This is a genomic window from Streptomyces sp. NPDC087859 (genome assembly GCF_044742595.1).
Classification (GTDB): domain Bacteria; phylum Actinomycetota; class Actinomycetes; order Streptomycetales; family Streptomycetaceae; genus Streptomyces; species Streptomyces canus_F.
In genome coordinates this window covers 333,400-389,138 of sequence record NZ_JBIUUU010000004.1, presented here as the reverse complement: position 1 = coordinate 389,138, position 55,739 = coordinate 333,400, and the positions used below count along the sequence as shown (strand labels likewise).

Sequence of the window (55,739 nt, the reverse complement as noted above, 5' to 3'; positions counted from 1 at the left end):
GGCGGGGCCACCGGACGGCTCTGGCTGCACGGCCACCGCCTCCTCGAAGGCCTGGAGGGCCACCTCCACTCCCCCATGTTCGTCGGCGACCGCATCGCCTTCCTCTCCGACCACGAGGGCGTCGGCAACCTCTACTCCTGCGCCCACGACGGCTCCGACCTGCGCCGCCACACCGACCACGACGCCTTCTACGCCCGGCACGCGGCGAGCGACGGCACCCGCGTGGTGTACCAGTGCGCGGGCGACCTGTGGATCGTCGACGATCTCGCCGGCGAGCCGCGCAAACTCGACGTACGACTGAGCGGGCCCCGCACGGGACGGCGTACGTACCAGGTGCCGGCCGCCCAGCACGTGGACGGCGTCTCGGTCGACGAGACCGGCCGCGCGAGCGCCGTCGTCGTCCGCGGCAGCCTGTACTGGCTGACCCACCGCGACGGTCCCGCCCGCACCATCACCGACACTCCGGGCGTACGGGTCCGGCTCCCGGAGATGCTCGGCTCGGGCGGCCAGGTCGCCTATGTGACGGACGCGGAGGGCGAGGACGCGGTGGAGATCGCCTACCTCCCCCGGGCGACCGGCGACCGCGCCCCCCGACGGCTGGCCTCGGGCGAACTCGGCCGGGTCCTGGAGATGGTCGCCGACCCCCAGGGCGAGCGCCTGGCCATCGCCTCCCACGACGGCCGCCTCCTCCTCATCACCGTCTCCGATGACGCGTCCGCCGCCGAGGACACGCAGGACTCGGGCGGCGAGGTCACCGAACTGATCCACTCGGTCAACGGCCCGGTCCGCGACCTCGCCTTCTCCCCGGACGGGGCATGGCTGACGTGGTCGCACCCGGGCATCGGCCGATCGCTGCGCCAGATCAAGATGGCCCGTATCTCCCCGAAGGCGGGGGCGGCCCCCCTGATCGTCGACGTCACCAACGGCCGCTTCGAGGACGAGAACCCGGTGTTCACGAGGGACGGCCGCTATCTGGCCTTCCTCTCCTGGCGAGGCTTCGACCCGGTCTACGACGTCCACACCGGGGACCTGTCCTTCCCGCTCGGCTGCCGCCCGTACCTGGTCCCCCTGTCCTCGGCGACCCCCTCCCCGTTCGCCCTGACCCCCGAGGGCCGCCCGGCGGCGGGCGGCCTGGACCCGGCGGAGGACGAACCGGACGACGGCAGCACGGTCACGGTCGAGGTGGAGGGCCTGGAGAGCCGCGTCACCCCCTTCCCGGTCACCGCCTCGAAGTACTCGGCGCTGTACCCGGTGGCGGGCGGCGGACTGGTCTGGCTGCGCTGGCCGATCTCGGGGGCGCTCGGCGAGACGTTCGCGAACCCCGACGACACGACCGGCCGCCCCACCCTCGAGTACTTCAACATCACCAAGGCGAAGAAGTCCGAACTGATCGAGCACCTCGACTGGTTCGCGGTGAGCGGCGACGGCTCCCGCCTGGTCGTCGTCGACGAGGGCGAGCTGCGCGCGGTGCCCGCCACCGAGTCCGGCGACAGCGACTCCACCGTCTGGATCGACGCCCGCCGCATCCTGCACGAGGTCGACCCGGGGGCGGAATGGCGCCAGTCGTACGAGGAGGCGGGCCGGCTGATCCGCGCGTACTTCTGGGAGCCGGAGATGTGCGGCATCGACTGGGACGAGGTACTGGCGCAGTACCGCCCCCTGGTCGAACGGGTCGCGACCCCGGACGAGTTCGCGGATCTGCTCCGCGAGGTCCTCGGCGAGCTGGGCACCTCCCACGCCTACGTGACGGCGGCCCGCCGCAACGAGGGCCCGCCCCACTACCAGCGCCGCCAAGGCCTCCTGGGCGCCAACTTCGTACGCCGGGAAGCCGGCTGGACGGTGAAGCGCATCCTGCCCGGCGACTCCTCCGACTCCAAGGCCCGCTCCCCGCTGGCCGGCACCGGCATCCGCGAGGGCGCGGTCCTGACCCACGTGGACGGCCGCCCGGTGGACGAGGTGACGGGCCCCTATCCGCTGCTGGCGGGCGCGGGCGGTACGACGGTGGAGCTGACGTTCACCCCGGCGGAGGGCGAGGGCCGGGCCAGGCGGGTGGCGCTGGTCCCCCTCACCGACGAGAGGCCGCTGCGCTACCAGGACTGGGTGGCCAAACGCCGTGAAGTGGTCCGGGAGTTGAGCGGCGGCCGCTGCGGCTACCTCCACATCCCCGACATGGGCGGTTCGGGCTGGGCCCAGTTCAACCGCGACCTGCGCCTGGAGGTCTCCCGCCCCGCCCTCATCGTCGACGTGCGCGGCAACGCGGGCGGCCACATCAGCGAACTGGTCGTGGAGAAACTCACCCGCACGATCCTCGGCTGGGACCTGACGAGAAACGCCCAGCCGGTGTCGTACGCCTCGAACGCCCCGAGAGGCCCGGTCGTGGCCCTGGCCGACGAGGCGACCTCCTCCGACGGCGACATGATCACGGCGGCCTTCAAACTGCTGAAGCTCGGCCCCGTGGTGGGCCAACGCACCTGGGGCGGCGTCGTCGGCATGACCGGCCGCCACAGCCTCGGCGACGGCACGGTGATCACGGTGCCGATGAACGCGGCCTGGTTCGACGCGTACGGCTGGACGGTCGAAAACCGGGGCGTGACCCCGGACTTGGAGGTCCTGCGAACCCCGCTGGACTGGGCGGAGGGCAGACACGCACAGCTCGACGACGCGGTGAAGCTGGCACTGGACCTGCTGACGACCACACCCCCGGCAACCCCCCCGGACTACGCAAACGTACCGAACCGATCAAGGCCGAAACTGCCGCCAAGATCTTGAGAAGCGCTGGATGAACCCACCCAGGGGCGCGGGGAACTGCGCGACCAGCCCCCACCGGCCCGCACCCGGCAACGCACCCCCATAACGGCAACGCGAACGTGGGGCACCCCAACACACAGGGCACCCCACGTTCAACGGCTCAAGCCGAGCGCAGCGCTACGCGTCGTAGTCCAGGTCGAGACGGTCCTGCTCCTCGCGCTGGAGTCGCTCCGTCTCCTCGTCCCGCGGCCTGCCACGCTCGCCGCGCTCCTGACCACGCTGCGGGCCCTGCTCCTTGGCCTGCTGGGCCTTCTGCTTGGCCTGCTCCTGCCACTGCTCCGACTTGTCCTGGAACTGGTCCTTCATACCCATGTGGGTTCACTCCCGAAGTGGGTGAGGGGATGAGCCCCGTACCGGGGCCTCGACCAGATTCACACGACAGGACACAGTGCGCATTTCGATCAGTTACGGCGCGTAGCGCGCGCCTCCTCATCAGCCGCCCCACCTGCACCGACGAGCCCCGAGCGGACCCCCGCCAACCGGTCCCCGAACCGCCGCATCTCCCGCTGTCCGACCGTCCCGATGAGCCCCGGCAGATACCCGCGCACCCCCTGCATCCCGCGCAGCCACCCCTGCCCGTACACATGGCTGGACCGCCGCTCGATGCCGGCCACGATCCGGTCGACCGCCGGGCCCAGCGGATACGTCTTGTTGGCAGGCCACGGCAGCCGCTGCCGCAACTCCCGCATGACGTCGTCCTGATCGGCCCCGCGCACCATGTCGGTGTCGGTCCACGACAGATACCCGACGCCCACCCGCACGCCCTTGTACCCGACCTCGGCCCGCAGACTGTGCGCGAACGCCTCCACGCCGGACTTGGACGCGCAGTACGCGGTCATCATCGGCGCCGGAGTGATGGCGGCCAGCGAGGCGATCTGCAGCAGATACCCCCGGCTCTCCATCAGCACGGGCAGGAAGGCGCGCGCGGTCACCGCGGACCCGATCAGGTTCACCTCGATCACCCGCCGCCAGGCCTCCGGATCGGAGTCGACGAAGGGACCGCCGCTGGCCACACCGGCGTTGGCCACCACGATGTCGACCTTCCCGAACCGCTCCTTCACCTCCCGCGCGACCTGCGCCATCGCCTCGTGGTCGGTGACATCGGCGTACCAGTGGCCGCTGTCGGTGTGCAGCCGCTCGCAGACCTGCTTGAGGGCGTCCGGCTCCAGACCGACCAGCGCCACCTTCGCGCCGCGCGCGGACAGCTTGCGGGCGAGCAGCTCGCCGACACCGCGTGCGGCTCCGGTGACGACGGCGACCTGTCCTTCGAGGCTGACCCTGCTCATGCGCCCTCCTTGATCGTTGCGTACGTCGTCACGAGGTCCCTGATCTTCCCGGTGACCAGCTCGGGCGCCTCCACGGGCGTCATGTGCCCGACTCCGGGCAGCTCGGTGAGCCCGACACAGCGGGGCAGCGCCGCCACCAGCGAACGCGCGTGCACGGGAGGCGTCAACCGGTCGGCCGTACCGGCGACGACGACCGTGGGCACCTCCAGGGACCGCACCCCGTGGTCGAGGTCGAGCAGGTCGAGGACGTGCGACCAGGAGTACCGCACCTTGCGCGGGCACGCGTGCACGATCCGCGCGCACGCCTCGACCATGTGCGGGGCCGAACCGGGGCCCATCGTCCCGTACTTGAGGATCCGCCGCGCGAGCGGAGTGACCGGCCCGAGCGGCGCCCGCGAGCCGAGGATGTGCTTGGTCAGCCAGGTCCGCAGCCGTCCGGGCCGCATCGGTACGACGGTCGACTCGGCGACCAGTCGCGAGGAACCGGTGCTGCACAGCAGGACGGCGGCGGCGTGCTCGCGGAAGCCCGCCCTGTCGGCCGCCGCCATCACCGTCATCCCGCCCATGGAGTGACCGGCGATCACGGCCTTCTCGCCGGGTGCGAGAGTCGCCTTCAGTACGGCCTCGAAGTCGTCGGCGAGGGCATCGGTGCTGCATGCCGGGCTCGCCGGGCTGCGTCCGTGACCGCGCTGGTCGTAGGCGATGACCCGGTGATCGACGGCGAGGTCGCGTATCTGCGCCGCCCAGAAGGCGGTCGAGCAGGTCCAGCCGTGCGCGAGGACGACGGGGGGCGCGGTCTCGGGACCGTGCACCTCGACGTGCAGACGGGCGCCGTCGGCGGAGACCGCGGTCAGCTCACGGGTGGGGACGGGCGGGGCGTAGGGCCCGGAGGAGACGTGCAGGAGCCGGCTCACGCGTTCACCTCTTCCTTGTCGCCCTTGCCCTGCTCGCCTTGCTCGCTTTGCTTGCCTTCCTTGATCGCCTTGGTGTCCTGGCCACGGAGCACCTCGTACTCGGCGAGGTCCACGCGCCGCGTCGCACGCCGGAACTCGGTCGTGGTCCCCGGCCAGATGGTGGTGTTGCGGCCGCTCGCGTCGAGGTACCAGCTGGTGCAGCCGCCGGTGTTCCACACCGTGCGCTTCATGCGCTCCTGCACCCGCCGGTTCCAGGCGTGCACGGCGCTCGGCCGGGCGTCGAGGGCGGCGCGGCCGCCGAGGACGTCGAGCTGCCGTACGAAGTCGGCCAGGTAGTTCAGCTGGGACTCGATCATCAGGATCATCGAGGAGTTCCCGAGCCCGGTGTTGGGCCCGATGATCGTCATCCAGTTGGGGAACCCGGCGGCGGAGGCGCCGCGCAGGGCCTCCATCCCGCCCGTCCAGGCCTCGGCGAGGGTGCGCCCGTCCGCCCCCACGACCCGGTCGGCGATCGGCATGTCGGTGACATGGAAGCCGGTCCCGAAGATGATCGCGTCGACCTCGGCCTCGCTGCCGTCGGCGGCGACGAGGGTGGAGCCGCGGACCTCGCTCAGCCCACTGGCGACCAGGTCCACATTGGGCTGGGCCAGCGCCGGATAGTACGTGCTGCTCAGCAGGATGCGCTTGCACCCGATGCGGTAGTCGGGGGTCAGCTTGGCCCGCAGCGCCGGGTCCTTGATGGCGCGGGCCATGTTGCTCTTGGCCAGCTTCTCGACCAACCCGAGCTCGTTGGGCCGCTTGGTGAAGGCCTGGACCTGCAACTCCCGGATGCCCCACAGGAGTCCGCGGCGGGCGTAGGTGGTGAAGGGCAGCTGCTGGTGCAGCCGGCGCTCGAAGCCGGTGATGGGCCGGTCGACCCGCGGCATGACCCAGGGCGGGGTGCGCTGGAAGAGGGTCAGCTGGGCGACCTCAGGCTGAATGGCGGGCACGATCTGGATCGCGGAGGCCCCCGTCCCGACCATCGCGACCCGCTTGCCGCGCAGGTCGTAGTCGTGGTCCCAGCGGGCGGAGTGGAAGACCTTGCCGGGGAAGGAGTCCAGGCCCGGGATGTCGGGCGTCTTCGGGTCGGACAGCGGCCCGGTGGCGGAGACGACGAGGTCGGCGGAGAGCCGCCCGCTGCTGGTCTCGATGTCCCAGCACAGCCGGTCCGCGTCCCAGGTCATCATCTTGACCTCGGAGTCGAAGCGGAGGTGGGGCCGGAGCCGGAAGACGTCGGCGACGTGCTCCAGATAGGCCCGGATGTGCTCCTGCCCGGAGAAGGTGCGCGGCCAGTCGGGATTGGGCGCGAAGGAGAAGGAGTAGAGATGGGACGGCACGTCACAGGCGCACCCCGGGTAACTGTTGTCCCGCCAGGTGCCCCCGACACTGCCGGCCCGTTCCAGGACGACGAAGTCGGTCACGCCTTCGCGCCGCAGCCGCACGGCGGCCCCGAGCCCCCCGAACCCTGACCCGATCACCGCCACCCGCACATGCTCGTGCTCGGTCATCCCGAAGCCTCCACGCATCGCTCTTTCGGACTCTGCCAGTGAACACTGGCGCAATGGGAGCGTAGGGCAGCTCCTTACCGATGGGTAGGGGGCGGGGCCAGGAAAGTTACCGGAGGTACAACATAGGCTGCGGGCGTGACCGAGAAGCGCGAGTACCGCATGGAGGAGTTGGCCCGCCTGGCCGGCATCACACCGCGCACCCTGCGCTTCTACCGTGAACGCAAACTGATCCCGCCACCCCGCCGCGAGGGCCGTATCGCCTGGTACGACGACCACCACCTGGCCCGGCTGCGCACCATCGCCGCGCTCCTGGAACGCGGCCACACCCTCACCGGCATCGCGGAACTGGCGGAAGCCCTCGACCACGGCCGCGACGTCGCCGACCTCCTGGGCGTGGCCACCCCCACGGAGGAGGAACCGGTCCGCCTCACCCCCGAGGAACTCGCCGCCCGCTTCGAGGGCCAGGTCACCACGGACAACCTCGCCGCCGCACTGGAGCTGGGCTACCTCGGCACCGACGGCGACGAGATCGTCCACATCAGCCGCCGCCTCCTCGACGTCTCCTCCGCCCTGGTCGCCGAGGGCATCCCCCTCGCCGAGGTCCTGGCAGCGGGCAAACGCGTCCGCGAACACGTCGACGACCTCGCCGAGATGTTCACCGAACTGGTCCTCCGCCACGCCACCGAGAACGACATGCAACGCCTGCGCCCCCTCGCGAGAAGCGTGGTGGAGGCAGAGCTCTCCCTGGCACTGGACCGGCGGTTGCGGAAGCGGGACTGACTAGAGGTCGTAGACCACGGTCACGGGGGCGTGATCCGACCAGCGCTCCGCATGCGTGGCGGCGCGCTCGACGAACCCCTTGACGGCCTTGGCCGCCAGTCCGGGCGTGGAGACGTGGTAGTCGATGCGCCATCCTGAATCGTTATCGAACGCCCGCCCCCGATACGACCACCACGAGTACGGCCCCTCGACATCGGGATGCAGCGCCCGCACGACATCGACGTATCCGCCATCGGCGGCGTCGAAGACCCGTGTCAGCCACTCCCGCTCCTCCGGCAGGAACCCGGAGTTCTTCTGGTTGGCGCGCCAGTTCTTCAGGTCGGCCGGCTGGTGGGCGATGTTCCAGTCGCCGCAGATGACGACCTCGCGGCCGTCGGCGGCGGCGCGCTCGCGCAGGTCCTTGAGGTACGCCAGGAACTCGTCCATGAAGCGGATCTTCTCGTCCTGGCGCTCGGTGCCGACCTCGCCGGAGGGGAGGTAGAGGGAGGCGACGGTGACGCCGGGGAGGTCGGCCTCGACGTAGCGGCCGCTGGTGTCGAACTCCGACGAGCCGAAGCCGATCCGGACGCGGTCCGGCTCGCGGCGGGTGTAGAGGGAGACGCCGGCGCGGCCCTTGGCGGCGGCGGGCGCGTGCACCACGTGCCAGCCGTCGGGGGTGCGGACCTCCTCGGGCAGCTGCTGCGGCTCGGCGCGCACCTCCTGGAGGCACAGCACATCGGCGGAGGTGTCCGCGAGCCACTCCACGAAGCCCTTCTTCGCGGCGGCGCGCAGTCCGTTCACATTCACAGAGGTCACAGTGAGCACTCCGGCACGATACCGGCACACTGGACTGGATCCCGTTCTGGAATGCATTGACATACGGTAGGCAGCATGAATATCCGTCGCGTCTCCTTCGACCACCCCGACGCCGTGAAGCTCAACGACCAGGTCCAGGCCGAGTACGCCGTCCGCTACGGCGACGACGGCGATGCCACACACATGGACCCGGTCCACTTCGAGCCACCGAACGGCGCGTACCTCATCGCGTACGACGAGAGCGACGCCCCCGTCGCCACGGGTGGCTGGCGTGTCCAGGACGCCAACGAGGAGGGCAACCGCGACGGCGACGCCGAGGTCAAGCGGATGTACGTCATAGAGCAGGTGCGGGGCAGAGGGCTCGCCCGGCGCATACTGGCGGCGCTGGAGGAGGACGCCCGGGCGGCGGGCCGGGTCCGCATGGTCCTGGAGACCGGCGACAAGCAGCCGGAGGCCATCGCGCTGTACACCTCCAGCGGCTACGAGCCGTGCGAGAAGTTCGGCTACTACCGGCACCACGAGGCGAGCCGCTGCTTCGCGAAGGCCCTCTGAGAAGTCCCGCGGGGGTCAGCTTCTGAGGTACGCGAGCACCGCCAACACCCGCCGGTGGGTGTCGTCCGCCGGCGGCAGGTCCAGCTTGGTGAGGATCGAGCCGATGTGTTTGCCCACGGCCGCGTCCGACACCACCAGCGCCTTGGCGATCGCGCCGTTCGACTTCCCCTCGGCTATCAGCCCCAGCACCTCCCGCTCGCGCGGGCTGAGCCGGGCGAGCGGATCCCGGCGGCGGCGCAGCAGTTGGCGTACGACTTCGGGGTCCACGACCGTGCCACCCGCCGCGACCTCCCGCAGCGCGTCCACGAACTCCTCGACCTGGCCCACCCGGTCCTTGAGCAGATAGCCGACGCCGGTCCCGTCGCCGGAGTCGAGGAGTTCGGCGGCGTACGCCCGCTGCACGTACTGGCTGAGCACCAGGACCGGCAGTCCGGGCCGCTCCTCGCGCAGTTTCACGGCCGCGTGCAGCCCCTCGTCCTGGAAGCCGGGCGGCATCCGGACGTCGGTCACGACGACGTCGGGCGTGTGCTCGGCGGCCGCCGCGAGGAGCGCGTCCGCGTCGCCGACGGCCGCGACCACCTCGTACCCGAACCGCGTGAGCAGCCCGACGAGTCCGTCGCGCAGCAGCACGCTGTCCTCGGCGAGGACTATGCGCAGGGCTCCGTCGGCCGGCAAGGGATCTCCACTCGCAGCAGGGTCGGTCCACCCGGCGGGCTGGACAGGGAAAGTCTGCCATCGAGCACTGACACCCGGTCGGCGAGTCCGGTGAGCCCGGTGCCGTTCGCGCTGGAGGCGCCGCCGCGTCCGTCGTCGCGGATGTCCAGCGTGAGCCGTCCGTCCGCATGTCCGCCGCTGACGGCCGCCCGGCTCGCCCCGCTGTGCCTGGCCACGTTGGCGAGGGCCTCGCAGACGACGAAGTACGCGGCGGTCTCCACGGGTTGGGGCAGGCGTGCGGCGAGGTCCAGCTCCACGTCCACGGGGACCGGGCTCCGGTCCGCCGCGTCCGCGACGGCGGCTTCCAGTCCGTAGTCGGCGAGGACCTTGGGGTGGATGCCGTGGATGAGTTCGCGCAGTTCCGCGAGGACCTTCTCGGCCTCCCCGTGCGCTGCGGCGAGTTGGTCGGCGAGGGGGCCGGGCGGGGCGTCCAGGCGGGCGAGGCCGAGCGTCATGGTGAGGGCGACGAGGCGCTGCTGGGCGCCGTCGTGCAGGTCGCGTTCGATACGGCGGCGTTCCGCCTCGAAGGCGTCCACCAACCGGACCCGGGAGCGGACGAGTTCGGTGACCCGGTCGCTGTCCCCGGAGGCGCCGAGCAGGGCCTTCGCGACCTCGCCGCGCGCCCCGGCGGCAAGCCCGAGGGCGTACGCCCCCACGACCAGCAGCGGCACCCCGGCCGCCGCGACCCCGAAGGCGGCCGGCCAGGTGTCGACCGTCCACAGCTTGACGACCTTCGCCTCGCCGTCGACGGCGACCAGCAGCGGCGTGGCGAGCAGGAACAGCGGCACCCCGGCGGCGAAGGCCACCACGAGCGCGTCCAGCGGCCACAGCACGAGGCCGAGCAGCACGGCGTACGCCAACTCCCGCCAGGTGGCGGCCTCTTTGAGGCGCACGGTGAGCCATCTGGTGAGCCCGGGCGCGTCGGGCACCCGGTGCCGCGCGAGCGGCACCGGCCCCACCCCCGCCAGCCGCAGCCGCCACCGCTCGGCGGCGGCCACGGGGATCCCGCACAGCGCGGTGAGCACGAGCAGCGGCAGTCCGACGAGCACGACGGCCGTGGCGCCGCCCACGACGGCCCCCGCGACGATCACCACCAGCACGACCGCCCCGAACACCGCACCGCTCGCCAGGAACGCGACCGACCGCCACGGCCACGCCGACCCCAGATATCCGCGCCTGCTCAGCGCCTGCCACACCGTCATGGTGATCACGGTAGAAGGCGGTGCGGGCGGACGTAATCCGGCGGGACAGACATCCGGGGGTATGCCTGGCCCTACCCCAAGTCTCGGTCCTGCCGCACTGATCCGCGCGGTGGCGGCGCGGTTTCGTAGAGCTCTCTTCGACTTAATGAGGGCCGTCGGCCTTCCGCGGACTTAATGAGGGCAGATGACAGACCACGCGATCCGGTTGACCTCCGTCATCAGGCGGTACGGCGAGGGCGACGGCGGGGTGACCGCGCTCGCCGGGGTCTCGCTCGGCCTCGGACAGGGCACGTTCACCGCTGTCATGGGGCCGTCCGGCTCCGGCAAGTCGACGCTGCTGCAGTGCGCGGCCGGGCTGGACCGGCCGACATCGGGCTCGGTGCGGGTCGGAGGCACGGAACTGACCGGGCTGAGCGAACGACGGCTGACCCTGCTGCGCCGCGAACGCATCGGCTTCGTCTTCCAGACGTACAACCTCCTGGCCTCCCTGACCGCCGAACAGAACGTCCTCCTGCCGCTGCGGCTGGCCGGTCGGCGTGTGTCGAAGGCACGCGCGCGTGAGGCGTTGCGGCGGGTGGGGCTCGGTGAACGGGCCCGGCACCGGCCCGCCCAGCTGTCCGGCGGACAGCAGCAACGCGTCGCCCTGGCCCGCGCGCTGATCACCCGCCCCGACGTGCTGTTCGCGGACGAGCCGACGGGGGCGCTGGACTCCGCCACCGGGCGGGAGGTGCTGGCCTTGCTGCGCTCACTGGTCGACACCGAGGACCGCACGATCGTGATGGTCACGCATGATCCGGTGGCCGCGTCGTACGCCGACCGCGTGGTCTTCCTGGTCGACGGGCAGGTGCACGGCGAGGTGGTGGGGGCGTCGGCGGGGGAGATCGCGGCGCGTATGACGTCGCTGGAGACGGGGGCGCCGGCGGGTGGCTCGGAGGTCGTCCCGTGCTGATGCTCGCCCTGCGTACCCTGCGCTCCCGTTGGACCGCCTTCATCGGCAGCTTCGTCGCCCTGTCCCTCGGGGTCGCCGTGATCGCCGTGATGGGCCTGGCCCTCGCCTCCTCCCTGGACGCCCCCGAGCGCGCGCCGGAACGCTTCGCCGCGGCCCCGGTCGTGGTGAGGGGCCAGGACACGCTGCGCGTACCGACCCCCATCGGCGACCGCGCCCAGAGGCTGGCCCGGCCGCGGCCCGTACCGGCGGACACGGTGGCGGCGCTGCGGAAGCTGGGCAGGGTCACGGAGGACCGCACGTTCGTCGTCCACGGCGACCTGGTGGGACATCCCTGGTCCACCGCGGCCTTCGCACCGTACGAACTGACCGCGGGCGGCGCGCCCCGCGCCGCGGACGAGGTCGTGGCCACGGACGACCGGACGACGGTGGGACAGCGCCTGCGCACGGCGCGTGGGGTGGTGCGCGTGGTCGGCACGGTGGGCGCGCTCGGGTTCGAGAACGCGCTGTTCTACACGGATGCGCGGGCGGCCGCGTTGTCTCCGGTGAGCACACAGCTCGTGGTGGAGGCGGACGCGGCGGCGGTCCGGCGTGCGGTGGGCGGCCGCGCGCGGGTGCTGACCGGTGACGAGCGCCGGCTCGCGGACGCCGATCCCGAGCGGGACGCCGAGGCGCTGACGACGCTGAACGCCCTGTTCGGCACCGCGGGCGGGGTGACCGGGTTCGTGTCGGTGTTCGTCGTCGCGTCGACCTTCGCCTTCGCGGTGGCCCAGCGCCGCCGGGAGTTCGGCCTGCTGCGCACGGCCGGCGCGACGCCGGGCCAGATCCGGCGCGCGGTGCTGACGGAGGCGCTGCTCGTCGGAGGACCGGCGTCCGCGGCGGGCTGCGTGCTGGGGGCGTACGCCGCTCCGTGGCTGGCGGAGCGTGTGGTGGACGGCGGTGTCGCACCGGCCTGGTTCGCGATCGGCGACCACGTGTGGCCGTACCATCTCGCCTTCTGGACCGGTCTGTCGGTGGCGCTGTGCGGGGCGGTGGCCGCGTCCTGGCGGGCGGGCCGGACCGCGCCGACGCAGGCGCTGCGCGAGGCGGCGGTGGACGAACGCGCCCTGACGCTCGGCCGCCTGCTGTGCGGTGCGGCCCTGCTGATCACCGCCGCGGTCACCCTCGTACTCGCGCTGGTGACGGACCCGGGCGAGCTGTTGCACCGCAAGACGTACGTCAGCCGCCCGATGCTCCTGATCACGGCGACGGCCCTGCTGGCTCCGGCCCTGGTCCGCCCGCTGCTCAGGGTCCTCGCCCCGTGCGGCATGCTGGTCCGCTCGAACGCGGGCGCCGCTGTCCGCCGTACGGCCGCCGTCGCCGCCCCCGTCCTGATCACGGTGGCCCTGACGGGCTCGCTGCTCGGCGCCACGGCGACGCTGAACGAGGCGAGGGCGACGGAGGCGCGCGAGCGGACCGTCTCCGACTTCGTGCTGACGTCGCCGGCCGGCTTCGCCCCGGACACGCTCCGCCGTCTGCGCGCGATCCCGGGCACCGAGGTCTCGGCGACCGCGTCGAGCGCCGTGTACGTCCTGGAGGAGGGGGTCGCCCTCATCAAGTCCGAGGCGCGCGCGGCCGATCCGAGGGCGCTCGCGGCGACCGTGCGCCTCCCCCTGACGGCGGGCCGTGTCACCGACCTCGACGACGACTCGATCATCGTCAACGAGGAGTGGGCGCGGCACGAGGTCGGCCGCCGGGTCACCGTCTGGCTCGGCGACGGCACCCGCAGGTCGCTCCGCATCGCCGCGGTGATGCCGGTCGGCACGGGCGACAACGGGGTGTACGTCACTCCGGCCAACGCGCGCGGGGCCGCTGTCGACCGGGTCGAGGTGACGGGAGGAACGGCGGCAGGGGTACGGACGGCCCTGGGAGCCGCGGACGTCTCCGTCCAGACCCGCGAGGAGTGGCTGCGGTCCGCTTACCCCACGGCCACCTTCACGGACGCCGACGAGAGGACCCGCCTCGGCTTCCTCCTCGTCCTGGGCATCGCGCTGCTGTACACGGGCATCTCCCTCGCCAACACCCTGCTCATGGCGACGTCGGACCGGAAGCGCGAGTTCGCGTCCCTGCGGCTGGCGGGCGCCACGACCGGTCAGGTGCTGCGCCTCGTGGCCGCGGAGGCCTTGGTGGTGGTGGCAGTGGGCGCACTCCTCGGCCTGCTGGTGACGGCTCTCAACCTCGGCGGCATGTGGGGCGCCCTGGACCTGCAGTCGGCACGCTCCCCGCTCCGCCTCCCCTGGCCCGAACTCGGCGCGGCCACGGGCGCGTGCGCGCTCCTCGCCGTCGTGTCGGCGGTGCTTCCGGCGGCTCATGCCCTGGGCCGGAAGACCTCTCCATAGCCGCGGCCGATTCCTCTGACGCGGGATCAGCCGACGCGGTTGCTGTACGTCACTGCCGTACGCATGGCAAGGGGCCCGTTCCTGATATCAGGAACGGGCCCCTATGCTGCGTGGACCTGTGGGGATTTGAACCCCAGACCCCCTCGATGCGAACGAGGTGCGCTACCAGACTGCGCCACAGGCCCTTGCAACGAGTGAAACCTTAGCACCCCGATCGGGGTGCTTGGAAATCCGTTCCCTGCCCCGGCCGCGCGACACCCACAGGTGGGACGGGTGGCCGCCGCGCCTACTCGTTGGCCGCGCGCGGCCGCTCCCCGTCCTCGTACTGATCGAAGAGGGGCGTACGTCCCCGCTCGCGCGCCCGGCGCGCGGACGCGGCCCGGCGTGCGTCGCAGCGTTCGTCCTCGTCCGCCTTGTCCTCGGCGTGGGACGGCTCCCCCGCCTCGGCGTCCTGGGCCGCACCGTCCTGCCCGGCACCGGACTCGGAACCGGCGCCATGCCCCTCCCGCTCCCCGGCGACCGAGCTGGACCGCGCCGAGCTCCACGCGTCCGGCGCACCCAGGTCCACGTCCGAGGTGGCCCGCGGAGCGACCGGCGCCGTCACGTACGTCGGCAACGGCACCGGCACCGGCTCCCAGCTGTCCCCGTGCCCCGGCCTGCGCTGCCGCTCGCGCTGCTGGTCGACCCACTCCGCGTGGTCGGTCTGCTCGACGAGGGCGCGCCGGTCGGCGGCGAGCGCCGACAGCCCGGGGTCCTGTCCCGGCTCTGGTCCCTCGTCCGGTTCGTCCGCGTCGATCGCTTCGGCCGTCGGGCGTCGGCGCGGGTGGCGCGCACGCTCCTTCAGCCGCTGCGCCGCCGCCTCGGCCCGCTGCCGGTCCATCTGGTAGGCGAAGCGACGGCGCTCCTGGGAGCGCAGGTAGGCGATGTATCCGCTGAGCAGCACGGCGGGCACGCCGGGCGCCCACAGGAACGCGAGCCCGCCGACGGCGGCGACGACCGCGCCGAGCGTGAAAGCGATGAAGAGCACCACGGTGGTACGTCTACGGCGCGCGAGTGCCTTCGTACGCCGGGCGCGCGCCGCGGCGGCTTCCGCTGCGGGCGAGCGCCGGGCTGCGGGCACCTGCTTGCGCGCCGGAGCGGATCCGGATGCCGATGCCGGGGCATGCGGGGCCGGGGCGTGCGGGGCCGGTTCGGCCGCTCTCTCGCGCGCCGGCTCACGCACCGCTTCCCTGCGCGCCGGCGCCTCCGCGCGCACGTCCGCGCGCACTTGCGGGCGCGTCGGAGGCATGGCGAAGGCCCGGACGTCCACCGAGTCGGTGACGGCATCCGGATCGACGGCGCTGGGCTCCTCCTCCTCGGTGGAGCGCGCCCGCAGGTCCTTGGCGTACCGGCGCTCCATCCCCGCCCGTCCGGACAGCAGCCGGATGGCGGTGCTGAAGCGTTCCGTCGGACGGGCCTCGTTCAGCTCGTCCTGCCTACGGAGCCACATCGGCACCAAGTAGGCGGCCCAGGCCCCGACAATGACTGCGTAGATGAGGCCGCTGCTGCTCACGCCTCACACGGTAGAGGGATTCGCGTGAGGCCATCCGCCAATTGGGCCGGTGTGTCGCACGATCTGGCTGATATTTCGAGCTTTTTTTGTGACCGATGCGATCAGCAGGTCGCCGGAGCCGCGAATTTAATGCCCTGAGACGATCGCCACCCGATCATTCTCGAACATTTATTCAATTACCCGAGTCGCTAGGTGGGATTCCCCGGCGTGTTCTGCGGGTTCCGGGGCGTGGTGTGCGGGGCCTTCTGTGAACGTGTCCGCCGCCACCGCCCGAGCAAGCCTTCCGGCACCTCTTCCGCGGTGAGGGCGAAGACGAGATGGTCGCGCCAGGCCCCGTCGATGTGGAGATAACGGGGCCGCAGCCCCTCCTCACGGAATCCGAGTTTCTCCACGACCCGGCGGCTGGGCCCGTTCTCCGGGCGAATGCAGACCTCGATGCGGTGCAGTCCGACGGTCCGGAAACAGTGGTCCGCGACGAGCGCCACGGCCGTCGGCATCACTCCACGGCCGGCCACCGACTCGTCCACCCAGTAGCCGACATGCCCCGAACACATCGAGCCCCAGGTGATCCCGGCGACGGTCAACTGCCCGACGAGCCGTCCCTGGTACTCGATGACGAACGGCAGCATCCGGCCCGCGTTCGCCTCGGCCCGCAGATGGCGCACCATCTGCCGGTAGGTCGGCCGGTGAGCGATCGGTCCGCTGGGCGTGGGCGGCGGGATGGTCGCCTCCCAGGGGCGCAGCCAGTCACGGTTGCGCCGGTTGACCTCGCGCCAGGCCCGCTGGTCGCGCACCTTTATGGGCCGGAGGACGACGTCGCCGTCCGTCAGCACGACGGGCCAGGATGGGCTGTTCAGCTCGCACCCCCAGTGCCGGCCCCGGGTCTGGGGTGGTCGCCGCCGCGGATCTGGTCGACGGCGTGGACCAACAGGGGCTCCAGGACGGCGAGTCCGTCCTTCACTCCGCCGGTGGAACCCGCCAGGTTGACGATCAGGGTCCGTCCCGCCACTCCGGCCAGGCCGCGCGAGAGCGCGGCGGTCGGCACCTTCGCCCGCCCGAACGCCCTGATGGCCTCGGCGATGCCCGGCACCTCGTGGTCGATCACCTCGCGGGTCGCCTCGGGGGTCCGGTCGGTGGGCGAGATGCCGGTGCCGCCGGTGGTGACGACGACGTCGTATCCGGCGTCGACGGCGGCGCGCAGGGCCGCCCGGACAGGGTCCCCGTCGGGTACGACCTGCGGTCCTTCGACGTCGAAGCCGAAGCCCTTCAGGCCCGCGGCGATCAACGGACCGCCCTTGTCCTCGTAGACCCCGGCGGCAGCCCGGTTGGAGGCGGTGACCACAAGAGCGCGATACGTCATGCCCGGCTCCAGTCGCCCGACTTGCCGCCTGTCTTCTCCTCCACCCGCACGTCCGTGATGACCGCTCCCTTGTCGACCGCCTTGACCATGTCGATCACGGTGAGCGCGGCGACGGAGACCGCGGTGAGGGCTTCCATCTCGACGCCCGTGCGGTCCGTCGTTTTGACCGTGGCGAGGATCTCCACGGCGTCGTCCGCGACCGACAGATCCAGTTTCACACCCGACACCGACAACGGGTGGCACAGCGGGATCAGATCCGGGGTGCGCTTGGCGCCCATGATGCCCGCGATCCGCGCGGTGGCGAGGGCGTCGCCCTTGGGGACGCCCTCGCCGCGCAGCAGCTCGATCACCCGGGGCGAGACGAGGACCCGACCGCTGGCGCGGGCGGTGCGCGCGGTCACGTCCTTGTCGGATACGTCGACCATGCGGGCGGCGCCCGCCTCGTCGATATGAGTCAGTCGGTCCTGCGTACTCATGCTGTGCGGCGCTCCCGGTCCCGGCCCCTCGCGGTACGGCGCGCGAGCCTGTTGTGCGCGACACGGTACCGCCAACCAGGAGCACTCAGCCGAGCAGGACTACCTCGACCTCGGTGCCGGGCTCGACGGACTCCACGTCCTCCGGGACGACGATCAGCGCGTCCGCGTGCGCGAGGGCCGCCACCAGATGCGACCCGGCACCGCCGACCGGGGTGACCGTGCCGTCGGAGTAGGTCCCGCGCAGGAACTGCCTGCGTCCCTTCGGCGAGGTCAGTGCCTTGCCGGCGGTCAGCTTCGCGGTCACGCGGGGCCGGTGCACGTCCTCCAGGCCCATGAGAGCGCGGATCGCGGGACGCACGAACAGTTCGAAGGAGACGTACGACGAGACGGGGTTGCCCGGCAGCGCGAGGAGCGGGGTGTGGTCGGGGCCGATGGAGCCGAAGCCCTGGGGCTTGCCGGGCTGCATGGCGAGCTTGCGGAAGTCGATGCCGCTGCCGGCCTCGTCCTCGTCGCCGACGGACGACAACGCCTCCTTGACGACGTCGTACGCCCCCACGCTCACGCCGCCCGTGGTGACCATGAGGTCGGCGCGGACGAGCTGGTCCTCGATGGTGTCGCGGAGGGTCTCGGCGTCGTCGGCGACGGCGCCGACGCGGTAGGCGATGGCGCCGGCGTCGCGGGCGGCGGCGGTGAGGGCGAAGCTGTTGGAGTCGTAGATCTGGCCGTTGCCCAGTTGCTCGTCGGGCTGGACGAGTTCGCTGCCGGTGGACATGACGACCACGCGCGGGCGCGGGCGCACGCGCACGGTGCCGCGGCCGATCGCGGCGAGCAATGCGATCTGCGGCGGGCCGAGGACGGTGCCGGCCTCGAGGGCGCGGTCGCCGGCCTTCACGTCGCTGCCCTTCGCGCGTACATGCGCGCGTGCTTCGGCGGGCCGGTGCACGTGCACGTGCCCCTCGGCGCCCTCGGGGGCCAGGGCGCGGGCGCGCATCCCGGTCGCGGGCCCCTCGCCCAGGCCTCCGTCGGTCCATTCGACGGGGACGACGGTCTCGGCGCCGGGCGGCAGCGGGGCGCCGGTCATGATGCGGGCGGCCTGGCCGGGGCCCACGTGGAGCAGCTCGGCCTGGCCCGCCGCGACGTCCCCGACGACGTCCAGGACGGCGGGGAACTCCTCGCTCGCGCCCGCGACATCCGCGACCCGCACCGCGTACCCGTCCATGGAGCTGTTGTCGAACGGCGGCAGGGAGACCGGCACCGTGACGTCCTCGACCAGGACGCAGCCCTGGGCGTCGAGGAGTTGCAGCTCGATGGGTTCCAGGGGGCGGACGGTCGCGAGGATGTCCTCCAGGTGTTCGTCCACCGACCAGAGGTGGTCCTGGCCGGTGGTGTGGGGCGCGGCGCTGCTCAACGTTGCTACATCTCCTCGGCTACGTAACTGCGAAGCCAGGTCCGGAAGTCCGGGCCCAGGTCTTCACGTTCGCACGCGAGTCTGACAATGGCACGCAGATAGTCACCACGGTCGCCGGTGTCATAGCGACGGCCCTTGAAGACGACGCCGTGCACCGGGCCGCCGACCTTCTCGTCCGCCGCGAGCTGCTGGAGGGCGTCGGTGAGCTGGATCTCGCCGCCGCGGCCGGGCTCGGTCTTGCGGAGTATGTCGAAGATGTGCGGGTCGAGGACGTAGCGGCCGATGATCGCGTAGTTGGACGGGGCGTCGGCCGGGGCCGGCTTCTCGACGAGGTCGTGCACCTTGACCACGTCGCCGTCCTCGGTGGCGTCGACAGCCGCGCATCCGTAGAGGTGGATCTGCTCGGGCTCGACCTCCATGAGCGCGATGACGCTGCCGCCATGCCGCTCCTGAACCTCGACCATCCGCTTGAGCAGCGGGTCGCGCGGGTCGATCAGGTCGTCGCCGAGGAGGACGGCGAAGGGCTCGTGGCCGACGTGCGGCGCCGCGCACAGGACGGCGTGACCGAGGCCCTTGGGGTCGCCCTGGCGGACGTAGTGCATGGTGGCGAGGTCGCTGGACTCCTGCACCTTCGCGAGCCGGCCGGCGTCGCCCTTCTTCTGAAGCGCCGATTCCAGCTCGTAGTTGCGGTCGAAGTGGTCCTCAAGCGGTCGCTTGTTGCGGCCCGTGATCATGAGGACGTCGTCGAGACCCGCGGAGGCGGCCTCCTCGACCACGTACTGGATCGCCGGCTTGTCGACGACCGGCAGCATCTCCTTGGGAGTGGCCTTGGTGGCCGGCAGGAACCGGGTGCCGAGGCCTGCTGCGGGGATGACAGCCTTGCTGATCCGAGGGTGAGACTGAGTCATGCGCGCAACCTTATCCGGTGCCTTTGCAGGGAATCTGGGGCTCCGGTTAATTAGCTCTGATATGAGCGTATTGGAAGGGTACGGGAGCGACCTGTGAGTCATGTCGGACGTCCTGGAGAGCCTGACAAGCGAATGTTGCGGCGAGAGTTCCTCGCGGTGAGGAACAGGTTGACGGCCGATGACGTGCGAAAATCCGCGACCGCGCTGGCCGGGCGGGCGCTCGGGCTGCCCGAGCTGGCGCGGGCGCGCACGGTGGCGGCCTACGTCTCGGTGGGAAGCGAACCCGGCACGCTCGCGCTCCTGGACGCGCTGCGCGCGCGGGGCGTGCACGTCCTGCTCCCGGCGCTCCTGCCCGACAACGATCTGGACTGGGGCGCGTACACCGGGGCGGGCTCCCTCGCCCGCGTCCAACACGGCGGAAAGATGGCCCTCTTCGAGCCTTCCGGGGAGCGTCTGGGCCCGGAGGCCGTGACCGGCGCCGACGTCGTGCTGCTGCCCGGTCTGGCGGTCGACGCGCGCGGCATGCGGCTGGGGCGTGGCGGGGGGTCGTACGACCGGGTGCTGGCCCGCCTGGAGCACGCGGGCGTGCACCCCGCCCTGGTGGTGCTGCTCTACGACTCCGAGATCGTCGAGCGCGTCCCGGAGGAGGCGCACGACCAGGCGGTGCACGCGGTGGTGACGCCGTCGGGTGTGCGCCGCTTCCGGGACGACGCGTGAGCCGCGGCAGGTGAGCGCATGCGAACGGGCCCTCCACGCGTGCGTGGAGGGCCCGTTCGACGATTCGCCGTCAGTGGCTCACGGCTTCAGTACGAGTGTGTCGCTCGTGTTCTTGTCGACAGCGTCCTTCGAGAAGGACCAGTCCAGCAGTTCGCCCTTGACCCACTTGCTCGTCTGGTCGGTGTAGTGGGCGCTGTAGGCGTGCCCGGAGGCTCCGGTGAGGTTGATCCACTTGGACTTGTCGAGGTCGCCGAGGTTGACCACCATCCGCATCGACGGCACCCAGATGACTCCGTAGCCGCCGGCGGCGTTCCAGCCGGTCGCGTTGACGGTGGCCTCGCCGCCGCTGAGCTTCCAGGGACCGCGGTTGAGGGCGTACCGCACGATGCCGGGGCCTTCGGTGCCGAGGGTCTGGTTCTTCAGGAACAGGCGGTGCAGCCGGCCCCAGCTCCAGGTGTCGATGTCCTTGCCGAGTTTGGCGGTGAGCTCCCAGCGGGCGTCGATCATGGCGCGCTTGAACAGCTGGTCGCGGTTCTCCGCCTTGGGGCGGTCCCCCACGCCGGCGGGCGTCTTCCACCAGTCGCTGTTCTCGTCCTCCATGAGGTTGCGCACGACCTCGAACCAGCGGTCGCCGCCGTCCGGCTGCGCCTGGTCGGCGTCACGCTGACCGCACTCGCGGACGTTCTCCGTCTCGTCGGCGGGGCCGGTGGTGTTGACGGGTTCGACCCACAGGCACTGGCCCTTGACCCGCAGCTCCTTGGGCAGCTTGTTGCCGAAGGCGAGCTTGAGGATGTTGCGCCAGACCGAGTTGAAGTAGGCGGCGGCCGCCGAGTCGGCGTCCTGGGTGTAGTCCCAGCCCTCCAGCAGCTTCTGCGCCTCGCGGACGTCCTTGTCCTCGATGTCGATCTTCAGCAGCTTGGGCACGAGCAGCTTGGCGATCTCGCTGCTGTTGTCCAGCTGCATCTGGCGCATGTCGTCGGTGGAGATCTTGCCGCCGTCGTCGATCTTCGACTTGATCAGGTCGGTGATGCGCTGGCTGCGGGCGCCATAACCCCAGTCGGTGGTGAGCGTGTAGGGGTACTTGTCCTTGTCGATCACGGCCTGGTTGGCGGTGACGATGTACCCGCGCGCGGGGTCGTACTCGTAGGGGAGCTGGTCCTGCGGGATGTAGCCGGTCCAGCGGTACTTGGAGTCCCAGCCGGGCTGCGGGATCGAGCCGTCCACGCCCTGCGCGCGCGTGGGGATCTTTCCGGGGAGGGTGTAGCCGATGTGGTCCTCGGTGTCCGCGTAGACCAGGTTCTGCGACGGCACGTCGAACAGGGCCGCGGCCGCGCGGAAGTCGTTCCAGTTCGTCGCCTTGTCCATCGCGAACACGGCGTCCATGGAGGTGCCCGGGTCCAGGGCGGTCCAGCGCAGGGAGATGCCGTAGCCGTCGCCGCGGTCGGGTGCGGCGGTGTCGACGGTGGCCTTCTTGCCGACCTTGACCAGTTCGTCGTTGCGGTCGGACAGCAGGGGGCCGTTGTTGGTCTCACGGACGACGATCGTCTTGGACTCACCGCCGGCGACCTTGATGGTCTCCTCGCGCGTGGTGAAGGGCTTCACCTTGTCGTCGTACAGATAGCCGTTGCTGCTGAGCTTCTCCAGGTAGAGGTCGGTGACGTCGACGCCGGAGTTGGTCATGCCCCAGGAGATGTCCTGGTTGTGGCCGATGACGACGCCGGGCATGCCCGCGAAGGTGTAGCCGGAGACGTCGTACTGGCACTTGCTGGAGACGGTGCGGCAGTGCAGGCCCATCTGGTACCAGACGGACGGCAGCGAGGCCGACAGGTGCGGGTCGTTGGCCAGCAGCGGCTTGCCGGTGATGGTGTGCGAGCCCCCGACGACCCAGGAGTTCGAGCCGATGCCGTTGCCGTTCACGCCGACGGCCGCGGGAAGGTCCTCCAGGAGGCCGTAGAGGCCCGAGAGCTGGCTCGTGAGAGCTGTGGTGCCCGAGGCGGACGCGGTGCCCGTGGTCCCGCTCGTGGAAGTGCCGGTGCCGGTGCCGGTCCCTGTGGCCGTCCCCGCCCCCGTCCCCGTGCCCGAGGTGCTGCTGCCCTGCTCGAACGTCTTGGTCAGCTCGTCGTACTGGCCCTCCTGGACGATCGCCTTGTTGCGGCTGTAGGGGTAGTCCGGGTACAGGTCCTTGATCTGCTTGGGGCCGAGACGGCTCGTCATCAGGGCCCGGTCGACCTCGTCCTCCATGTTGCCGCGCAGGTCCCACGCCATCGCCTTCAGCCAGGAGACCGAGTCGACGGGGGTCCACTGCTGGGGCTTGTAGTCGTTGACGAAGCCCAGGGCGGCGTACTCGAGGGAGATCTCCTTGCCGTCCTTGCCGTCGAGGTAGGCGTTGACTCCCTTGGCGTATGCCTGAAGGTACTTCTTGGTGGAGGCCGACAGCTTGGTGTCGTACTCCTTCTTCGCGACCCGGTCCCAGCCGAGCGTGCGCAGGAACTCGTCCTCGTCGACCAGGCTCTTGCCGAACATCTCCGACAGGCGCCCGGAGGTCATGTGGCGGCGCACGTCCATCTCGTAGAACCGGTCCTGCGCCTGGACGTAGCCCTGCGCCATGAACAGGTCCTCGTCGGACGCGGCGTAGATCTGCGGGATGCCGTAGCCGTCGCGCTTCACGTCGACCGGTCCGGACAGGCCCTCGAGCGTGATCGAACCCTTGGTCTGCGGGAAGGAGGCACGGACGGTGCTGATGGACCAGTACGCCCCGTAGGCGACGCCGCCGATGATGGCCAGTACCAGGAAGAGGACGATCAGACGGGCTTTGCGCCCCTTTTTCCTGCCGGACTTGCCGGGCTTCTGACCCGATGAGGCGGTGGTGTTGGGGGGCATCGCTGTCCTTGCTGTCCTAACGCGAGCGGCAGGCGGGGCTGTGACTTTGAATGAGCGCTGGAGCAACCATAGGCGCAGGGCCTGACGCCACTTGACGCGGAGTCGGGAACGAGCGCGGACGGACGTTCGATCTTGCCTTCAGGAGTGTCAAGAAATCGTCAAGAGTTAGGTAAGGTAACGAAGTACTTGGATGCGGAGACCCGCCTCTTCGTGTCCTATGTACGTGAGCCCACGCGCGCGTGATGCCCGTGGGCCAGGGAAGGGAACAGCCGCTGACCGTCCACGACCTCAACCAGCTTCTGCTCGTCTGCTCGCTCGTCCTGCTCGTCGCCGTCGCAGCGGTCCGGATCTCCTCGCGCAGCGGGCTCCCCAGCCTGCTCGTATATCTGGGCATCGGCGTCGCGATGGGCCAGGACGGCGTCGGCGACATCCACTTCGACAACGCCGAGCTGACCCAGGTCATCGGATACGCGGCCCTGGTCGTGATCCTGGCCGAGGGCGGACTGGGCACGAAGTGGAAGGAGATCAAGCCCGCGCTGCCGTCCGCCACCGCGCTGGCGCTGGTCGGGGTCGCGGTGAGCGTCGGGGTCACGGCGACGGCCGCGCACTATCTCATCGGGCTGGAGTGGCGCCAGGCGCTCATCATCGGGGCGGTCGTGTCCTCGACGGACGCGGCGGCGGTCTTCTCCGTACTGCGCAGAATCCCCCTCCCCGCGCGCGTGACGGGCACCCTGGAAGCCGAGTCCGGCTTCAACGACGCCCCCGTGGTCATCCTGGTCGTCTCCTTCTCCACCGCGGGCCCGGTCGAGCACTGGTACGCGCTCCTCGGCGAGATAACCCTGGAACTGGTCATCGGCGCCGCCATCGGCATCGCGGTCGGCCTGCTGGGCTCCTGGGGACTCAGGCACGTCGCGCTGCCCGCCTCCGGCCTCTACCCGATCGCCGTCATGGCGATCGCCGTGGCGGCGTACGCGGCCGGCGCGCTGGCGCACGGCAGCGGCTTCCTCGCCGTCTACCTCGCCTCCATGGTGCTGGGCAACGCCAAGCTGCCGCACTGGCCCGCCACACGCGGTTTCGCCGAAGGGCTCGGCTGGATCGCCCAGATCGGCATGTTCGTCCTGCTCGGCCTGCTGGTCACCCCGCACGAGCTGGGCGACGACGTGTGGCCCGCCCTCGTCATCGGGCTGGTGCTGACCATGGTCGCGCGCCCGCTGAGCGTCGTGCTGTGCCTGACGCCGTTCCGGGTGCCGTGGCAGGAGCAGACCCTCATGTCCTGGGCCGGGCTGCGCGGCGCCGTGCCCATCATCCTGGCGACGATCCCCATGGTGAACGGTGTCGACGGCAGCCGCCGCATCTTCAACATCGTCTTCGTCCTGGTCGTCGTCTACACCCTGATCCAAGGGCCGACGCTGCCCTGGCTCGCCCGTCAGCTGCGGCTGGGCGGGGACGCGGAGGCCGCCGACCTCGGCATCGAGTCGGCGCCCCTGGAGCGGCTGCGCGGACACCTGCTGTCCGTCGCGATCCCCGACGGCTCGAAGATGCACGGCGTCGAGGTCAACGAGCTGCGGCTGCCGGCCGGGGCCGCCGTCACCCTGGTCGTCCGCGAGGGAAAATCGTTCGTTCCGCTGCCCACCACGGTGCTGCGGCGCGGGGACGAGCTACTGGTGGTCGCCACGGATCCCGTGCGGGACGCGGCGGAGCGACGGCTGCGCGCGGTGGGACACGGCGGAAAGCTGGCCGGCTGGCTGGGCACGAACGGGGAGACGCCGCGGCGCTGACCGGGGCGGCGTGGCGCGCGATGTCGTTAAGGACGTGTTTCGTACGGTTCACACCCCCGACAATCGCAGGTGAACAGGGCTCATGGTGCTCGTTTTCACAGGCGCACCAGCCGTTGATCCCTGTACGATGAAGGCGCATTCTGATCGAACCAACTCTGCCTGACGCAGTGCTGGCGCGACCGTATGGCGGCCGAGACGCCCCTCCGCAGTGGGCCCGGTATCTACCGCAGCGCGCAAGAGGACAGCTCTCGGCGCCCCCGCACAGGCGCGCTACCAGGCGGCAGAAAGGCACGGGCCGTGGCATCCACGGTCACCGCACGCCCGGGATACGGGCAGCTGCTGCGCACCCGCGGCGCCTGGACGTTCCTGCTCCCCGGCTTCGCGGCACGTCAGCCGTTCGCGATGCTGACGATCTCCATCGTGCTGCTCGTGCAGCACACCACCGGCTCGTACGGCGCGGCAGGCGCCGCCGCAGCCGTCACCGGCGTCTCCATGGCCCTGTTCGCGCCCTACAGCGGGCGCCTCGCCGACCGCCACGGGCAGCGCGCCGTACTGATCCCCGGCGTGCTCGTGCACACGGCGTCAGGTCTGACGCTGACGGCGCTCGCACTCTCGCACGCGCCCCTGTGGGCGCTGTTCGCCGCGGCCGTCCCCACCGGCGCCTCGGTGCCCCAGGTCGGCCCGATGGTGCGCGCCCGCTGGGGCGTGAAGCTCCAGGGCTCGCCCCTCATGACCACCGCGGCGGCGTTCGAGTCCGTCACGGACGAGCTGACCTTCGTCTTCGGCCCGCTGCTGGCCACCGCGCTGTGCACCGCCGTCGACCCGGCCGCGGGCCTGCTGACGGAGTCGGCGCTGACCCTGCTCGGCGGTCTGCTGTTCGCCGCGCAGAAGAGCACGCAGCCACTGGTCACCCTCGACAAGCACGCGCGCGTGGAGCACGGTTCCGCGCTGCGCGTGCCCGGCGTGCGCGTGCTGATCGTGACGTTCCTGGGCATCGGTTCCGTCTTCGGCGGTATGCAGGTCTCGCTGGCCGCGTTCACCGAGTCGATCGGCGAGCCCGGTCTGAACGGTGTCCTGTACGGCGTCTTCGCGGCGGGCAACATGCTCTCCGGGATCGTCTGCGGTGCCATCGCGTGGAAGGTGGCTCCGCAGCGGCGCCTCGTGGTCGGGTACGGCGCGCTCGCGCTGGTCGCCTCCGGACTGTGGGCCGCGCACTCGGTGCTCGCGCTCGCCGGGCTCGGCCTTCTGGTCGGCATGTGCATCGCGCCCGCGCTGATCACCGGCTACACGCTGGTCGAGAGCCTGGTGCCGGCCGGTGCCCGCACCGAGGCCTTCACCTGGCTGACCGGCGCGGTGGCGCTCGGCCAGGCGGCCGCCGTCACGGCTGCCGGACAGCTGGAGGACCGCTTCTGGAACGGTGCAGGATTTCTCGTCCCGATGGTCGGCACACTGCTCGCCCTGGCGACCCTGCTGGCCCTGCGGTCACGCCTGACGACGCGCCCCCGGACCCGGACCGTCGCACGTGGCGTCGGTCACCGCGTGCCGGTGGCGGTGGACTGATCCCCGGGAATACGTCACTATGGACCATCGTTAGCACTCATTGAGTGAGAGTGCCAGGAGGAAGACAGTGCCGACCTACCAGTACCAGTGCACCGAGTGCGGCGAGGGCCTCGAGGCGGTGCAGAAGTTCACCGACGACGCTCTGACCGAGTGCCCCAACTGCCAGGGCCGCCTCAAGAAGGTGTTCTCCGCAGTCGGCATCGTCTTCAAGGGCTCCGGCTTCTACCGCAACGACAGCCGCGGCTCCTCGTCGAGCACCTCGCCGGCGTCGTCGAAGCCGTCGACGTCCACTCCGTCCACCTCGACGCCGTCGTCCTCGGACTCGAAGTCGTCGAGCACCGGCACCTCCTCCAGCAGCACCTCCGCCGCTTAAAGACGCCTCCGCGGGACCCTGTCGTCGTACGACGACAGGGTCCTCGGTGTTTCCGGAGCTCTTCTCTGCCCGCTGCGGGGGCCAGCTAGTGTGCGGGTCATGGCGAACGCAGAGATCGGCGTAATCGGCGGCTCGGGCTTCTACTCGTTCCTCGAGGACGTGACCGAGATCCAGGTGGACACCCCGTACGGACCGCCCAGTGACTCCCTGTTCCTCGGTGAGATAGCGGGCCGTCGGGTCGCCTTCCTGCCCCGGCACGGACGCGGCCACCATCTGCCGCCGCACCGGATCAACTACCGCGCCAACCTGTGGGCACTGCGGTCGGTCGGGGCGCGCCAGGTCCTCGGTCCGTGTGCGGTGGGCGGTCTGCGCCCCGAATACGGGCCGGGCACGCTGCTCGTGCCGGATCAGCTGATCGACCGTACGAAGTCCCGCGTGGGGACGTACTTCGACGGGCTGGCGCTGCCGGGCGGCGGTGTGCCCAACGTGGTGCACGTGTCGCTGGCCGACCCCTACTGCCCCGTCGGGCGGGCGGCCGCGCTGAAGGCCGCGCACGGCCGGGACTGGGAGGCGGTGGACGGCGGGACCCTGGTCGTGATCGAGGGGCCGCGCTTCTCGACGCGTGCCGAGTCGCTGTGGCACCGGGCGCAGGGCTGGTCGGTGGTGGGCATGACCGGCCACCCCGAGGCGGCGCTCGCCCGTGAACTCGAGCTCTGCTACACGTCGTTGACCCTGGTCACGGACCTCGACGCGGGTGCCGAGACCGGTGAGGGCGTCTCCCACGACGAGGTGCTGCGGGTGTTCGCGGCGAACGTGGACCGGCTGCGGGGAGTGCTGTTCGACGCGGTGGCCGCGCTGCCGGCGAACGAGGAGCGGGACTGCCTGTGCACCACGGCGCTGGGCGGCATGGATCCCGGGTTCGAACTGCCGTGACGCTGTGGAGAACGGCACCACGGCACGGGCGGAACTGCTCGTTCGGGTGAGGGAGTTGTCCACAACCGGCTGGTGATCCACCTGTCTCGGCGGGCGGCGGCGCGAGACCCCATCGTGGCCTTGCAAGCCGATCCCTCGTGACAGGTGGTGGTTCCCGTGTCCTTCGCTCCGTCTCCCCCGCCCTTCTCCCCTCTTGCTCCGCGTCCGCCGGGCACCGACGCTCCCGCGACGTGCGAGGTGCCGCACTTCGCTCCCGTGCGGGTACGCGGCGGGCGGTATCAACTGGCCCGGCTCGTACGGCATCGCAGGCGGGCCGTGGCGGCGGGCCTGGCGGTCACCGCGGCCGCGCTGGTGGCCGTCGGCCCCGGCGACTCCGACGGGGCGCGCGGGCATCCCGTGGCCACGCCGGTGCGGGAGCGTCGCGCCGTGGAGATGGTGACGGCACCGGTGCGGATCGCCGACGGGGCCACGGTGCTGCTGTTGCGGCCCGGTGACCGGGTCGATGTGATCGCCGCCGGGACGACGGCGACGGGAGGCGACGCCCCCCGGGTGCTCGCGCGCGGGGTCCGGGTGAGGAAGGTGCCGGAGCCTGTGGAGGGTGCCGCGGAGAGCGGGGCGCTGGTCGTGCTCTCGGTGCCGCGTCCGGTCGCGGTGCGTCTCGCGGGCGCGAGCGCCACGGCACGGCTGGCGGTGACGTTGTGTTGAGCCGTGCGGTCCGCCTGTTGCGCGGATTCCTGTCAAGTCCCTCGTTCGAGCTACCCAATTGGACAGGGGCGCCTCGCGTTGACGTAGGTTGCGGAGCTGTTTGTTCCACAACCTGTGCGTGCGAGGAGAGTCCCCTAGGTGAGCGAGAAGAAGCCGAGCATCCTGGATGGCTTCAAGGCCTTCCTGATGCGCGGGAACGTCGTCGATCTGGCAGTCGCGGTGGTCATCGGCGCCGCCTTCACCAACGTCGTCAACTCCGTGGTGAAAGGCGTGATCAACCCGCTGGTCGGGGCGGTCGGCACCAAGAACCTCGACAGCTACAGCTCGTGTCTGAAGGACCCGTGCGAGGTGACGGCGGACGGCACCGTGGTGAGCGGCATCCCGATCCGATGGGGCACCGTGCTCGGCGCGACGCTCAGCTTCGTGATCACCGCGGCGGTCGTCTACTTCCTGATGGTCCTGCCGATGTCGAAGTACCTGGCCCGGCAGGAGGCCCGCAGGAAGGCCAAGGAGGGCACGCAGGAGGTCATGGAGGTGACCGAGCTGGAGGTCCTCAAGGAGATCCGCGACGCACTGGTCGCGCAGCGGGGGTCCGGGCACGACGAGCGGTGACGGACACGGCCCGCCTCCTCTGCGGGGCGGCCGTGCGGCTCGCTCAGAGGTGGTGGGGCGGCTTCTCGTCGAGGAAGCGCTTCAGGTCGGCCGCGCTGTCGGCGCCGGTTCGCTCGCCCCAGCCGCGGTCCGTGTCGTCCGAGGACTGCTGGTCCAGCGGGTCGTCGAAGATCAGCGACGGCTTCGGGGCGCGCGGCTCGGGGGCGGGGTCGGGGGCGGGGTCGGAGGCGGGGCTCATGCGTCCAGGGTACGACCCCGGGAGGCGACGACCGTCCTGGTCATTCCCGACGGCGGTCATGGTCCGCGCCTTCCGTATCTGCTGTGCTTGGACGCATGACGTCGTCCAGCACCACTCCCTCCCCGGCGCCCTTGGGCAGGCTCACCGCCCGCAGCCGCGACGAGGCCCACCGGGTCGCCTCGCCCCTGGAACTCTTCTTCGACCTGTGTTTCGTCGTGGCCATCGCCCAGGCGGGCCTGCAACTCGTGCACGCCGTGGCCGAGTCGCACGCGGGCGAAGGAATCCTCAACTACGCGATGGTCTTCTTCGCCATCTGGTGGGCCTGGATGAACTTCTCCTGGTTCGCCTCGGCGTACGACAACGACGACGTCCTCTACCGGGTCGTCACCCTGGTCCAGATCGCCGGCGTGCTGGTGCTCGCGGCCGGGGTGTCCAAGGCGTTCGAGGACCATGACTTCCTGGTCGTCTGGCTGGGCTACGTGATCATGCGGCTCGCCATGTCGACGCAGTGGCTGCGGGTGGCCAGATCGAGCGAGGGCCCGGAGAGGACGACGGCCCTGCGCTATGCCGGCGGCGTGCTGCTCTGCCTCGTCGGCTGGTCGGGGCTGCTGATCCTGCCCGAGGGCGGGCGGCCCTGGGTGTTCCTGGTGATGGCGATCATCGAGATGTGCGTGCCGCGGTACGCGGAGAAGGACTTCCCCACCTCCTGGCATCCGCACCACATCTCCGAGCGCTACGGCCTGTTCACGATCATCGTGCTCGGCGAGACGATCGCCGCGGCCACCGTCGCCGTGAAGACGGGCGTGGACGAGAACGACGCGCTCGGTGAACTGCTGCCGATCGCCGTGGGTGGCCTGCTGATCGTCTTCTCCGCGTGGTGGATCTACTTCGTCGTGCCGATCCACGGCCATCTGCGTTCCAACAAGCAGGCCTTCCTGTGGGGCTACGGCCACTACCTGATCTTCGCCTCGGCGGCCGCGATCGGCGCCGGCCTGGAGGTCGCGGTCGAACAGGCGGTGGGCAAGGCGCACATCTCCACACTGGCCGCGTCGGCCGCGGTGACCCTTCCCACCGCGCTCTACCTGCTCACCGTGTGGGCCCTGCACTCGCGCCACTTCAAGGTGGGCATCGCCCAGCAACTGGTGCTGCCGACCACGGCACTCCTCGTGATCCTCTGCACGTTCCTGGGCGACTGGGCCGTGCTCGTGGCGGGCATCGTCTCGGCGCTCGCCGTGGCGACCGGGGTGACGCTGACGGCGCGCATGGCGACCCGGGAGAGCAAAGCGACGGCCCCGGTCGTGTGACCTCCTGGGGCGTCGACGGTCCCTGGACGAGACTGGTCCCATGACAGTTGACGCTCTGACCGACGTCACCGGCGTGCGCGTGGGACATGCGACGCGCGTCGGCGATGGTTGGCTCACCGGTACCACCGTCGTGCTCGCACCCGAGGGCGGTGCCGTCGCCGCCGTGGATGTGCGCGGCGGCGGCCCCGGCACCAAGGAGACCGACGCCCTCGACCCGCGCAACGTCGTGCAGAGGGTCGAGGCGATCGTGCTGACCGGCGGCAGCGCGTACGGGCTCGACGCCGCATCCGGTGTGATGGCGTGGCTGGAGGAGCAGGGGCGCGGGGTGCCTGTCGGGCCGGATCCGGCGCACGTCGTTCCCGTCGTACCCGCCGCCTGCGTCTTCGACCTGGCACGGGGCGGTGACTTCCGGGCCCGGCCCGATGCGGCCACGGGCCGGGCCGCGGTCGAGGCGGCCGCGGCGAGCGCGATCGGCGCGGCGGTGCGGGAAGGGGGCGTGGGCGCGGGTACGGGGGCCGTGGTCGGGGCGATGAAGGGCGGAGTCGGTACCGCGAGCACCGTTCTCGACTCGGGGATCACGGTCGCCGCGCTGGTGGTGGCCAACGCCGTGGGCTCCGTGGTGGAGCCCGAAACGGGCATCCTGTACGGGGAGTTGCTCCAGGGACGCGTCGACTCTCCGGATGTTCGGGTCCACGAGGCCGCGCTCCGGCGCCTCGCCGAGACCGCGGCGAACAACGCGCCGCCTCCGCTGAACACCACGCTCGCCGTCGTCGCCACCGACGCGGCACTGTCGAAGGCGCAGGCGCAGAAGCTCGCCGGAACGGCGCATGACGGCATCGCGCGCGCCGTGCGGCCCGTGCACCTCCTCCACGACGGCGACACGGTGTTCACGCTGGCGACGGGGCAGCGCGCACTCGACTCCGAGCACCCGCTTGCCCTCAACCCGCTGCTCGAGGCCGGCGCCGACGTGGTGACGCGCGCGATCGTGCGGGCCGTGCGCGCGGCCCGGTCGGTGGACGGGCCGGGCGGGACGTGGCCGTCGTACGGGGAGTTGTACGAGGGGCGGTGACGGGGCCCGGTCGGCCGTGTCGGGCCCGGAGCCGGTGGTGGGGCGCTGGGGGCGAGGTGCGGGGCGCTGGGTGCGGGGCATGGCCGCCGCGCCCGCCCGGGGCATACATCGCGGCGCGCGCGGCTCCGGCACCCGCCGGTCCGCGGTGGCGCATTTCGTACGGACGATTGTCCCGGTTGTGTCACGTGATGGCGTTCACGGCTGTCGGAGGGAACCCGACCGGTCATGGATTCGCTCTTTCTCCACGCATGGGAGCGGATCACGCACATCACACGAAACGGGAGTAGCTCGTGACAACGCCGAACATATCAGCGCGGCGCACACTCGGGGCCTGTGCCGTCCTGGCGGTCGGCGCCCTCACCCTCACCGCCTGCGGGGGCGGCGCCGACGCCGGGAAGGACGACGGCAAGGCGGGCGGGGGGTCCGCCAAGTCGTCCGAGGCGAAGATCGCCATATCGGCCAAGGACGGTTCGACGGGTGCGTCGATCAACACGACGGGGGTGAAGGTCAGCGACGGCGAGCTGACCGGCGTGAAGATGACCGTGGCGGGGACGGGGCAGTCGGTGCCGGGGTTCATCTCGGCGAACGGCGGCAGTTGGACGCCGAAGGAGCAGTTGGAGCGCGGGACGAAGTACGAGATATCGGCGAGGGCGAAGGACTCCGACGGGCGGACCAGCGCGGCCGACTCGACCTTCACGACGGTCAGCGAGGCCAACAGCTTCATCGGGACGTACACGCCGGACAACGGGACGACGGTGGGCGTCGGGATGCCGGTGTCGTTCACCTTCGACAAGGCCATCAGCGACAAGAAGGCCGTGCAGTCGCACATCACGGTCTCGTCCAGCAGCGGGCAGAAGGTGGTCGGGCACTGGTTCGGCTCGCAGCGGATCGACTTCCGGCCCGAGGAGTACTGGAAGGCCGGCTCCAAGGTCACGATGAAGATCGACCTGGACGGCGTCGAAGGCGCGAACGACGTCGTCGGGGTGCAGAAGAAGACCGTCACCTTCACGATCGGGCGGTCGCAGGTCTCCACGGTCGACGCCGACACCCAGACCATGACGGTCGTGCGCGACGGGAAGACCCTCAAGAAGGTCCCGATCTCGACGGGTGACGCCCAGAACACCACGTACAACGGCCAGATGGTGATCTCCGAGAAGTCCGCGAAGCTGCGCATGGACAGCCGGACGGTCGGCCTCGACAACGCCTACGACATCCCGGACGTGCCGCACGCGATGCGACTGACGCAGTCGGGGACGTTCCTTCACGGCAACTACTGGTACAACAAGGCCAATCCGCCCTTCGGCCGGCAGGCCACCAGTCACGGCTGCGTCGGACTGCAGGACGTCCAGGGCGGGCAGGGCGACACGAACGCCAAGTGGTTCTACGACCAGTCCATCCTCGGGGACGTCGTGATCGTCAAGAACTCCCCCGACAAGACGGTGGCGCCGGACAACGGGCTCAACGGCTGGAACATGTCGTGGACCGAGTGGGCGGCGGGAAGCGCGGTTTGAGCGCCCGCCGAACGACGGGGCGCACGCGGGCGGCGGGGCGCCTCCCAGGGCGCCAGGACGCGGCAAGTACCTTCTGACCGGCGGTTTTTGACGGATCTTCGGGTCGCGTGGGAACTTCTCACGCGACCTGAGCGTTTTCTGTGCGCACGTTTTCTCGGTTCCCGGACATGATGTCCGACCGAGGGGCTACGGTATGCACCCACAAGGTGACATGCAGCAACGCCGGGAGAAACCTTGAGCGTTCCGTACGAGACAGCAGCGTACGAGCCACGCGAGTCGCCCGAGTCTCCGGAGGAGCATCTCGCGCGACTTCTCGGCCGTGCGCTGAACTCCTTCGAGCTGCCCGACGAGACGATACGGCGACTGGACTGCGCGCTCGCGCACGACAGCTCGCTGCACTCCGCGCACCACAGCGCGGGGCTGCACCGCGAGACGTACCGCCACACCTGGCTGCTCGCCGACGGCTCGGCACTCACCCTCTGGGAGCTGGTTCACAACACCGCGCCGGGCAGTGTCCCGCAGCACGAGGTGTACGTCGACGAGGAGGAGCTGCGCGCCGCCACGGCACGGCTGCCGCTGCCGCCGGACGCACCGGACTTCGAACTGCCGGTGACGGTGCAGCTGTCGCCGATCCCCGCGCCCCGGCACGCGTACGTGCCCGACGACTCGGCGGATCACGCGCGCCGGCTCCTGCGCCGCGCGGAGAACCCGGACCGGCCGGACGCGGAGACGGCCACGCTGCTGACGACGGCGTTCGCGCACCAGATCACACAGGCTTTCGGCAGGCCGTGCCGTGCGGGGCGGATCGGGCTGTGCTTCTCGCTCTACGAGCACGCGTTCCTGCTGCGCGACGGCAAGGAGATCTCCCTGTGGGAGGTCGAGCACACGGCCACGCCCGACGGGCGGCACATGTGCGAGGTATACGTCTCCGAGGACGCGGCGCGCGACGCGATGGAGCGGCGCGCGGCCCGGGTTTCCTAACCCGCTCCACGCATCCGGGGCTCCTGCCCCGCATCGGCCGCTCGGTCAGCGGCCGTCGCTGAGCTGTCGCACCAGTCCCGCGAACGCGTCGTGCTCCGCCGGAGTCAGCTGGACGGACTCCAGTTCGGGGCCGGTCCGCCGCTGGTACGGGAGGGCCGGGAGGGGGGCGGAGGTCCGCCACAGGGCGGCCTCGCGGCCGCGGCGCAGGACGCGGGTCAGGCCGATCACCCAGACGACGGTCGCCAGGGCGAGGACGGCCATGCCCGTCAGCTGGTAGATCGAGACGTGCTCAGGCATGCGCCCCAGTAGACACCACGGTCCGGGACTTTGACCCCGGACCGTGACGTATCTCGCAGGTGCCGTGAACAACTCACAGCCACCCAAAGGGACACAGGGCCGATGAAACGGCTGCGGCCGGTCACAGCCCCGTCCCGCCAGGGTTGCGACCGGCCGGCCTTGCCGGGGCGGGCCGGGTGCGCCCGCCCCTGCCTCCCGCCGCTTACGCCGCCACGGGCTGCTTCGCCTCCGCCGCCGGAGCCGCCGCGGACTCGTCGGAGCCGGTGGCCGTGCCGTCCGGGGCCGTCTTGCGCAGGCCCTTGAGGACGATGACCAGGCCCGCCGTGATCGCCGTACCGATGGCGATGGCCAGCAGGTATAGGAACGGCTTGCCGATCAGGAAGGTGACCCAGATGCCGCCGTGCGGGGCGCGCAGGGTCGACCCGAAGGCCATGGTGAGCGCGCCGGTGACCGCGCCGCCCGCCATGGAGGCGGGGATGACGCGCAACGGGTCGGCCGCGGCGAACGGGATCGCGCCCTCGGAGATGAAGGAGGCGCCGAGGATCCAGGCCGCCTTGCCGTTCTCGCGCTCGGTGGTGGTGAACAGCTTCTTGCGGACGGTCGTCGCGAGGGCCATGCCGAGCGGGGGCACCATGCCGGCGGCCATCACGGCGGCCATGACCTTCATCGCGGAGTCGCTCGGGTCCTGTACGGCGATGCCGGCGGTGGCGAAGGCGTACGCGACCTTGTTGACCGGGCCGCCCAGGTCGAAGCACATCATCAGGCCGAGGAGGACGCCGAGGAGGATGGCGTTGGTGCCGGAGAGGCCGTTGAGCCAGTCCGTCATCGCCTTCTGGGCCTCGGCGATCGGCTTGCCGATCACGATGAACATCAGGAAGCCGACGACGATCGACGAGACCAGCGGGATCACGACCACCGGCATGATGCCGCGCATCACCGGTGGGATCTTGATCCGCTGGATGCCGAGGACGACCGCACCGGCCAGCAGACCGGCGACCAGGCCGCCGAGGAAGCCCGCGGCGATGTTGACGGAGATCATGCCGCCGACGAAGCCGGGCACGAGGCCTGGCCGGTCCGCCATGCCGTAGGCGATGTAGCCGGCGAGGACGGGGATCAGGAAGCCGAAGGCGACGCCGCCGATCTGGAAGAGCAGCGCGCCCCAGCTGTCGATCTGGCCCCAGTCGAAGTGCTCCATGACCGGCTTGGCCTCGTTGATCTGGTAGCCGCCGATCGCGAAGCCGAGGGCGATCAGCAGACCGCCGGCCGCGACGAACGGGACCATGTAACTCACGCCGGTCATCAGCCACTTGCGCAGCTTGGTGCCGTAGTTGTCACCGGCGTCGCCCGCGCGCTCGACGGGCGTGGAGCCGGTTCCGGGCGCCCCGGTCACCTCACCGCGCGCCGCCTTGCCGCGGACGTCGCCGATCAGTTCCGCGGGACGGTTGATGCCCGCCTTCACGCCGACGTCGACGGTCGGCTTGCCGGCGAAGCGGTCCTTGTCGCGTACGGGGACGTCATGGGCGAAGATCACGCCGTCCGCCGCCGCGATGACGGCCGGGTCGAGCCGGGTGAAGCCGGCCGAGCCCTGCGTCTCGACGACGAGTTCGACGCCCGCCTCGCGGCCCGCGTTCTCCAGCGACTCGGCCGCCATGTACGTGTGGGCGATGCCGGTAGGACAGGAGGTGACGGCGACGATCCGGAAGGGGCGCTCGCCCTGGCCGGAAGCGTTGCCCGTGGCGGCATCGGCGGAGGCCGCCCCCGACGCCGCCACGGAGTCTGCGGAGGCGCCCACGGAGGCACCCACGGCGCTCTTCGCGCCCTCGGAAGCACCGCCCTCGTCGGCGGAAGCGGACGCGCCCTCGACGGCATCGCCAGGATCAGCGCCCGCGTCCGTCGCCGGCGCGTCCCCGCGGATCAGCGCCGCGGCACCCGCCGCGTCCCCCGCCGATCGCAGCGCGTCGGTGAACTCGGAGTTCATCAGCTGCCGCGCCAGCGAGGACAGGATCGTCAGGTGGGCGTCGTCGGCACCGGCGGGCGCCGCGATCAGGAAGATCAGGTCGGCGGGACCGTCCGGCGCACCGAAGTCGATCCCGGCCGCGCTGCGCCCGAAGGCGAGCGTCGGCTCGGTGACGTGCTCGCTGCGGCAGTGCGGGATGCCGATGCCGCCGTCGAGACCGGTCGGCATCTGTGCCTCGCGGGCGGCCACGTCGGCGAGGAAGCCCTCCAGGTCGGTCACCCGGCCCAGGGTCACCATGCGCTGGGCGAGGGCGCGTGCCGCCGCTTCCTTGGTGTCGGCGGACAGGTCGAGATCGACCAGGTCCGCGGTGATCATGTCGCTCATCGCGGGCTCCTTCGCACGCGTATCGCCCGGGGGGAGAGGTGGGCGAGGGCGGGGGTGGGGACGGGGGTGCGGGTGGGGAAACAGGGGGTGGTGGGGGCGGAGCCGGGGAAGCCCCGCCCCCACCGGGCGGCAGGGCGGCTCAGGTGGCCCCGCCTCCCGCAGGCCGCGGCGAGTAACGGGGAGCCTCGCCGCTTCATGGCCGGTCCATCGGGGAGTGCGCCGTACGCCGTCGGCGCCGGCACCGTCGTAGAAGCCGTCAGGTCCCTCATGACACCGGCTCCTTCAGCACACGGTCCACGGGCACCTCGGATGTCACTGAGACCGCGGACGGGTCCAGGTCGTCCGGCGTCGGCATCACGCTGCCCGGCAGCTGTACCGCCGCCGCGCCGTGCGCGACCGCCGAGGCGAGGGCCTTCGGGCCGCTGCCGCCGGCGATCAGGAAGCCGGCCAGGGAGGAGTCGCCGGCGCCCACGTTGCTGCGGACGGCGTCCACCCGCGCGCTCGCGAACCAGGTGCCCGCGCCGTCCACGAGCAGCTGTCCGTCCGCGCCCAGGCTCGCGAGCACGGCGCGTGCGCCCATCTCGCGCAGTTCCTCGGCCGCCTTCACCGCGTCGCCCACGGTCGACAGGGGGCGCCCGACGGCTTCCGCGAGTTCCTCCGCGTTCGGCTTCACCACGTCGGGCCGCTCGCGCAGCGCCTCCAGCAGAGCCCGCCCCGAGGTGTCCAGCGCGATCCGAGCGCCCCCGGCGTGCGCCCGCGCGACCACCTCGGCGTACCACGACGGCGCGAGCCCCCGCGGCAGGCTCCCGCAGCACGCGATCCAGTCCGCGTCGCGCGACTGCGCGCGCACCGTCTCCAGGAGCAGCTCCTGCTCCTCCGCCGACAGCTCGGGACCCGGCGCGTTGATCTTCGTGAGCACCCCGTCCGCCTCCGCGAGCGCGATGTTCGAGCGGGTGGCGCCCGCGACCGGGACCGGGGCGACCTCGATGCCCTGTGCGTCGAGCAGATCCGCCACGAGCGCCCCCGGCGCACCGCCCAGGGGCAGTACCGCGACCGTGCGCTGTCCGGCGGCCGCCACGGCGCGCGAGACGTTCACGCCCTTGCCGCCGGGGTCCATGCGCTCGCCGGTCGCGCGGATGACCTCGCCGCGCTCCAGTGACGGAACCTCGTACGTGCGGTCCAGGGACGGGTTCGGGGTGACGGTGAGGATCATGCGCGCACTACTTCCGTGCCACCGCGTTCGATCGCGAGGGCGTCTTCGGGGCTCAGCCCGCTGTCGGTGATCAGCAGGTCCACGTCGCTCAGGTCGCCGAAGCGGGCGAAGTGCTCCTGGCCGTGCTTGGCGGAGTCGGCGAGCAGCACCACGCGGCGGGCGGCCGCCACGGCCGCCCGCTTCACCGCGGCCTCGGCGAGGTCGGGGGTGGTCAGGCCGTGGTCGGCGGAGAAGCCGTTGGCCGCCACGAAGAGGACATCGGCCCGGATCTCGCCGTACGCGCGAAGCGCCCAGGCGTCGACGGCGGCGCGGGTACGGTTCCGCACGCGCCCTCCGACGAGGTGGAGCTGGATGCCGGGGTGGTCCGCGAGGCGGGCCGCGATCGGCAGGCTGTGGGTGACGACGGTGAGGGAGGCCTCCAGCGGGATGGCGGCGGCGAGGCGCGCCACCGTCGTGCCGGCGTCGAGGATCAGGGTGCCCTCGGTCGGCAGTTCCGCGAGGGCGGCCTTGGCGATGTGGTCCTTCTCGTCGGCCGCCGTCGTCTCGCGCTCGGCGAGGTCCGGCTCGAAGTCCAGGCGCCCGGCGGGGATGGCACCGCCGTGCACCCGGCGGAGAAGGCCCGCACGGTCGAGGGCCTTTAGGTCCCGGCGGATCGTCTCCGCGGTGACCTGGAACTCCTCGGCCAGCGACACCACGTCCACCCGCCCGCCGTCACGCGCGAGCCGGAGAATCTCCTGCTGCCGCTCCGGTGCGTACATGTCCGTTCGCCTCCGACTCAACGTCCGGTCGCTCCCGACCGATGCCCGAACTTGTGGTTTAGCTCGGAGGCTACGCCCGGATTTCCGGAAAGTAAACAGGTTCGGGCATCACCCGGACATGAACGGGCGCGAAGGTCGGGTATGAACGGACTTCCGGCCCGCCCCCGGACCATCCGTCGGGCCTGCTCACGGCAGACGGAAGGCCCGGCGCCCCGGGTGGAACCCAGGCGCCGGGCCTTTTCTCCGGTGCTCAGACGAGCTCCGGCTCCTTCTCCCCCACGGGACCCACGGGCGTCTCCGACGCCTCGGCCCCCTCCAGGTGCTGCACCGCCCGCTTCGGCAGCGCGAACATCAGCAGGAAGATCACGCCCATCACCGCGGCCACCCACCACAGCGCGTGCTGGAAGGCGTTCACGAAGGCCGGGCCCACGTCGACGGGCCGCAGATCGTCGGCGATCGTGCCGAAGAAAACCACCGAGACCAGGCCGAGCCCGAGCGCGTTGCCCATCTGCTGCACGGTGTTGATCAGCCCGGACGCCGAGCCGGCGTGCTCGCGCGGGACGCCCGAGAGCACCATGTCGGTCAGCGGGGCGAAGATCAGGCCCATGCCGACGCCCATCACGACCAGGGGCAGGGCCATCTGCCAGGGGGCGATGGACATGCCGTAGCGGTCGGCCTCCCAGAGATAGAGCAGCACACCCGCCGCCATCGTGAGCGCGCCCGCCTGGAGCACCTTGCGGCCGAAGCGCGGAACCAGCTTCTGCACGGACAGACCGGCCGCCACGGAGACCGCGATCGAGAAGGGGACGCCGGTCAGACCCGCCTTCAGCGGACGCCAGCCCAGACCGGTCTGCATGTAGAGCGTCCACACCAGGAAGAAGATGCCGAGCCCGATCCCGAACACGGTCTGCACCGCGATGCCCGCCGCGAAGCTCTTCACCTTGAACAGCGACAGCTCGACCAGCGGGGAGCCGTCCCGCGCGCTCTTGCGCCGCTCGTACGCCACCAGCGCCCCGAAGACGACGAGCGCGCCGCCCATCGACAGATGCCCCCACAGCGGCCAGTCCAGCTCACGGCCGCGGGTCAGCGGGTAGAGCAGCATGAGCAGGCCCAAGGTCACCAGGGCGACGCCCACCAGGTCCAGCTTCAGCGCGCGCGGCGCCCTGGACTCGGTGATGTAGCGGCTGCCGAGGATCAGGCCCGCGATGCCGACCGGCAGGTTGATGAGGAAGATCGGGCGCCACTCCAGACCGAACAGGTTCCACTCCGTCAGCAGCGCGCCGAGCAGCGGTCCGGACACGGCGCCCAGGCCCACGATCGCGCCGAAGAGCCCGAACACCTTGCCGCGCTCGTGCGCCGGGAACGTCGCGTGCACGATCGACAGCACCTGCGGCACCATCAGCGCCGCCATGCCGCCCTGCAGGATCCGCGCGGCGACCAGCATCTCCGGGTTCGCGGCGAAGCCGCACAGCGCGGAGGCGACGGTGAAGCCGCCGATGCCGACGAGGAACAGCCGCTTGCGGCCGTGGATGTCGCCGAGCCGTCCGCCGGTGATGAGACCGGCGGCGAAGGCGAGCGCGTAACCTGCGGTGATCCACTGGATCTGGCTGACGGACGCGCCCGCCTCGGCCTGGATGGACGGAATCGCGATGTTGACGATCGTGACGTCGACGAGGTCCATGAAGGCCGCGGTCATCACGATCGCGAGGGCGAACCAGCGACGGCGGTCGGGCTGGGACATCTGGCTTGTCCGGCTGTCCACAAGGGGTTCGGTGGAGGTCATGTCTCGAAGCTACGGCCGCAATAGGTCAGATCGTGTCCTAGTTCTACGGCATCCTCGAACTCATGACGACGGACACCCCGGCACGGCTCCTCCAGCTCCTCTCCCTCCTCCAGACCCCGCGGGAATGGCCGGGCGGCGAGCTCTCCGACCGCCTCGGCGTCTCCCGCCGTACCGTGCGGCGCGACATCGACCGGCTCCGCGAGCTGGGCTATCCCGTGCAGGCGACGAAAGGGGCCGACGGCGGCTATCGGCTGGTCGCGGGGAAGGCGATGCCGCCCCTCGTACTCGACGACGAGGAGGCGGTGGCGATCGCGGTGGGGCTGCGGGCCGGGGCCGGGCACGCGCTGGAGGGGGTCGACGAGGCGTCGGTGCGGGCCCTGGCGAAGCTGGAGCAGGTGCTGCCGTCCCGGCTGCGCCACCGGGTGTCGACCCTCCAGGCCGCGACCACACCGCTGACCAGCGGGGACGGGGCGAGCATCGCGCCGGAGACGCTGACCGTGATGGCCTCCACGGTGGCCGGTCACGAGCGGCTGCGGTTCGCCTACCGGGCGAAGGACGGGGTCGACTCGCGGCGCGTGGTCGAGCCGTATCGGCTGGTGTCGACGGGGCGGCGGTGGTACCTCGTCGCCTACGACCTCGATCGCGCCGACTGGCGGACCTTCCGCGTCGACCGGGTGAGCGAGCCGTTCGCGACCGGGGCGCGGTTCGCTCCGCGGGAGTTGCCGACGGGAAGTGCGGCGGAGTATCTGCGCCAGTCGATGTACCGGTGGCAGGAGACGTACGCGATCGACGTGACCTTCGAGGCGCCGGCCTCCCACATCGCGGCGCGGCTGCCGAAGTGGTTCGGGGAGCCGGAGGAGCTGGGGGAAGGGCGGTGCCGGCTGCGGACGACCGTGGGCGACGCCGTGGAGTGGATGGCGGTACGGCTGGCGATGGTGGACTGCGAGTTCACGGTGCGGGAGCCCGAGGAACTCGTGCGGTGCGTAAGGGACTTGGGCGGGCGGCTGAGCCGGGCGGCGGGCGGGTGACGCGCGGCCGGGCCGAACCGCACCCCGGGGGCGGACGGCGCCGCGGCATGCTGGACGGCGGGCTTCCCCGTACCTGAACTCCGGGGATGCCCGCCGGATGGCAGATTGTGTCACATGGGCATAGCTTGCCGGTGTGAGCGGGCCCACGCGGCCGCCGGTCCCAGGGTGGGCCGCCGCCCCGAAAAGGGGTAGAGCCGGACCCCGGCACCCGGGGGGAGAGCGCCGAAGTCCGGCTCGCGGAGAGTCCCGGCGCCGGGGGGAGTGCGTCGGGACTTGGTCATGGGCCCGGACTGTCGCCCGGGACCGAACTCATGGGCCCTGAAGTCTTTTTCCCAGGGTCCTGCCTGTTGAAGCGGCCTGACACCGCCGTGTTTGCGCCTTTCACGACCCGGCGCACGCGGGCACACGACCCTTGTGGCGAGCCGTGTCCCAGCCCTTACGCCGCCGCGTCGAACCCGGTGTCGCGGGCGAGCTTCTTCAGCTCCAGCAGCGCGTGCTTCTCGATCTGCCGGATGCGCTCGCGCGTCAGTCCGTGCTCCTTGCCGACCTCGGTCAGCGTGCGCTCCCGGCCGTCCTCGATGCCGTAGCGCATCTTGATGATGGAGGCCGTGCGCTGGTCGAGGCGGCCGATCAGGTCGTCCAGCTCCTCGCTGCGCAGCAGCGTCAGCACCGACTGCTCCGGGGAGACCGCGGAGGTGTCCTCGAGCAGGTCGCCGAACTGGGTGTCGCCGTCGTCGTCCACCGCCATGTTCAGCGAGACCGGGTCGCGGGCCCAGTCCAGGACGTCGACCACGCGGTCGGCGTTGGAGCCGAGCTCGGCGGCGATCTCCGCGGGCTCCGGGTCGCGGCCGTGCTCGCGGTTGAACTCGCGCTGCACACGGCGGATCCGGCCCAGCTCCTCGACCAGGTGGACGGGGAGGCGGATGGTGCGGGACTGGTCGGCTATCGAGCGGGTGATGGCCTGCCGGATCCACCAGGTCGCGTAGGTCGAGAACTTGAAGCCCTTGCGGTAGTCGAACTTCTCGACCGCGCGCACCAGACCGGCGTTGCCCTCCTGGATCAGGTCGAGCAGCGGCAGACCGGCGCGGGGGTAGCGGCGCGCGACAGCGACGACCAGACGGAGGTTCGAGCGGATGAAGACGTCCTTGGCCCGCTCGGACTCGTCGACCAGCGCCTCGAGCTCCTCGCGGGTGGCGTCCGCCTTGGACTCCTCGAATCCGTCGAGAAGCTGCCGGGCGAACACACCCGCCTCGATGATCTGTGACAGCTCGACCTCCTTGGCGGCGTCGAGCAGCGGTGTACGCGCGATCTCGTCGAGGTACATGCCGACCAGGTCGCGATCGGCGATCTCGCCGCCATGGGCGCGAACACTGCGTGCCGCGTCGGTCCCGCCAGTGGCGGACTTACGACGGGCGACGGCACGGGTTGCCATGCGTGCTCCCTTGCGATGGTGGGCTGGCGGGTGGTCCTGTCGGAGCCTGGCACCGTCCTGGCACTGTCCTCGGGTGCCCTGCTTCCGATGGAAACAACGACTGGAATCAGGACAGAATTCCCGACCCGCTCCCCTATTTTTCTGATCATGCAGTACCCTGTCCGGCCACACGGGGAGGTCAGTGGATGACAGAGCGTACAGAGGTGCAGGTCAGGCCGGGAGTCGAGGGTGACCTCAGGGCCCTCACCGACATCTACAACCACTACGTACGTGAGACGCCGATCACCTTCGACACGACCGTCTTCACCCCGGAGGAGCGCCGCCCCTGGCTGCTCTCCCACCCTGAAGACGGTCCGTACCTCCTAAAAGTTGCCGCGGACGCGGACTCACAGGAAATTCTGGGCTACGCCACATCCAGCCCGTTCCGCGCGAAGCCCGCCTACGCGACCTCGGTCGAGGTGACGGTCTACCTCGCCCCGCACGCGGGCGGCCGCGGCATCGGCACGCTCCTCTACAAGGCCCTGTTCGAGGCGCTGGCCGCCGAGGACGTCCATCGCGCCTATGCCGGTATCGCCCAGCCCAACGAGGCCTCGCGGCGGCTGCACGAGCGCTTCGGCTTCCGGCACGTCGGAACGTACAACGAGGTCGGGAGGAAGTTCGGCCGCTACTGGGACGTGGCCTGGTACGAGAAGGAGCTGTGAGCCGGTCTCAGCCGAACTGCACCGACCGCTTCGCCAGCCCCAGCCAGAACCCGTCGATCACCGACTTCTGGTCCCCCAGCTCACCGGCCGCGTCGGCGGCCCCCATCGTCACGAACAGGGGTGCGAAGTGCTCGGTGCGCGGGTGGGCGAGGCGGCCGGCCGGGGACTTGTGGAGGAAGTCGAGCAGGGAGTCCACGTCGCCCTGGTCCAGCGCGTGGTGCCCCCAGTCGTCGAACTCCGCCGACCACGCGGGGATGCCGCCCTGGCGCAGCGCGGCCAGATTGTGGGTGAAGAACCCGGAGCCCACGATCAGCACGCCCTCGTCGCGCAGCGGGGCGAGCTTGCGCCCGATCTCCATGAGCCGGACGGGGTCGAGGGTGGGCATGGAGATCTGCAGGACCGGGATGTCGGCCTCGGGGAACATCTCGACGAGCGGGACGTAGGCGCCGTGGTCGAGGCCGCGGTCCGGGATGTCCTGCACGGGGACGCCCGGGGCGCGCAGCAGCTTGCGGACGGACTCGGCGAGTTGCGGGGCGCCGGGAGCGGCGTACTTCACCTTGTAGTAGTGCTCGGGGAAGCCCCAGAAGTCGTAGACGAGCGGGACCGTCTCCACCGCGCCCAGCGCGAGGGGGGCCTCTTCCCAGTGCGCGGAGACCATGAGGATCGCCTTGGGGCGCGGGAGGTCCGCGGACCAGGCGGCGAGCTGGCCGGGCCAGACCGGGTCGTCGGCGAGGGGTGGGGCGCCGTGGCTGAGGTAGAGCGCGGGCATGCGTTCCTGGGTGGCGGCGGACATGGCGGCGGTTCCCTCCGGACGGTGTTGCTTGAAATCTAAAACGTCTTATGAAAAAAAGTGTACGTCGAACTTGTTTAACATTCAAGGAGAGCTCTCGTACGATGGGACACATGAACACGGCATCCCCATCCCCGACCGCTGAAGAGCCACGCTGGCTGACCGCCGAGGAGCAGCTCGTCTGGCGCTCCTACGTCCATGCGACCACTCTTCTCGAAGACCACATGGACCGCCAGCTCCAGCGTGACGCGGGCATGCCGCACATCTACTACGGCCTTCTCGTCAAGCTCGCCGAGTCCCCGGAGCAGCGGCTGCGCATGACCGAGCTGGCCATGCACGCCAAGATCACCCGCTCCCGGCTCTCGCACGCCGTCGCCCGCCTGGAGAAGAACGGCTGGGTTCGGCGCGAGGACTGCCCCTCCGACAAGCGCGGCCAGTTCGCGGTGCTGACGGAGGAGGGCCGGCAGATGCTCGCGCAGGCCGCGCCGGGCCATGTGGCCGTCGTACGCAACGCCCTGTTCGACCGGCTCACCCCGGAACAGCAGAAGTCCCTCGGCGAGATCATGCAGATCGTCGCCGAGGGACTCCAGCCCAACGAAGCGGGTGCGGACCTGCCCTGGCTCCGCTGAGCCGCTCACTCAGCAGAACCAGGGCAGATCCTGGGGTTCGTACGTACGGAGCGTCCCCGTCCCCGTACGTACGAACGGCCCGAAGGGGTACGACCTCACGGTCGTCGGCGGTGACTCAGTGAGCCACGACCGGTACCGGCAGCTCGCTCTCGGCGCCTTCGCCGGAGCCGGTGACCACGGAGGTGTCGGGCTTGCCGGAGTTGACGAGGACCACCACGATGACCGCGGCGAGGGCCAGCATGCCGACGGCGAACCAGATCGCGTTGGTGTAGCCGTGCACCTGGCCCTGGAGCTGGACCAGCTGCTGCTGCGAGCGGGTGCTCGCGGAGCCGATGTGGTCGCTGATGTAGGAGGTCGTGGCCGACGCGGCGATCGTGTTCAGCAGGGCGGTACCGATCGCGCCGCCCACCTGCTGCGAGGTGTTGACCATCGCGGAGGCGACACCGGCGTCCCGGGGCTCGACGCCCAGGGTGGCCAGGGACATGGCGGGCATGAACGCCGTACCCATGCCGAGACCGAGCAGCAGCATCGCGGGCAGGATGATCGAGGCGTACGACGAGCCGATCTCCAGCTGCGTCATGAAGAGCATGCCGATCGCGGCGACCAGGAAGCCGGGGCCCATCAGCGCGCGGGCCGGCAGGCGGGTCATCAGGCGGGTGCCGATCTGGGTGGAGCCGACCATCATGCCGACGATCATCGGCATGAAGGCGAAGCCGGTCTTGATCGGCGTGTAGCCCTTCACGATCTGCAGGTAGTAGGTCAGGAAGAGGAAGGTGCCGAACATCGCGATGATCGCGATACCGAGCGAGAGGTAGACACCACCGCGGTTGCGGTCGGTGACGACACGCAGGGGCAGCAGCGGGGCCTTGACCTTGGCCTCGGTGATGACGAAGGCGATCAGCAGCACCGCGGAGGCGACGAACATGCCCACGGTCGTGGAGTCGCCCCAGCCGTTGGACTCGGCGCGGGTGAAGCCGTAGACCAGCGCGACCAGGCCCAGGGTGGAGAGCAGGACGCCGGGGATGTCGAGCGGGTTGCGGTTGCGGCCGCCCTCGGGCTCGCGGATGACGAAGTACGCGCCGAGCGCGGCGACGATCGCGAACGGGATGTTGACGAAGAACGTCCAGCGCCAGTTCATGTACTCGGTCAGCACACCGCCGAGGATGAAGCCCACGGCGCCACCGCCACCGGCGATCGCACCGTAGATGCCGAACGCCTTGGCACGCTCCTTGGCGTCCGTGAACATCACGGCGAGCAGGGAGAGCGCGGCGGGCGCGAGCAGGGCACCGAAGACGCCCTGGAGGGCGCGGGCGCCGAACATCATCGCCTCGTTGGTGGCGGCACCGCCGAGCGCGGAGGCCGCGGCGAAACCGATCAGACCGACGACGAAGGCGTTCTTGCGGCCCCACAGGTCGGCGATCCGGCCGCCGAACAGGAGCAGACCGCCGAAGGCGAGCGCGTAGGCCGTGACGACCCACTGCCGGTTGCCGTCGGAGATGCCCAGGTCGGTCTGGGCGGAGGGCAGGGCGATGTTCACGATGGTCGCGTCGAGGACGACCATCAGCTGGGCGAGCGCGATGAAGACGAGCGCTTTCCAGCGGTTGGGGTCGCCGGTGACGGCGGCCGAGCCGGGAGCCTTGGAGGCTGTTTCAGACATGGGGTTACCCACTTCGGGACTTCGTGACGGAAAAAAGGAGTGGCAAGGGGACGGTCCGTCGTCGGTGACGGCCGGTGAACGTCGGTCTTCTTGACTGCTGTGAAGCTCTGAACTAATCGGTCAGGCCTGGCGCAGGTCCTCCATGGTCGTGGCCGTGCCCGGCAGGACGGATCGGGCCGGGGCCCGCAGCCCGTCGAGGAACAGCTGCAGATGGCGGTGGACGAAGCGGTCGGCGTTGAGGCAGGCGGTACCGGACGGGGGCCGGCTGAGCTGGGCCACGGCGATCATGAGGTCGCCGGACTCCACGTCGGTGCGGAGCTGCCCGACCGCCTTGGCGCGGTCCATGAGCTCCACGATCAGCTCCTCGCACCGCAGTCGCGCGGCCTCCAGGTCCGGGTGGTTCTGGTCGAAGGTGCTCTGGACCATCGGGCACAGCGCGCTGACCCGCTCGTCGGCGGAGGTGTGCACGAAGCGTTCCAGAGCCTCGAAGGCGTCCCCGGTCTCGGCGAGCGCGAGCTCGGCCGCCTCCGTCGTCCGGTCCATGACGGAGCAGACGACCTCGCGGACGAGTGCGTCGCGATCGGGGAAGTTGCGGTACACCGTGGCGTTTCCGACACCGGCGCGGCGGGCGATCTCGTCGAGCGGCACATCGGGGCCGAACTCGGTGAACATCTCCTGGGCGGCGGTGACGATGCGCTCCCGGTTGCGCAGGGCGTCGGCGCGGGGCCGGGTCACCTTCTTCTGCACAGTGGTCGCGGTCACGGTGTGCTCCTCGGGCAGGTGGTTGGCGATCCGGGGAAGCTCTCCCCGTTTCGCGCGGACACAGGTCTAAACGGGGAGACGCTCCCCGGTTATTTCAGGTTGAGGGAGAGTTTTCATGTGACCTGAGTCACAAGCTCCGATCCGAGAAACCCACGTTCGGTCTCCTCCAGCGCGCGCCCCCGCATCCCTTCGACACAGGGTGATCGAAAGGGTGCAGCCCGTGGACCTGCGGCTGCCGTGGACGGAGAGGGCCGTGCATGCAGCAGACCAGCCGTCGGATACGTCCGCGCCGCCTGGCCGCCCTCGTGTCCGTGACCGCGCTGACGCTCGTGGTGTGCACCTCGGCCGGCACCGGACACCTCAGAGCGCTGCCCACGCCGGCCGGAGCCGGACCGATCGCGCTGGCCCGCAGCTCCGCCCACGGCCCGTGCATGATCCGCGGCGGCACCGCGGTCCAGATGTCGGAGGGCGTCCCCACCCCCGGCGGCTACTCCCGCTCCACCGGCACCGTCCGCGCCCTCACCCTGATGATCGACTTCTCGGACGCGCCCGGCCGCGGCAGGGCGCTGGACCGCTTCGACGAGTTCTTCCCGCAGACCCAGGACTGGTTCCGCACCAGCTCCTACGGCCGCCTCGACTACCGCGCCGAGACACCCGTCCCCGGGTGGCTGCGCATGCCGAAGTCCTTCGCGTCCTACGGCATAGAGCGTGGCGCCCCCTTCGACCCCGGCTACCGGGACCTGGTCCAGGACATCGTGGCCGCCGCCGACCCGAAGGTGGACTTCCGGTCGTACGACTTCCTGAACGTGCTCGTCACCCCGAACGCCGGCCCCTCCGCGCTGGACACGGTCCTGTCGGTGACCTTCGCCGGCAACCCGGACGCCCCGGTCGCCGACGGCGTCCCGGTCGCCAACGCGTCCTTCGTCTACTCCCGCCAGGACGACGGCTCCGGCTCCTACGCGCAGACCGGCTACCGCGTCCTGCCCCACGAGAACGGCCATGTCTTCGGCCTGCCCGACCTCTACACGGCGAACGGCGGGGGCGCGGTCGGCCACTGGGACATCATGAGCGAGGACTGGGGCGCCAACAACGACCTCCTCGGCTGGCACAAGTGGAAGCTGGGCTGGCTGGACGCCTCCCAGGTCAGCTGTGTGACGGCGCCGGGCACGACCGAGTACACGCTGACCCCGCTGGCCCGCGAGGGCGGCGCCAAGCTGCTCTTCGTCCCGGTCAGCGGCCGCACCGGATACGCCGTCGAGCTGCGCACCCGCGAGGGCAACGACGAGGCCGTGTGCCGGCCCGGCCTGCTGATCTACAGGGTCGACGCGGACGTGGACACCGGCATGGGACCGGTGACGGTCTACGACTCCGAGCGCGACTCCGGCGGCTGCACGCGCAGCCCGAACGTCCACGCGGAGCTCTCCGACGCCCCCTTCGCGCCCGGCGAGGACTTCGAGGACCGCCGCAAGGGCATCCGGATCACGGTGGCGGGGGCGGATCTGGCCGGGGACTACCGGGTGCGGGTGACGCGGCGGTGAGGACGGGCAGGTCGGGATTACGGTAGGCCTCCTGCGACCGCCGTACGGAGAGCCGATGCCCGCGAAGACGACCATGGACGCCCTGACCGGCTCCGCCGCCGTACCCGCGGAGGCGGTCACGCCGCTGATCCGCGGTGTGGCCGTGCTGCGGGAGCTCACCGAGGCGGGCGGCACCCTGAGCCCGAGCGCGCTGGAACGCGCCACGGGCCTCGCCCGCTCCACGGTCGACCGCATCACCTCGACGCTGGCCCGCATGGGATACGTCCGCCTGGACGGCCGTGACGTGCTCCTGGCCCCCCGCCTGATGGAACTCGGCAACGCCTATCTGGCCGCCCTGCGCCTGCCGGCGCTGCTGTCCGGACGGGCGGACGCGCTCGCCGACGAGCTGGACGAGTCCGTGTCGCTGGCGGTCGCCGACCGCGACGGCATCCGCTTCATCCACCAGGCCACCCGTCGCCGCGCGATGTCCCTGAGCTTCCGCATCGGCGACCTGCTTCCGGCCGAACGCACCGCGCCCGGCGCCCTGTTCGCGGCGGAGTGGGACGAGCCGGAGTGGCAGGCCTGGCGCGCCCGCCGGGCGGCGGACCCACGGGACCAGGGCTTCCCGGCCGTACCCCCGCGCGAACACGGCGGCCCGGAAGGGGAGTTCGAGCGACGGGCGCTCGCCACGCAGTCCACGGGCTGGGCCCTGGACGACCAGTTGATCGAACCGGGTCTGGTGGCGGTCGCGGTCCCCGTACGGGATCCCCGTACCGGACGGATCGCGTGCGCGGCGAGCGTGGTGAGCCACACCAGCCGGCACACCGCGGCGGGCCTGCGCGACACCCTGCTGCCGCGGCTGCGGACGGCGGTGGCGGACATGGAGCGGGAGCTGCGGGAGACGGAGCCCGCCGTGACCGGGACCCCGTCGGGGCTGGCGATCTGGACCGGCGCGTCCAAGCAGGAACTCGGCAGGGAGTTCATCGAGTCCCTGGCCCGAGGTCTGACGGTCCTGACCGCCTTCGGCGAGGGCCGGGCCTCCCTGACCCTGACGGAGGTGGCGAAGGCGACGGGCCTGGCGCGGGCGACGGCACGCAGGGCCCTGATCACCTACGAGCACCTGGGCCTGGTGACGGCGACCCCGCACCGCACGTTCACGCTGACGCCCCGGGTGCTGTCGCTCGGCTTCCCGCCCCTGTCCCGCACGTCCCTGCCGGAGATCGCGACACCTCATCTGGTGGGGCTGACGTCCCGGATCCACGAGTCGGCGTCGCTGGCGGTGCTGACACCTTCCGGCAAGGAGATCCAGTACACGGCGAGGGTGGCGACGAACCGCGTGATGAGCGTGAACCTCACCGTCGGCACACGGCTCCCGGCGTACGCGACCTCCATGGGCCGCGTGCTCCTCGCCGACCTTCCCGCGGCGGAACGCACACTCGGCGAGCTGCGCCCCCTGACGTCCCGCACCCTGACGGACCCCAGGGCGCTCGCACGTGTCCTCACCGACGTACGGACCCAGGGCCACGCCCTCGTCGACGAGGAACTGGAGGAGGGCCTGCGCTCGATCGCGGTTCCCGTGCGGGACCGTACGGGCCGGGTGGTGGCGGCCCTGAACACGGCGATGCACACAACCCGGCGTACGCCCGCCGAGTGCGTGACGGACCTGCTGCCCGAACTGCGGGCGACGGCGACGGCAATCGAGCGGGACTTCCACACGGCGGGCAGGTTCACGCGGGTGCCCACGGCGTGAGGTCCCGCACGGCCGAGTCGGGCTCTTGGGCCCGCCCCCGACCCGCTGATCGCCGCCCCGCCACCCGCTACACTGGCCGCGGTGCCACAGGCCTCCCGGTCCGCACCATGCCTTCGTAGCTCAGGGGATAGAGCACGGCTCTCCTAAAGCCGGTGTCGCAGGTTCGAATCCTGCCGAGGGCACCACGCGTTACATCACCTCTCTGGGGGCTGTCCCCCAGGGAGGCGCTTTATCCGGCCTCGGACTTCTCGTCCGGGGCCGTTTGCACGAGCGGACGAATCGGCAGGACACGAACTTCTCGGGAGCCTGCCTTCCGCAGCCCGCGGCTGAGAGCTGTCGCTTCGGAAACGGCAGGTTGGCGGAGCAGGAGCAGCGCCGCGTCGTCGTGCAGTCGGCCGCCCACATGCGCCAGCAGTTCGTCATGGAGCGCGGTGAGGGTGGCGGCCGGGTCGGCGGACAAGTGGCGGGCCAGCCCTTCGGCGAGCGGGTAGAACTCACGGCCGTGGTTGCGGGCCTCGGTGACCCCATCGGTGTAGAGCAACAGTTGATCCCCGTCGGCGAAGGGCAGCACCTGGAGGCTGGGGGTCTCGTTCGTGAGGGCGCGCAGCCCGAGGGGCGGGGCCGGGTGAGCGGGCTCCACCGCCAGGACGGCGCCGGATTCACGCACCAGCAGCGGAGGCGCGTGTCCACAGTTGACCACCTCCAGGTGGCCTGCCTGCGGGTACCCGGCGACCACGGCGGTGACGAAGTCGTCGCTGCCGAGGTTGCGCGCCAGGCTCCGCTCGATCCTGTCGACGACGGCGAGGAGATCGGGCTCGTCATAGGCGGCCTCACGGAAGACACCGAGTACGAGTGCGGCGGTCCCCACCGCCGGCAGCCCCTTGCCGCGCACATCGCCGACGATCAGCCTGACCCCGTACGGGGTGGGCACCAGCGCGTAGAGATCCCCGCCGATACGGGCCTCCGCCGCCGCGGCGCTGTAGCGGACGGCCACCTGGAACGGGCCGACAGTCGCCGGTACGGGCTTGAGGAGCGCGTGCTGGGCGGCCTCCGCGACCGAGCGGACGGCCGCGAGCACCCGTTCACGACGCCCGCGCAGCGCGCTGGCGAGGCCACTTGCCAGCGTGACGGCCGCCAGGGCGGACAGCACAGCCGTCAGTTCTTGTCCCGGAACACCGTCCCGGGTTCCGAACGTCGCGCCCAGCACCGCGGCGAGAAGACCGACGCAGAGGACTCCGCGCGGCCCGCTGGTGGTGGCGGCCAGCGCGGGCCCGGCCGCGAGCAGTGGCAGCCAGATCGTCCCTGCTCCGCACGCGACATCGATGAGCACGACGACGGAGACGATCAGCACGGGCAGTACGGGCGTACCGGCGGCCAACTGTACGACGGCACGCTTCCGGGCCGCCGACCCGGCACGGGCCGCTGGGTTCCTGGACGGCCGTATCGGCCAGTGGTCGCCACCACGGTCTCGGGCGTGACTCATGCTTCGTCCGTAGTCCTCACCTGCGCGCGGGGCGCACTCCCGAAATGTCTCTTTCATTCAGGAAAGAGGTTCGGCCCGGGCGCCACAAGGAGAGGATTTTCAGATAGTGAGCGAGAGGCCCCTGGTCACGCGACTCGCCGTCGGGACCAGCCGCTCCAGAATCTCCTCGAGTCGGGAGAGCCGGTCCGCCCGCAGGGAGACGCCGAGCGAGCCGAGCGTGTCCCCGCTGTAGACGGGCACGGCGACACAGACCGTACCGAGGGCATACTCCTCCAGGTCCGTGACAGCCGGGGCCACGGGGGAGGAGTCGAGTCGCCGGAGCAGCTCCGGACGGCTGGTGATGGTCCGTGGTGTGAGGTCGGCGAGGTGGTGCCGGGAGAGGTAGTCCTTGCGGGCCTCGTCGTCCAGTTCCCGCAGCACGGACTTGCCCAGCGCGGTGGCGTGCCCCGCGTCCTCGAATCCCACCCAGAGGTCGACACGGGGCGCCTGAGGGCCGTCGACGATCTCGGCGACCCGGATCTCGCCCTCCTCGTAGAAGGTGAGGTAGGCGGCGGTCGCGAGCTCGTCCCGCAGAGCGGCGAGCGTGGGACGGACACGGCTGAGCAGCGCCTGCCCGCGGCCCGTGGTGTGCAGCGTCTGCAGCTTGTCGCCCAGGACGAACCCGCCGTCGTCCAGCTTCCGTACGTATCCGTCGTGGACCAGCGTCCGCAGCAGGTGATACGCGGTGGCCAGAGGCAGTCCCGTCTCACGTGCCAGTTGCTTCGCCGGCGCGCCGTTCTCGTGCGCGCTCACCGCCTCCAGCAGCCGGAGGGCCCGCCGCACGGAAGTGATGAGCGTAGGGCCACCATCGTGAACACCCATACGACCAGCGTGCGCCGAGCACACGACACAGGCAAGGCGCACGCCCCCTTCGCGACTCGGGCCCCGGACCGCTCATGGTCCGGGGCCTTTCGCATCGGGGTCGCGCCGCTACTTGAGCTCGTCGGCGGTGAAGTACTCGTCCGAGATCAGCACGTCGTAGTTGGACTTGTCGACGCTCGTGGGCTGCAGGAGGACGGCGGGTACGGGCTTGACGCCGTTCTTGTAGGTCACGGAGTCGTCGATCGAGACCACGCGGTCGTTGAGTATCTCGTCGACCATGTTCGCGGCGGCGTCGGCGAGCCGGCGGACGTCCTTGTAGACGGTCTGCGACTGCCCGCCCGCGATGATCGACTTCACCGAGGCCAGTTCGGCGTCCTGGCCGGTGACGACGGGGAGGGGCTTGGCGCCGGTGCCGTAGCCGTCCAGGTTCAGCGCGGCCAGGACGCCCCTGGAGATGCCGTCGTAGGGCGACAGGATCGCGTCGACCTTCTTGGCGCCGTAGGACCCGTTGAGGATGTCGGTCATGCGCTTCTGCGCGGTGGGCCCGTCCCAGCGCAGGGTGGTGATCTTGTCGAGCTCGGTCTGGCCGGACGGGACGATCAGCTGCTTGCTGTCCAGGAACGGCTGGAGGAGCGCCATCGAACCGTCGAAGAAGTACTTGGTGTTGTTGTCGTCGGGGGAACCGGCGAACAGCTCGATGTTGAAGGGGCCCTCGCCGTCCTCCAGGCCGAGCTTCTCGATGATGAAGTGGGCCTGCATCCGGCCGACCATCTCGTTGTCGAAGGAGACGTAGTAGTCGACGTCCTTGGTGCCGAGGATGAGCCGGTCATAGGCGATCACCGGAATCTCCGCGGCGGCCGCCTTCTTCAGCACTCCGTTCAGCGACGTGTTGTCGATGGCCGCGATGACCAGTGCGTCGACGCCCTGCTGGATCAGTTTCTCGAGCTGCGAGACCTGGGCCTTCGGGTCGTCGTCGCCGTAGACCAGCCTGGTCTTGTACTCCATGGCCTTCAGACCCTGGACGAGGGTCTTGCCGTCGGTCAGCCAGCGCTCGGAGGCGCGGGTCGGCATGGCGATGCCGACGGTGCCGCCCACGGAGCCGCCCCCGGACGAGCCCGCGGAGCTGCCCTCGCTCTCCTTGCCGCAGGCGGACAAGGGGAAGGCGAGTAAGGCGGCTCCGGCGAGGACGGCTCTTCGATTGAGCATCGTGATCGTTCCTTGTTCTTCTCGTCGTTGAGGAGATGGCGAGTGATCAGCCGGCGGACCTCACTCAAGCCGTTCGAAATGTCGTCGCATGATCGGAATATTGGCGAGGACAGTAAGGGGAGGTGCACGTGGTGTCAACGGTGCGAACAGGAACGGTCACAGAAAGGTGCGATCGGAGGGGATTGTGAGGGGATCAGGAGCCCCGACGGCGACCCCGCCATGCACAGGAGTCATCAAAGCGTCGTCACTCCGATATGGACGACTGCCCCGCGCGGCGCCGCGCGGGCGCATACTAGGCACAATGACAAAGCCATCTGCACCGAAGCGTCACTTGCCCACCAGCCCCTTCAAGGCCCCGGTGGCACCACCGCCCAAGGAGTTCGCGGTGGGCGACCAGGTCACCCACGACATGTACGGCCTCGGCCGCGTGATCGGCATCGAGGACGGAATCGCGGCGTTCGTCGATTTCGGCTCCGTCCGACAGCGGATCCTGAGCCCGTACACCAAGATGAGCAAGCTGTAGGACCGCGGTGCCCCATCAGGGCACCGCGGCTCTCTTCATGGCTCCGCACCGAACGGAACATCTCTCATCGACGTGAACTCGCTGTTCTCCGCCCCGGAAGGGACGCCCAGCTCCGCCGCCGCGGCATCGCCGCCCCCGGCGAACAACCCCTTCCAAGCCCCGGACTTCGGGGACGACGAAACCTTCCCGATCGAGGACGTACAGACCTCCTCTTGATCGGAAAATCTCCGAAACATTCGTAAAGTCGAAGCCCTGCCTTGATCTTGCCCAGGCAGGCATGGTCGTTCAGTCTCGGCGCGACCCCTCAAACAGGGGCGCTGAGCAGGCAAGACACTCACACGAGCTTTCCTCTCGTCGCTCGAACGTTTCGAAACAATTACCGAAACCATTGACAGTTGTCAGGGTCACTCCAAAGCTGTCGATGACCGAGCTACTCGACGAGAGGAAGCAGGCACATGAACGACGCACCCGCACCCATGAGCCGCAGGACGTTCGTCAGCGGTGTCGGCACCACCGCGCTGGCGGTCGCGGCCGGAGTGGCCCTGCCGGGGACCGCTCACGCGGACACGGTGATCACGTCGAACCAGACCGGAACGGACAACGGGTACTACTACTCGTTCTGGACCGACGCACCGGGGACCGTCTCCATGACCCTGAGCTCCGGCGGGAACTACCGCACCTCATGGAGGAACACCGGAAACTTCGTCGCGGGCAAGGGATG

At 70.8% G+C, this 55,739-nt stretch carries 50 protein-coding genes and 2 tRNA genes (2 of these 52 only partly in view); 24 read left to right on the top strand and 28 right to left on the bottom strand.

The window, feature by feature from the left end; genetic code table 11:
• On the top strand, positions 1–2,769 hold the 3' portion of the coding sequence (locus tag ACIOHP_RS11910; protein WP_401886079.1) for a S41 family peptidase. 495 nt of this gene lie to the left of the window's left edge; only the last 2,769 of its 3,264 coding nucleotides appear in the window; its start codon lies beyond the left edge, outside the window; the stop codon is at positions 2,767–2,769.
• A 156-nt stretch (positions 2,770–2,925) separates the two neighbouring features.
• Here the strand turns inward: ACIOHP_RS11910 and ACIOHP_RS11905 are convergent, their stop codons facing one another.
• From ACIOHP_RS11905 to ACIOHP_RS11890, 4 genes are all read right to left on the bottom strand, one after another.
• Positions 2,926–3,120: a hypothetical protein gene (locus ACIOHP_RS11905; protein ID WP_401886077.1), complete on the bottom strand. Its 195-nt coding sequence runs from the start codon at positions 3,118–3,120 to the stop codon at positions 2,926–2,928.
• An 89-nt stretch (positions 3,121–3,209) separates the two neighbouring features.
• On the bottom strand, positions 3,210–4,094 hold the full coding sequence (locus tag ACIOHP_RS11900; protein WP_361538214.1) for an SDR family oxidoreductase: 885 nt from the start codon (positions 4,092–4,094) through the stop codon (positions 3,210–3,212).
• A complete protein-coding gene (locus ACIOHP_RS11895; protein ID WP_401886074.1) occupies positions 4,091–5,008 on the bottom strand; it encodes an alpha/beta fold hydrolase in 918 nt (305 codons plus the stop codon). The genes ACIOHP_RS11900 and ACIOHP_RS11895 overlap by 4 nt, the downstream gene beginning before the upstream one ends.
• Positions 5,005–6,555 (bottom strand): flavin-containing monooxygenase, encoded by a 1,551-nt coding sequence (locus tag ACIOHP_RS11890; RefSeq protein WP_401886071.1) that lies wholly within the window; start codon positions 6,553–6,555, stop codon positions 5,005–5,007. Before ACIOHP_RS11890 ends, ACIOHP_RS11895 begins: the two co-directional genes overlap by 4 nt.
• Positions 6,556–6,714: 159 nt before the next feature.
• Between ACIOHP_RS11890 and ACIOHP_RS11885 the strand changes: the two genes are divergently transcribed.
• Positions 6,715–7,335, top strand: a complete 621-nt coding sequence (locus ACIOHP_RS11885) for a MerR family transcriptional regulator (protein ID WP_401886413.1) — start codon at positions 6,715–6,717, stop codon at positions 7,333–7,335.
• Here the strand turns inward: ACIOHP_RS11885 and ACIOHP_RS11880 are convergent, their stop codons facing one another.
• A complete protein-coding gene (locus tag ACIOHP_RS11880; RefSeq protein ID WP_401886068.1) occupies positions 7,336–8,139 on the bottom strand; it encodes an exodeoxyribonuclease III in 804 nt (267 codons plus the stop codon).
• 66 nt (positions 8,140–8,205) lie between these two features.
• Here ACIOHP_RS11880 and ACIOHP_RS11875 point away from each other — a divergent pair, with 66 nt between their 5' ends.
• Entirely contained in the window at positions 8,206–8,682 is a 477-nt protein-coding gene (locus ACIOHP_RS11875; RefSeq protein ID WP_401886065.1) for a GNAT family N-acetyltransferase, read from the top strand.
• 15 nt (positions 8,683–8,697) lie between these two features.
• On the opposite strand, the gene ACIOHP_RS11870 is transcribed toward ACIOHP_RS11875, so the two are convergent.
• The gene (locus ACIOHP_RS11870; protein ID WP_401886063.1) at positions 8,698–9,357 is read right to left on the bottom strand and encodes a response regulator; all 660 of its coding nucleotides are present in this window, start codon (positions 9,355–9,357) and stop codon (positions 8,698–8,700) included.
• Positions 9,330–10,598, bottom strand: a complete 1,269-nt coding sequence (locus ACIOHP_RS11865) for a sensor histidine kinase (RefSeq protein WP_401886061.1) — start codon at positions 10,596–10,598, stop codon at positions 9,330–9,332. The genes ACIOHP_RS11870 and ACIOHP_RS11865 overlap by 28 nt, the downstream gene beginning before the upstream one ends.
• 184 nt (positions 10,599–10,782) lie before the next feature.
• Between ACIOHP_RS11865 and ACIOHP_RS11860 the strand changes: the two genes are divergently transcribed.
• Positions 10,783–11,547: an ABC transporter ATP-binding protein gene (locus ACIOHP_RS11860; RefSeq protein WP_401886058.1), complete on the top strand. Its 765-nt coding sequence runs from the start codon at positions 10,783–10,785 to the stop codon at positions 11,545–11,547.
• Positions 11,541–13,922 carry an ABC transporter permease gene (locus ACIOHP_RS11855; protein ID WP_401886056.1) on the top strand — a complete coding sequence of 794 codons (2,382 nt, stop codon included), beginning with the start codon at positions 11,541–11,543 and terminating at the stop codon, positions 13,920–13,922. The genes ACIOHP_RS11860 and ACIOHP_RS11855 overlap by 7 nt, the downstream gene beginning before the upstream one ends.
• Positions 13,923–14,033: 111 nt before the next feature.
• Here ACIOHP_RS11855 and ACIOHP_RS11850 read toward each other — a convergent pair.
• The 7 genes from ACIOHP_RS11850 to galU form a co-directional block, all read right to left on the bottom strand.
• Positions 14,034–14,107, bottom strand: a tRNA-Ala gene (locus ACIOHP_RS11850).
• Between the two features lie 101 nt (positions 14,108–14,208).
• Positions 14,209–15,474: a gephyrin-like molybdotransferase receptor GlpR gene (glpR, locus tag ACIOHP_RS11845; RefSeq protein WP_401886053.1), complete on the bottom strand. Its 1,266-nt coding sequence runs from the start codon at positions 15,472–15,474 to the stop codon at positions 14,209–14,211.
• A gap of 188 nt (positions 15,475–15,662) precedes the next feature.
• Positions 15,663–16,307 carry a GNAT family protein gene (locus ACIOHP_RS11840; protein ID WP_361538235.1) on the bottom strand — a complete coding sequence of 215 codons (645 nt, stop codon included), beginning with the start codon at positions 16,305–16,307 and terminating at the stop codon, positions 15,663–15,665.
• Between the two features lie 20 nt (positions 16,308–16,327).
• Positions 16,328–16,834: a molybdenum cofactor biosynthesis protein B gene (locus ACIOHP_RS11835; protein ID WP_401886050.1), complete on the bottom strand. Its 507-nt coding sequence runs from the start codon at positions 16,832–16,834 to the stop codon at positions 16,328–16,330.
• On the bottom strand, positions 16,831–17,310 hold the full coding sequence (gene moaC, locus ACIOHP_RS11830; RefSeq protein WP_266497560.1) for a cyclic pyranopterin monophosphate synthase MoaC: 480 nt from the start codon (positions 17,308–17,310) through the stop codon (positions 16,831–16,833). The genes ACIOHP_RS11835 and moaC overlap by 4 nt, the downstream gene beginning before the upstream one ends.
• Positions 17,311–17,395: 85 nt before the next feature.
• A complete protein-coding gene (gene glp / locus ACIOHP_RS11825; protein ID WP_307029518.1) occupies positions 17,396–18,718 on the bottom strand; it encodes a gephyrin-like molybdotransferase Glp in 1,323 nt (440 codons plus the stop codon).
• A 5-nt stretch (positions 18,719–18,723) separates the two neighbouring features.
• Positions 18,724–19,626 (bottom strand): UTP--glucose-1-phosphate uridylyltransferase GalU, encoded by a 903-nt coding sequence (gene galU / locus ACIOHP_RS11820; protein WP_361485200.1) that lies wholly within the window; start codon positions 19,624–19,626, stop codon positions 18,724–18,726.
• Positions 19,627–19,758: 132 nt separating this feature from the next.
• Here galU and ACIOHP_RS11815 point away from each other — a divergent pair, with 132 nt between their 5' ends.
• Entirely contained in the window at positions 19,759–20,343 is a 585-nt protein-coding gene (locus tag ACIOHP_RS11815; RefSeq protein ID WP_401886046.1) for a 5-formyltetrahydrofolate cyclo-ligase, read from the top strand.
• Between the two features lie 78 nt (positions 20,344–20,421).
• Here ACIOHP_RS11815 and ACIOHP_RS11810 read toward each other — a convergent pair whose 3' ends face one another.
• On the bottom strand, positions 20,422–23,223 hold the full coding sequence (locus ACIOHP_RS11810; protein WP_401886043.1) for a penicillin acylase family protein: 2,802 nt from the start codon (positions 23,221–23,223) through the stop codon (positions 20,422–20,424).
• Between the two features lie 242 nt (positions 23,224–23,465).
• Here ACIOHP_RS11810 and ACIOHP_RS11805 point away from each other — a divergent pair, with 242 nt between their 5' ends.
• From ACIOHP_RS11805 to mscL, 6 genes are all read left to right on the top strand, one after another.
• The gene (locus ACIOHP_RS11805) at positions 23,466–25,001 is read left to right on the top strand and encodes a potassium/proton antiporter (protein ID WP_361538244.1); all 1,536 of its coding nucleotides are present in this window, start codon (positions 23,466–23,468) and stop codon (positions 24,999–25,001) included.
• A gap of 297 nt (positions 25,002–25,298) precedes the next feature.
• Complete coding sequence (locus tag ACIOHP_RS11800) at positions 25,299–26,561, top strand: MFS transporter (RefSeq protein ID WP_361538246.1); 1,263 nt, start codon at positions 25,299–25,301, stop codon at positions 26,559–26,561.
• Positions 26,562–26,628: 67 nt separating this feature from the next.
• Positions 26,629–26,934 carry an FmdB family zinc ribbon protein gene (locus tag ACIOHP_RS11795; protein WP_361485190.1) on the top strand — a complete coding sequence of 102 codons (306 nt, stop codon included), beginning with the start codon at positions 26,629–26,631 and terminating at the stop codon, positions 26,932–26,934.
• Positions 26,935–27,033: 99 nt separating this feature from the next.
• A complete protein-coding gene (locus tag ACIOHP_RS11790) occupies positions 27,034–27,867 on the top strand; it encodes an S-methyl-5'-thioadenosine phosphorylase (RefSeq protein ID WP_401886040.1) in 834 nt (277 codons plus the stop codon).
• Positions 27,868–28,023: 156 nt separating this feature from the next.
• The gene (locus ACIOHP_RS11785) at positions 28,024–28,572 is read left to right on the top strand and encodes a hypothetical protein (RefSeq protein WP_401886036.1); all 549 of its coding nucleotides are present in this window, start codon (positions 28,024–28,026) and stop codon (positions 28,570–28,572) included.
• A 138-nt stretch (positions 28,573–28,710) separates the two neighbouring features.
• Complete coding sequence (gene mscL, locus ACIOHP_RS11780; protein WP_361485184.1) at positions 28,711–29,184, top strand: large conductance mechanosensitive channel protein MscL; 474 nt, start codon at positions 28,711–28,713, stop codon at positions 29,182–29,184.
• 43 nt (positions 29,185–29,227) lie between these two features.
• On the opposite strand, the gene ACIOHP_RS11775 is transcribed toward mscL, so the two are convergent.
• Positions 29,228–29,422: a hypothetical protein gene (locus tag ACIOHP_RS11775; RefSeq protein ID WP_401886033.1), complete on the bottom strand. Its 195-nt coding sequence runs from the start codon at positions 29,420–29,422 to the stop codon at positions 29,228–29,230.
• Positions 29,423–29,517: 95 nt separating this feature from the next.
• On the opposite strand from ACIOHP_RS11775, the gene ACIOHP_RS11770 reads away from it, so the two are divergent.
• The 4 genes from ACIOHP_RS11770 to ACIOHP_RS11755 all read left to right on the top strand — a co-directional run bounded on the left by ACIOHP_RS11770 (position 29,518) and on the right by ACIOHP_RS11755 (position 34,287).
• Positions 29,518–30,726: a low temperature requirement protein A gene (locus ACIOHP_RS11770; RefSeq protein ID WP_401886031.1), complete on the top strand. Its 1,209-nt coding sequence runs from the start codon at positions 29,518–29,520 to the stop codon at positions 30,724–30,726.
• 40 nt (positions 30,727–30,766) lie between these two features.
• Positions 30,767–31,795 carry a P1 family peptidase gene (locus ACIOHP_RS11765; protein ID WP_401886028.1) on the top strand — a complete coding sequence of 343 codons (1,029 nt, stop codon included), beginning with the start codon at positions 30,767–30,769 and terminating at the stop codon, positions 31,793–31,795.
• Positions 31,796–32,085: 290 nt separating this feature from the next.
• Complete coding sequence (locus tag ACIOHP_RS11760) at positions 32,086–33,306, top strand: Ig-like domain-containing protein (protein WP_401886026.1); 1,221 nt, start codon at positions 32,086–32,088, stop codon at positions 33,304–33,306.
• A gap of 234 nt (positions 33,307–33,540) precedes the next feature.
• A complete protein-coding gene (locus ACIOHP_RS11755; protein WP_361485175.1) occupies positions 33,541–34,287 on the top strand; it encodes a DUF6227 family protein in 747 nt (248 codons plus the stop codon).
• A gap of 45 nt (positions 34,288–34,332) precedes the next feature.
• Here ACIOHP_RS11755 and ACIOHP_RS11750 read toward each other — a convergent pair whose 3' ends face one another.
• The 5 genes from ACIOHP_RS11750 to ACIOHP_RS11730 all read right to left on the bottom strand — a co-directional run bounded on the left by ACIOHP_RS11750 (position 34,333) and on the right by ACIOHP_RS11730 (position 40,679).
• A complete protein-coding gene (locus ACIOHP_RS11750) occupies positions 34,333–34,584 on the bottom strand; it encodes a hypothetical protein (protein ID WP_361538263.1) in 252 nt (83 codons plus the stop codon).
• A gap of 202 nt (positions 34,585–34,786) precedes the next feature.
• Positions 34,787–36,925 (bottom strand): fructose-specific PTS transporter subunit EIIC, encoded by a 2,139-nt coding sequence (locus ACIOHP_RS11745; RefSeq protein WP_401886020.1) that lies wholly within the window; start codon positions 36,923–36,925, stop codon positions 34,787–34,789.
• A gap of 265 nt (positions 36,926–37,190) precedes the next feature.
• On the bottom strand, positions 37,191–38,138 hold the full coding sequence (gene pfkB, locus ACIOHP_RS11740) for a 1-phosphofructokinase (protein ID WP_401886017.1): 948 nt from the start codon (positions 38,136–38,138) through the stop codon (positions 37,191–37,193).
• Entirely contained in the window at positions 38,135–38,896 is a 762-nt protein-coding gene (locus ACIOHP_RS11735; RefSeq protein ID WP_361538269.1) for a DeoR/GlpR family DNA-binding transcription regulator, read from the bottom strand. The genes pfkB and ACIOHP_RS11735 overlap by 4 nt, the downstream gene beginning before the upstream one ends.
• A gap of 250 nt (positions 38,897–39,146) precedes the next feature.
• Positions 39,147–40,679: an MFS transporter gene (locus ACIOHP_RS11730; protein ID WP_361538271.1), complete on the bottom strand. Its 1,533-nt coding sequence runs from the start codon at positions 40,677–40,679 to the stop codon at positions 39,147–39,149.
• Positions 40,680–40,741: 62 nt separating this feature from the next.
• Here ACIOHP_RS11730 and ACIOHP_RS11725 point away from each other — a divergent pair, with 62 nt between their 5' ends.
• On the top strand, positions 40,742–41,707 hold the full coding sequence (locus ACIOHP_RS11725; RefSeq protein ID WP_361485164.1) for a YafY family protein: 966 nt from the start codon (positions 40,742–40,744) through the stop codon (positions 41,705–41,707).
• A 436-nt stretch (positions 41,708–42,143) separates the two neighbouring features.
• Here ACIOHP_RS11725 and ACIOHP_RS11720 read toward each other — a convergent pair whose 3' ends face one another.
• A complete protein-coding gene (locus ACIOHP_RS11720; RefSeq protein WP_307029480.1) occupies positions 42,144–43,139 on the bottom strand; it encodes an RNA polymerase sigma factor RpoD/SigA in 996 nt (331 codons plus the stop codon).
• Between the two features lie 185 nt (positions 43,140–43,324).
• Here ACIOHP_RS11720 and ACIOHP_RS11715 point away from each other — a divergent pair, with 185 nt between their 5' ends.
• Positions 43,325–43,840: an N-acetyltransferase family protein gene (locus tag ACIOHP_RS11715; RefSeq protein WP_361538274.1), complete on the top strand. Its 516-nt coding sequence runs from the start codon at positions 43,325–43,327 to the stop codon at positions 43,838–43,840.
• Between the two features lie 7 nt (positions 43,841–43,847).
• Here ACIOHP_RS11715 and ACIOHP_RS11710 read toward each other — a convergent pair whose 3' ends face one another.
• Positions 43,848–44,633, bottom strand: coding sequence for a dioxygenase (locus ACIOHP_RS11710; RefSeq protein ID WP_401886013.1), 786 nt, complete (start codon positions 44,631–44,633; stop codon positions 43,848–43,850).
• Between the two features lie 101 nt (positions 44,634–44,734).
• Between ACIOHP_RS11710 and ACIOHP_RS11705 the strand changes: the two genes are divergently transcribed.
• Positions 44,735–45,259, top strand: a complete 525-nt coding sequence (locus tag ACIOHP_RS11705; RefSeq protein ID WP_361538278.1) for a MarR family transcriptional regulator — start codon at positions 44,735–44,737, stop codon at positions 45,257–45,259.
• Positions 45,260–45,374: 115 nt separating this feature from the next.
• On the opposite strand, the gene ACIOHP_RS11700 is transcribed toward ACIOHP_RS11705, so the two are convergent.
• A complete protein-coding gene (locus ACIOHP_RS11700) occupies positions 45,375–46,916 on the bottom strand; it encodes an MFS transporter (protein ID WP_361538280.1) in 1,542 nt (513 codons plus the stop codon).
• Positions 46,917–47,036: 120 nt separating this feature from the next.
• Positions 47,037–47,678 (bottom strand): TetR/AcrR family transcriptional regulator, encoded by a 642-nt coding sequence (locus ACIOHP_RS11695; protein WP_401886009.1) that lies wholly within the window; start codon positions 47,676–47,678, stop codon positions 47,037–47,039.
• 257 nt (positions 47,679–47,935) lie between these two features.
• On the opposite strand from ACIOHP_RS11695, the gene ACIOHP_RS11690 reads away from it, so the two are divergent.
• The 3 genes from ACIOHP_RS11690 to ACIOHP_RS11680 all read left to right on the top strand — a co-directional run bounded on the left by ACIOHP_RS11690 (position 47,936) and on the right by ACIOHP_RS11680 (position 51,130).
• A complete protein-coding gene (locus ACIOHP_RS11690; protein WP_401886005.1) occupies positions 47,936–49,216 on the top strand; it encodes a M6 family metalloprotease domain-containing protein in 1,281 nt (426 codons plus the stop codon).
• Positions 49,217–49,271: 55 nt separating this feature from the next.
• A complete protein-coding gene (locus ACIOHP_RS11685) occupies positions 49,272–50,945 on the top strand; it encodes an IclR family transcriptional regulator C-terminal domain-containing protein (RefSeq protein WP_401886003.1) in 1,674 nt (557 codons plus the stop codon).
• A gap of 109 nt (positions 50,946–51,054) precedes the next feature.
• A tRNA-Arg gene (locus tag ACIOHP_RS11680) sits at positions 51,055–51,130 on the top strand.
• Positions 51,131–51,174: 44 nt separating this feature from the next.
• Here ACIOHP_RS11680 and ACIOHP_RS11675 read toward each other — a convergent pair.
• The 3 genes from ACIOHP_RS11675 to chvE form a co-directional block, all read right to left on the bottom strand.
• Positions 51,175–52,428: a PP2C family protein-serine/threonine phosphatase gene (locus ACIOHP_RS11675; RefSeq protein ID WP_401886001.1), complete on the bottom strand. Its 1,254-nt coding sequence runs from the start codon at positions 52,426–52,428 to the stop codon at positions 51,175–51,177.
• Between the two features lie 99 nt (positions 52,429–52,527).
• Positions 52,528–53,289, bottom strand: a complete 762-nt coding sequence (locus ACIOHP_RS11670; RefSeq protein WP_361538290.1) for an IclR family transcriptional regulator — start codon at positions 53,287–53,289, stop codon at positions 52,528–52,530.
• 108 nt (positions 53,290–53,397) lie between these two features.
• The gene (chvE, locus tag ACIOHP_RS11665; protein WP_361538292.1) at positions 53,398–54,495 is read right to left on the bottom strand and encodes a multiple monosaccharide ABC transporter substrate-binding protein; all 1,098 of its coding nucleotides are present in this window, start codon (positions 54,493–54,495) and stop codon (positions 53,398–53,400) included.
• Positions 54,496–54,796: 301 nt separating this feature from the next.
• Between chvE and ACIOHP_RS11660 the strand changes: the two genes are divergently transcribed.
• Both ACIOHP_RS11660 and ACIOHP_RS11655 read left to right on the top strand, forming a co-directional pair.
• Positions 54,797–55,018 carry a hypothetical protein gene (locus tag ACIOHP_RS11660; RefSeq protein ID WP_266891077.1) on the top strand — a complete coding sequence of 74 codons (222 nt, stop codon included), beginning with the start codon at positions 54,797–54,799 and terminating at the stop codon, positions 55,016–55,018.
• 455 nt (positions 55,019–55,473) lie between these two features.
• A protein-coding gene (locus tag ACIOHP_RS11655; RefSeq protein ID WP_361485142.1) for a glycoside hydrolase family 11 protein crosses the window boundary here: on the top strand, positions 55,474–55,739 show its start. It continues 415 nt past the right edge of the window; 266 of the gene's 681 nt are visible here — the first part of the coding sequence; it begins with the start codon at positions 55,474–55,476; its stop codon lies off the right edge, out of view.

What these genes read in the sequence shown, in the direction of transcription:
- ACIOHP_RS11905 (WP_401886077.1), bottom strand. Translation starts at nt 3,120, where the DNA reads ATGGGTATGAAGGACCAGTTCCAGGACAAGTCGGAGCAGTGGCAGGAG.
- ACIOHP_RS11900 (WP_361538214.1), bottom strand. Translation starts at nt 4,094, where the DNA reads ATGAGCAGGGTCAGCCTCGAAGGACAGGTCGCCGTCGTCACCGGAGCC.
- ACIOHP_RS11890 (WP_401886071.1), bottom strand. Translation starts at nt 6,555, where the DNA reads ATGACCGAGCACGAGCATGTGCGGGTGGCGGTGATCGGGTCAGGGTTC.
- ACIOHP_RS11885 (WP_401886413.1), top strand. Translation starts at nt 6,715, where the DNA reads ATGGAGGAGTTGGCCCGCCTGGCCGGCATCACACCGCGCACCCTGCGC.
- ACIOHP_RS11875 (WP_401886065.1), top strand. Translation starts at nt 8,206, where the DNA reads ATGAATATCCGTCGCGTCTCCTTCGACCACCCCGACGCCGTGAAGCTC.
- ACIOHP_RS11865 (WP_401886061.1), bottom strand. Translation starts at nt 10,598, where the DNA reads ATGACGGTGTGGCAGGCGCTGAGCAGGCGCGGATATCTGGGGTCGGCG.
- ACIOHP_RS11860 (WP_401886058.1), top strand. Translation starts at nt 10,783, where the DNA reads ATGACAGACCACGCGATCCGGTTGACCTCCGTCATCAGGCGGTACGGC.
- ACIOHP_RS11835 (WP_401886050.1), bottom strand. Translation starts at nt 16,834, where the DNA reads ATGACGTATCGCGCTCTTGTGGTCACCGCCTCCAACCGGGCTGCCGCC.
- moaC (WP_266497560.1), bottom strand. Translation starts at nt 17,310, where the DNA reads ATGAGTACGCAGGACCGACTGACTCATATCGACGAGGCGGGCGCCGCC.
- galU (WP_361485200.1), bottom strand. Translation starts at nt 19,626, where the DNA reads ATGACTCAGTCTCACCCTCGGATCAGCAAGGCTGTCATCCCCGCAGCA.
- ACIOHP_RS11815 (WP_401886046.1), top strand. Translation starts at nt 19,759, where the DNA reads ATGTTGCGGCGAGAGTTCCTCGCGGTGAGGAACAGGTTGACGGCCGAT.
- ACIOHP_RS11810 (WP_401886043.1), bottom strand. Translation starts at nt 23,223, where the DNA reads ATGCCCCCCAACACCACCGCCTCATCGGGTCAGAAGCCCGGCAAGTCC.
- ACIOHP_RS11805 (WP_361538244.1), top strand. Translation starts at nt 23,466, where the DNA reads ATGCCCGTGGGCCAGGGAAGGGAACAGCCGCTGACCGTCCACGACCTC.
- ACIOHP_RS11790 (WP_401886040.1), top strand. Translation starts at nt 27,034, where the DNA reads ATGGCGAACGCAGAGATCGGCGTAATCGGCGGCTCGGGCTTCTACTCG.
- ACIOHP_RS11775 (WP_401886033.1), bottom strand. Translation starts at nt 29,422, where the DNA reads ATGAGCCCCGCCTCCGACCCCGCCCCCGACCCCGCCCCCGAGCCGCGC.
- ACIOHP_RS11770 (WP_401886031.1), top strand. Translation starts at nt 29,518, where the DNA reads ATGACGTCGTCCAGCACCACTCCCTCCCCGGCGCCCTTGGGCAGGCTC.
- ACIOHP_RS11765 (WP_401886028.1), top strand. Translation starts at nt 30,767, where the DNA reads ATGACAGTTGACGCTCTGACCGACGTCACCGGCGTGCGCGTGGGACAT.
- ACIOHP_RS11750 (WP_361538263.1), bottom strand. Translation starts at nt 34,584, where the DNA reads ATGCCTGAGCACGTCTCGATCTACCAGCTGACGGGCATGGCCGTCCTC.
- ACIOHP_RS11745 (WP_401886020.1), bottom strand. Translation starts at nt 36,925, where the DNA reads ATGAGCGACATGATCACCGCGGACCTGGTCGATCTCGACCTGTCCGCC.
- pfkB (WP_401886017.1), bottom strand. Translation starts at nt 38,138, where the DNA reads ATGATCCTCACCGTCACCCCGAACCCGTCCCTGGACCGCACGTACGAG.
- ACIOHP_RS11735 (WP_361538269.1), bottom strand. Translation starts at nt 38,896, where the DNA reads ATGTACGCACCGGAGCGGCAGCAGGAGATTCTCCGGCTCGCGCGTGAC.
- ACIOHP_RS11730 (WP_361538271.1), bottom strand. Translation starts at nt 40,679, where the DNA reads ATGACCTCCACCGAACCCCTTGTGGACAGCCGGACAAGCCAGATGTCC.
- ACIOHP_RS11725 (WP_361485164.1), top strand. Translation starts at nt 40,742, where the DNA reads ATGACGACGGACACCCCGGCACGGCTCCTCCAGCTCCTCTCCCTCCTC.
- ACIOHP_RS11720 (WP_307029480.1), bottom strand. Translation starts at nt 43,139, where the DNA reads ATGGCAACCCGTGCCGTCGCCCGTCGTAAGTCCGCCACTGGCGGGACC.
- ACIOHP_RS11715 (WP_361538274.1), top strand. Translation starts at nt 43,325, where the DNA reads ATGACAGAGCGTACAGAGGTGCAGGTCAGGCCGGGAGTCGAGGGTGAC.
- ACIOHP_RS11710 (WP_401886013.1), bottom strand. Translation starts at nt 44,633, where the DNA reads ATGTCCGCCGCCACCCAGGAACGCATGCCCGCGCTCTACCTCAGCCAC.
- ACIOHP_RS11705 (WP_361538278.1), top strand. Translation starts at nt 44,735, where the DNA reads ATGGGACACATGAACACGGCATCCCCATCCCCGACCGCTGAAGAGCCA.
- ACIOHP_RS11700 (WP_361538280.1), bottom strand. Translation starts at nt 46,916, where the DNA reads ATGTCTGAAACAGCCTCCAAGGCTCCCGGCTCGGCCGCCGTCACCGGC.
- ACIOHP_RS11690 (WP_401886005.1), top strand. Translation starts at nt 47,936, where the DNA reads ATGCAGCAGACCAGCCGTCGGATACGTCCGCGCCGCCTGGCCGCCCTC.
- ACIOHP_RS11685 (WP_401886003.1), top strand. Translation starts at nt 49,272, where the DNA reads ATGCCCGCGAAGACGACCATGGACGCCCTGACCGGCTCCGCCGCCGTA.
- ACIOHP_RS11675 (WP_401886001.1), bottom strand. Translation starts at nt 52,428, where the DNA reads ATGAGTCACGCCCGAGACCGTGGTGGCGACCACTGGCCGATACGGCCG.
- ACIOHP_RS11670 (WP_361538290.1), bottom strand. Translation starts at nt 53,289, where the DNA reads ATGGGTGTTCACGATGGTGGCCCTACGCTCATCACTTCCGTGCGGCGG.
- chvE (WP_361538292.1), bottom strand. Translation starts at nt 54,495, where the DNA reads ATGCTCAATCGAAGAGCCGTCCTCGCCGGAGCCGCCTTACTCGCCTTC.
- ACIOHP_RS11660 (WP_266891077.1), top strand. Translation starts at nt 54,797, where the DNA reads ATGACAAAGCCATCTGCACCGAAGCGTCACTTGCCCACCAGCCCCTTC.